At 73.6% G+C, this 56,450-nt stretch carries 52 protein-coding genes and 1 riboswitch (2 of these 53 only partly in view); of the genes, 21 read left to right on the top strand and 31 right to left on the bottom strand.

What is annotated here, in order from left to right:
- On the top strand, positions 1–674 hold the end of the coding sequence (locus ABT154_RS19700; RefSeq protein ID WP_351858112.1) for an AfsR/SARP family transcriptional regulator. It extends 2,383 nt beyond the left edge of the window; the window shows 674 of its 3,057 coding nt (coding positions 2,384–3,057); its start codon lies off the left edge, out of view; it ends in the stop codon at positions 672–674.
- Between the two features lie 114 nt (positions 675–788).
- Here the strand turns inward: ABT154_RS19700 and ABT154_RS19695 are convergent, their stop codons facing one another.
- Both ABT154_RS19695 and ABT154_RS19690 read right to left on the bottom strand, forming a co-directional pair.
- Positions 789–1,820 carry a serine hydrolase domain-containing protein gene (locus ABT154_RS19695; RefSeq protein ID WP_351858111.1) on the bottom strand — a complete coding sequence of 344 codons (1,032 nt, stop codon included), beginning with the start codon at positions 1,818–1,820 and terminating at the stop codon, positions 789–791.
- A 187-nt stretch (positions 1,821–2,007) separates the two neighbouring features.
- Positions 2,008–3,744, bottom strand: coding sequence for a VanW family protein (locus tag ABT154_RS19690; protein WP_351858110.1), 1,737 nt, complete (start codon positions 3,742–3,744; stop codon positions 2,008–2,010).
- Between the two features lie 352 nt (positions 3,745–4,096).
- Between ABT154_RS19690 and ABT154_RS19685 the strand changes: the two genes are divergently transcribed.
- The 3 genes from ABT154_RS19685 to ABT154_RS19675 all read left to right on the top strand — a co-directional run bounded on the left by ABT154_RS19685 (position 4,097) and on the right by ABT154_RS19675 (position 6,360).
- Positions 4,097–4,858, top strand: coding sequence for an IclR family transcriptional regulator (locus ABT154_RS19685; RefSeq protein ID WP_351858109.1), 762 nt, complete (start codon positions 4,097–4,099; stop codon positions 4,856–4,858).
- 45 nt (positions 4,859–4,903) lie between these two features.
- Positions 4,904–5,233, top strand: coding sequence for a putative quinol monooxygenase (locus tag ABT154_RS19680; RefSeq protein WP_351858108.1), 330 nt, complete (start codon positions 4,904–4,906; stop codon positions 5,231–5,233).
- Between the two features lie 92 nt (positions 5,234–5,325).
- Complete coding sequence (locus ABT154_RS19675) at positions 5,326–6,360, top strand: LacI family DNA-binding transcriptional regulator (RefSeq protein ID WP_351858107.1); 1,035 nt, start codon at positions 5,326–5,328, stop codon at positions 6,358–6,360.
- A 271-nt stretch (positions 6,361–6,631) separates the two neighbouring features.
- On the opposite strand, the gene ABT154_RS19670 is transcribed toward ABT154_RS19675, so the two are convergent.
- Positions 6,632–6,922 carry a hypothetical protein gene (locus tag ABT154_RS19670; RefSeq protein WP_351858106.1) on the bottom strand — a complete coding sequence of 97 codons (291 nt, stop codon included), beginning with the start codon at positions 6,920–6,922 and terminating at the stop codon, positions 6,632–6,634.
- Positions 6,923–7,057: 135 nt separating this feature from the next.
- On the opposite strand from ABT154_RS19670, the gene ABT154_RS19665 reads away from it, so the two are divergent.
- The 4 genes from ABT154_RS19665 to ABT154_RS19650 all read left to right on the top strand — a co-directional run bounded on the left by ABT154_RS19665 (position 7,058) and on the right by ABT154_RS19650 (position 12,633).
- Positions 7,058–8,131: a phosphatase PAP2 family protein gene (locus ABT154_RS19665; RefSeq protein WP_351858105.1), complete on the top strand. Its 1,074-nt coding sequence runs from the start codon at positions 7,058–7,060 to the stop codon at positions 8,129–8,131.
- A gap of 45 nt (positions 8,132–8,176) precedes the next feature.
- On the top strand, positions 8,177–10,402 hold the full coding sequence (locus tag ABT154_RS19660) for an NADP-dependent isocitrate dehydrogenase (protein ID WP_351858104.1): 2,226 nt from the start codon (positions 8,177–8,179) through the stop codon (positions 10,400–10,402).
- Between the two features lie 95 nt (positions 10,403–10,497).
- On the top strand, positions 10,498–10,788 hold the full coding sequence (locus ABT154_RS19655) for a hypothetical protein (protein ID WP_317878773.1): 291 nt from the start codon (positions 10,498–10,500) through the stop codon (positions 10,786–10,788).
- A 267-nt stretch (positions 10,789–11,055) separates the two neighbouring features.
- Positions 11,056–12,633, top strand: coding sequence for a sigma-70 family RNA polymerase sigma factor (locus tag ABT154_RS19650; protein WP_351858103.1), 1,578 nt, complete (start codon positions 11,056–11,058; stop codon positions 12,631–12,633).
- A 33-nt stretch (positions 12,634–12,666) separates the two neighbouring features.
- Here the strand turns inward: ABT154_RS19650 and ABT154_RS19645 are convergent, their stop codons facing one another.
- The 4 genes from ABT154_RS19645 to ABT154_RS19630 form a co-directional block, all read right to left on the bottom strand.
- Positions 12,667–13,611: a CAP domain-containing protein gene (locus tag ABT154_RS19645; protein ID WP_351858102.1), complete on the bottom strand. Its 945-nt coding sequence runs from the start codon at positions 13,609–13,611 to the stop codon at positions 12,667–12,669.
- Positions 13,612–13,763: 152 nt separating this feature from the next.
- Positions 13,764–14,636, bottom strand: a complete 873-nt coding sequence (locus ABT154_RS19640; protein ID WP_351858101.1) for a universal stress protein — start codon at positions 14,634–14,636, stop codon at positions 13,764–13,766.
- 148 nt (positions 14,637–14,784) lie between these two features.
- Positions 14,785–16,098, bottom strand: a complete 1,314-nt coding sequence (locus tag ABT154_RS19635) for an acyl-CoA dehydrogenase family protein (protein ID WP_351858100.1) — start codon at positions 16,096–16,098, stop codon at positions 14,785–14,787.
- Between the two features lie 157 nt (positions 16,099–16,255).
- Complete coding sequence (locus tag ABT154_RS19630) at positions 16,256–16,711, bottom strand: RrF2 family transcriptional regulator (RefSeq protein ID WP_351858099.1); 456 nt, start codon at positions 16,709–16,711, stop codon at positions 16,256–16,258.
- Positions 16,712–16,827: 116 nt separating this feature from the next.
- On the opposite strand from ABT154_RS19630, the gene ABT154_RS19625 reads away from it, so the two are divergent.
- Together ABT154_RS19625 and ABT154_RS19620 are read left to right on the top strand one after the other, a co-directional pair.
- On the top strand, positions 16,828–16,998 hold the full coding sequence (locus ABT154_RS19625) for a hypothetical protein (protein WP_351858098.1): 171 nt from the start codon (positions 16,828–16,830) through the stop codon (positions 16,996–16,998).
- Positions 16,999–17,227: 229 nt separating this feature from the next.
- Positions 17,228–18,088: a glutathione S-transferase C-terminal domain-containing protein gene (locus tag ABT154_RS19620; RefSeq protein WP_351858097.1), complete on the top strand. Its 861-nt coding sequence runs from the start codon at positions 17,228–17,230 to the stop codon at positions 18,086–18,088.
- A 37-nt stretch (positions 18,089–18,125) separates the two neighbouring features.
- Here ABT154_RS19620 and ABT154_RS19615 read toward each other — a convergent pair whose 3' ends face one another.
- Positions 18,126–19,163, bottom strand: coding sequence for an NAD-dependent epimerase/dehydratase family protein (locus ABT154_RS19615; RefSeq protein ID WP_351858096.1), 1,038 nt, complete (start codon positions 19,161–19,163; stop codon positions 18,126–18,128).
- 144 nt (positions 19,164–19,307) lie between these two features.
- On the opposite strand from ABT154_RS19615, the gene ABT154_RS19610 reads away from it, so the two are divergent.
- Together ABT154_RS19610 and ABT154_RS19605 are read left to right on the top strand one after the other, a co-directional pair.
- Complete coding sequence (locus ABT154_RS19610) at positions 19,308–19,550, top strand: DUF5133 domain-containing protein (protein ID WP_351858095.1); 243 nt, start codon at positions 19,308–19,310, stop codon at positions 19,548–19,550.
- A 219-nt stretch (positions 19,551–19,769) separates the two neighbouring features.
- On the top strand, positions 19,770–22,142 hold the full coding sequence (locus ABT154_RS19605; RefSeq protein WP_351858094.1) for an ATP-binding cassette domain-containing protein: 2,373 nt from the start codon (positions 19,770–19,772) through the stop codon (positions 22,140–22,142).
- Between the two features lie 34 nt (positions 22,143–22,176).
- On the opposite strand, the gene ABT154_RS19600 is transcribed toward ABT154_RS19605, so the two are convergent.
- Entirely contained in the window at positions 22,177–22,485 is a 309-nt protein-coding gene (locus tag ABT154_RS19600) for a DUF6058 family natural product biosynthesis protein (protein WP_351858093.1), read from the bottom strand.
- 323 nt (positions 22,486–22,808) lie between these two features.
- On the bottom strand, positions 22,809–24,146 hold the full coding sequence (locus tag ABT154_RS19595) for a D-alanyl-D-alanine carboxypeptidase family protein (RefSeq protein WP_351858092.1): 1,338 nt from the start codon (positions 24,144–24,146) through the stop codon (positions 22,809–22,811).
- 425 nt (positions 24,147–24,571) lie between these two features.
- On the opposite strand from ABT154_RS19595, the gene ABT154_RS19590 reads away from it, so the two are divergent.
- Positions 24,572–26,602, top strand: a complete 2,031-nt coding sequence (locus ABT154_RS19590) for a potassium channel family protein (protein ID WP_351858189.1) — start codon at positions 24,572–24,574, stop codon at positions 26,600–26,602.
- Between the two features lie 145 nt (positions 26,603–26,747).
- Entirely contained in the window at positions 26,748–27,998 is a 1,251-nt protein-coding gene (locus ABT154_RS19585) for a cytochrome P450 family protein (protein WP_351858091.1), read from the top strand.
- Positions 27,999–28,021: 23 nt separating this feature from the next.
- Here the strand turns inward: ABT154_RS19585 and ABT154_RS19580 are convergent, their stop codons facing one another.
- From ABT154_RS19580 to ABT154_RS19560, 5 genes are all read right to left on the bottom strand, one after another.
- Positions 28,022–28,267: a hypothetical protein gene (locus ABT154_RS19580; RefSeq protein ID WP_351858090.1), complete on the bottom strand. Its 246-nt coding sequence runs from the start codon at positions 28,265–28,267 to the stop codon at positions 28,022–28,024.
- A 63-nt stretch (positions 28,268–28,330) separates the two neighbouring features.
- On the bottom strand, positions 28,331–28,819 hold the full coding sequence (locus tag ABT154_RS19575) for an NUDIX hydrolase (protein WP_351858089.1): 489 nt from the start codon (positions 28,817–28,819) through the stop codon (positions 28,331–28,333).
- A gap of 146 nt (positions 28,820–28,965) precedes the next feature.
- The gene (locus ABT154_RS19570; protein ID WP_351858088.1) at positions 28,966–30,171 is read right to left on the bottom strand and encodes an FAD-dependent oxidoreductase; all 1,206 of its coding nucleotides are present in this window, start codon (positions 30,169–30,171) and stop codon (positions 28,966–28,968) included.
- 40 nt (positions 30,172–30,211) lie between these two features.
- The gene (locus tag ABT154_RS19565; protein WP_351858087.1) at positions 30,212–31,630 is read right to left on the bottom strand and encodes an FAD-dependent oxidoreductase; all 1,419 of its coding nucleotides are present in this window, start codon (positions 31,628–31,630) and stop codon (positions 30,212–30,214) included.
- The gene (locus ABT154_RS19560; protein ID WP_351858086.1) at positions 31,627–33,108 is read right to left on the bottom strand and encodes an FGGY family carbohydrate kinase; all 1,482 of its coding nucleotides are present in this window, start codon (positions 33,106–33,108) and stop codon (positions 31,627–31,629) included. The genes ABT154_RS19565 and ABT154_RS19560 overlap by 4 nt, the downstream gene beginning before the upstream one ends.
- Positions 33,109–33,412: 304 nt before the next feature.
- Between ABT154_RS19560 and ABT154_RS19555 the strand changes: the two genes are divergently transcribed.
- Together ABT154_RS19555 and ABT154_RS19550 are read left to right on the top strand one after the other, a co-directional pair.
- Entirely contained in the window at positions 33,413–34,387 is a 975-nt protein-coding gene (locus tag ABT154_RS19555; RefSeq protein WP_351858085.1) for a hypothetical protein, read from the top strand.
- Positions 34,388–34,517: 130 nt separating this feature from the next.
- Positions 34,518–36,050, top strand: coding sequence for an amino acid permease (locus ABT154_RS19550; protein ID WP_351858084.1), 1,533 nt, complete (start codon positions 34,518–34,520; stop codon positions 36,048–36,050).
- A 49-nt stretch (positions 36,051–36,099) separates the two neighbouring features.
- On the opposite strand, the gene ABT154_RS19545 is transcribed toward ABT154_RS19550, so the two are convergent.
- Complete coding sequence (locus ABT154_RS19545; RefSeq protein WP_351858083.1) at positions 36,100–36,867, bottom strand: GntR family transcriptional regulator; 768 nt, start codon at positions 36,865–36,867, stop codon at positions 36,100–36,102.
- 184 nt (positions 36,868–37,051) lie between these two features.
- Here ABT154_RS19545 and ABT154_RS19540 point away from each other — a divergent pair, with 184 nt between their 5' ends.
- Positions 37,052–38,392, top strand: a complete 1,341-nt coding sequence (locus ABT154_RS19540) for a DUF2252 domain-containing protein (RefSeq protein WP_351858082.1) — start codon at positions 37,052–37,054, stop codon at positions 38,390–38,392.
- 71 nt (positions 38,393–38,463) lie between these two features.
- On the opposite strand, the gene ABT154_RS19535 is transcribed toward ABT154_RS19540, so the two are convergent.
- Positions 38,464–39,855, bottom strand: a complete 1,392-nt coding sequence (locus tag ABT154_RS19535) for an FAD-dependent oxidoreductase (protein WP_351858081.1) — start codon at positions 39,853–39,855, stop codon at positions 38,464–38,466.
- Between the two features lie 371 nt (positions 39,856–40,226).
- On the opposite strand from ABT154_RS19535, the gene ABT154_RS19530 reads away from it, so the two are divergent.
- Positions 40,227–40,442, top strand: a complete 216-nt coding sequence (locus ABT154_RS19530; RefSeq protein WP_351858080.1) for a hypothetical protein — start codon at positions 40,227–40,229, stop codon at positions 40,440–40,442.
- A 246-nt stretch (positions 40,443–40,688) separates the two neighbouring features.
- On the opposite strand, the gene ABT154_RS19525 is transcribed toward ABT154_RS19530, so the two are convergent.
- Positions 40,689–41,123, bottom strand: coding sequence for a hypothetical protein (locus ABT154_RS19525; protein WP_351858079.1), 435 nt, complete (start codon positions 41,121–41,123; stop codon positions 40,689–40,691).
- A complete protein-coding gene (gene ctaD, locus ABT154_RS19520) occupies positions 41,120–42,919 on the bottom strand; it encodes an aa3-type cytochrome oxidase subunit I (protein WP_502969545.1) in 1,800 nt (599 codons plus the stop codon). The genes ABT154_RS19525 and ctaD overlap by 4 nt, the downstream gene beginning before the upstream one ends.
- A gap of 194 nt (positions 42,920–43,113) precedes the next feature.
- On the opposite strand from ctaD, the gene ABT154_RS19515 reads away from it, so the two are divergent.
- The gene (locus ABT154_RS19515; RefSeq protein ID WP_351858078.1) at positions 43,114–44,787 is read left to right on the top strand and encodes a sensor histidine kinase; all 1,674 of its coding nucleotides are present in this window, start codon (positions 43,114–43,116) and stop codon (positions 44,785–44,787) included.
- On the opposite strand, the gene ABT154_RS19510 is transcribed toward ABT154_RS19515, so the two are convergent.
- The 3 genes from ABT154_RS19510 to ABT154_RS19500 all read right to left on the bottom strand — a co-directional run bounded on the left by ABT154_RS19510 (position 44,756) and on the right by ABT154_RS19500 (position 47,057).
- Positions 44,756–45,493 carry a response regulator gene (locus ABT154_RS19510; protein WP_351858187.1) on the bottom strand — a complete coding sequence of 246 codons (738 nt, stop codon included), beginning with the start codon at positions 45,491–45,493 and terminating at the stop codon, positions 44,756–44,758. The two genes, ABT154_RS19515 and ABT154_RS19510, sit on opposite strands and share 32 nt — an antisense overlap.
- Positions 45,494–45,891: 398 nt before the next feature.
- Complete coding sequence (locus ABT154_RS19505; protein WP_351858077.1) at positions 45,892–46,530, bottom strand: vitamin K epoxide reductase family protein; 639 nt, start codon at positions 46,528–46,530, stop codon at positions 45,892–45,894.
- Complete coding sequence (locus ABT154_RS19500; protein ID WP_351858076.1) at positions 46,527–47,057, bottom strand: hypothetical protein; 531 nt, start codon at positions 47,055–47,057, stop codon at positions 46,527–46,529. Before ABT154_RS19500 ends, ABT154_RS19505 begins: the two co-directional genes overlap by 4 nt.
- A 217-nt stretch (positions 47,058–47,274) precedes the next feature.
- Here ABT154_RS19500 and ABT154_RS19495 point away from each other — a divergent pair, with 217 nt between their 5' ends.
- A complete protein-coding gene (locus ABT154_RS19495; RefSeq protein WP_351858075.1) occupies positions 47,275–47,748 on the top strand; it encodes a pyridoxamine 5'-phosphate oxidase family protein in 474 nt (157 codons plus the stop codon).
- Between the two features lie 267 nt (positions 47,749–48,015).
- On the opposite strand, the gene ABT154_RS19490 is transcribed toward ABT154_RS19495, so the two are convergent.
- A complete protein-coding gene (locus ABT154_RS19490) occupies positions 48,016–48,189 on the bottom strand; it encodes a hypothetical protein (RefSeq protein WP_351858074.1) in 174 nt (57 codons plus the stop codon).
- A gap of 251 nt (positions 48,190–48,440) precedes the next feature.
- Between ABT154_RS19490 and ABT154_RS19485 the strand changes: the two genes are divergently transcribed.
- Positions 48,441–49,766, top strand: coding sequence for a globin domain-containing protein (locus ABT154_RS19485; protein ID WP_351858073.1), 1,326 nt, complete (start codon positions 48,441–48,443; stop codon positions 49,764–49,766).
- A gap of 170 nt (positions 49,767–49,936) precedes the next feature.
- Here the strand turns inward: ABT154_RS19485 and ABT154_RS19480 are convergent, their stop codons facing one another.
- The 8 genes from ABT154_RS19480 to dhaK form a co-directional block, all read right to left on the bottom strand.
- A complete protein-coding gene (locus ABT154_RS19480; protein ID WP_351858072.1) occupies positions 49,937–51,952 on the bottom strand; it encodes an FAD-dependent oxidoreductase in 2,016 nt (671 codons plus the stop codon).
- Between the two features lie 95 nt (positions 51,953–52,047).
- Positions 52,048–52,917, bottom strand: a complete 870-nt coding sequence (locus ABT154_RS19475; protein WP_351858071.1) for an ATP-binding cassette domain-containing protein — start codon at positions 52,915–52,917, stop codon at positions 52,048–52,050.
- The gene (gene cbiQ / locus ABT154_RS19470) at positions 52,914–53,663 is read right to left on the bottom strand and encodes a cobalt ECF transporter T component CbiQ (protein ID WP_351858070.1); all 750 of its coding nucleotides are present in this window, start codon (positions 53,661–53,663) and stop codon (positions 52,914–52,916) included. Before cbiQ ends, ABT154_RS19475 begins: the two co-directional genes overlap by 4 nt.
- 6 nt (positions 53,664–53,669) lie before the next feature.
- Positions 53,670–54,095, bottom strand: coding sequence for an energy-coupling factor ABC transporter substrate-binding protein (locus tag ABT154_RS19465; RefSeq protein WP_351858069.1), 426 nt, complete (start codon positions 54,093–54,095; stop codon positions 53,670–53,672).
- A complete protein-coding gene (locus ABT154_RS19460; protein ID WP_351858068.1) occupies positions 54,092–54,790 on the bottom strand; it encodes an energy-coupling factor ABC transporter permease in 699 nt (232 codons plus the stop codon). The genes ABT154_RS19465 and ABT154_RS19460 overlap by 4 nt, the downstream gene beginning before the upstream one ends.
- Before the next feature lie 29 nt (positions 54,791–54,819).
- A riboswitch (cobalamin riboswitch) is annotated at positions 54,820–55,027 on the bottom strand.
- A gap of 65 nt (positions 55,028–55,092) precedes the next feature.
- Positions 55,093–55,512, bottom strand: a complete 420-nt coding sequence (locus ABT154_RS19455) for a PTS-dependent dihydroxyacetone kinase phosphotransferase subunit DhaM (RefSeq protein WP_332433761.1) — start codon at positions 55,510–55,512, stop codon at positions 55,093–55,095.
- Positions 55,509–56,213, bottom strand: a complete 705-nt coding sequence (gene dhaL, locus ABT154_RS19450) for a dihydroxyacetone kinase subunit DhaL (protein WP_351858186.1) — start codon at positions 56,211–56,213, stop codon at positions 55,509–55,511. Before dhaL ends, ABT154_RS19455 begins: the two co-directional genes overlap by 4 nt.
- 44 nt (positions 56,214–56,257) lie before the next feature.
- Positions 56,258–56,450, bottom strand: the 3' portion of a protein-coding gene (dhaK, locus tag ABT154_RS19445; RefSeq protein WP_351858067.1) for a dihydroxyacetone kinase subunit DhaK. It continues 800 nt past the right edge of the window; the window shows 193 of its 993 coding nt (coding positions 801–993); the start codon falls outside the window, past its right edge; it ends in the stop codon at positions 56,258–56,260.

The following is a 56,450-nucleotide window of genomic DNA, read 5'->3' as shown; positions in this document are numbered from 1 at the left end:
GCCAGGCCTGGCTGCACCGGCGCATGGCCGTCGCCCACGGCATGGCCTTCCGCAACGAGGCCTGCCTCGACCACCTCCGCATCGCCCTGGAGCTGTTCACCGAGCGCGGGGACGTACTGGCCCAGGCGTCCATCCTCGGCAACATGTCGTCCCTCTACGCCCAGATCGAGGACGCCGAACGGGCGCTCTCCCACGCCGAACTCTCCCGCGACCTCTACCGGAAGGCCGAACACGACCTCCCCCGGGAGCACGGCGGCAGCCGGGGGCAGGCCCTGGTCCTCAGCCGGATCGCGGACGCCCGGCAGCTGCTCGGCGATCTCGAAGGGGCGGCGGTGGACTTCCTCAACGTGATCGAGCTGCTGCGCGCGGACGGCCACTGGCTGTTCCTGGCCACCTCTCTCACCAAGTACGGCGACATCCTCCGTGGTCTGGGGCACCGCGACGAGGCCTTCGCCGCCCTCGTGGAGGCGCTCGGCATTCGGCACCGGATGAACGATGTCGGCGGGACCGCCGACTGTCTGGTCTTCACCGCCCGCGCCCACCACCACTTCGCCGAGTGGGAGGCAGCCCGCGAGACCTGGGAGAACTGCCTTCGGCTGGCCCGGGAGCACAACCTGGCCAAGCGGATCACGGAGAGCCTCGAAGGCCTGGAGGCCCTTCCCGCAGGAACGTAGCAACCCGGCCCGGTGCGAGGGCCGTCCACGGCCGTCCCGGACGGCACCCGGGAATGCCCGGGACGTCCCTGGGACGACCGGGACGCGGAGGACGCGGGCGGCCGACTCCGGCGGTCAGGGGAAGGCCAGCGCCCGGAAGGCGTCCCTCACCCTGGCCAGCGGGCCCGGGTCACGGGTGAGGCGGAGCCGGTTGGTGAGCAGGACCGCCCAGCGCCCGCGGGCCGGTGACACCCACATCCCCGTACCCGTGAAGCCGAAGTGCGCCCAGACGCCGTCCGCCGGATCCGTGCCCGGCGCCGGGTGCCAGAACAGCCCGCGCGGCGGGTCGAGTTCACCGGTGCGGACCCGGAGCGAGTCGGCGGTCCAGTCGGCGGAGAAGGTGCCGGGTACGGGGGCGAGCAGATGGCGCAGGAACCCGCCGACGTCCGCGGTGGTGGTGAAGACCCCGGCGATCCCGCAGGCCCCGCCGAGCAGCCGGGCCGAGAAGTCGTGGACGGTGCCCCGGAGCGGGGCGCCCGTGCCCTCGTCGTACTCGGTGGGCGCGCACCGCTCCCTGATCGCCGCGGGCAGCGGACCGTACCGGGTCTCCCGCATGGCGAGCGGGGCCCAGACACGTTCCCCGGCGAGCCGGGGGAGCGGGGTGCGGGTGAGGTGTTCGGCGAGGTAGCCGAGGACCAGCGCCGCCCGGTCGGTGTACGCGACGGCTTCCCCCGGCCGGTGCCGCAGCGGCTCCGCGAGGACGCCGTCCCTGACGTCCTGCGGATCGGAGCCGTACAGGTGCCGGAGGTTGGCGCGGAGCGGCAGGCCCGCGGTGTGGGTGAGGAGGTGGTGTGCCGTGACCCCGGCGAGGGGCCGCCCCGCCGTCTCGGGCCAGTAGGAGCCGAGCGGCGCCACGAGGTCGAGCTTCCCGGCGTCCACGAGGGTCCCGGTCACGGCCCACACGGAGAGGATCTTGGTGAGGCTCGCGACGTCGAACAGGGTGTCGGGGCGCATCGGCTCCCCGGGGCGTGCCGGGTCGAGGAGTCCGACGGCGCCGTCCGACAGGGTGCCACGGGCGTCACCCACGGCCCACGCGGCGCCGGGGTACACACCCGAGCGGGCCGCGTCGCCGAGCAGCCGCTCGATGGGATCGCTGCGCACTGCCAAGGCGGGCCTCCGACGGTTCTGCGGGGGCGGGCCCCGGGGACCTGGCGGGCCGCGCTCCGGAGTCATGCCCCGGCGGTACGGGAAGACACCCTTCCGTCACGGGAAGACCCCGGGCGCCTCATCCCTACCCCCCCCGGCGGACGCGTGCCGGTCATCTGCCGTACGCGCCCCCGAGCCGTCGCCCGCGCTACTTGCAGATCACCTCGTCGCGCGGCGTGTAGTGGGTCTTGAAGGTCTCCCGCTTGACCTCGGCGCCGCCGTTCTTGAACACCCGGTCCACGGAGATGTCGAAGCCTTCGAGGGGCGGCTGCGGCACACAGGCCTCACCGGTGCCCTCGCGCTTGGAGGGCTGTGTGAGGTTGGTGCGCGGTCCCGCGACCGCCTCCACGGAGTCGTACTTCTTCGTGCCCAGGAAGCTCACCGTGACCGAGGTGTCGGTCGCGCCCGCCTTGATGTAGATCGGCTTGCCGGTGTCGTTGCGGAACTTGAGGTCCAGCTGGCCCCACGCGACGGTCGCCTCACGGCCGGCCGGGTAGCGCTCGATGTAGAAGGAGTGGGCGCCGTACTCCACGGGCTTCACCCCGGCGAAGAACATCGCGTTGAACATGGTGGTGGCCATGGCCGAGACGCCACCGCCGGGCGCCGACCGGTACTGGCCGTCCAGGATCATGGTGCCGTCGACGAAGCCGTTGTCCGCGGTCCGCTCGCCGACCGTCTTGTTGAAGCTCCACACCTCGCCCGGCTGTACCAGCGAGCCGTTGATCAGCTCGGCCGCCCGGCCGATGTTCGTCGTCCGGTACGGCGCGCTCGGGAAGTTCACCGTGAACGTCGACATCTGCTCGGTGATGCCGAGCCGCGCGAGGGAGCCCGCGCTCAGCTCGGGCTCGGTGACGGTGGTGGCGACCGGCGCGGTCCGCGCGGCCGTACCGGACTTGGTGAGCAGCGGGCGTACGGCGTCCCCGAGGGCCTTCGCGGTCACCTCGTGCCCCGGCCGGCCCTCGGACTCCACCACGACCTTGCCGTCCCTGACCCCGAGGCTCGCCTCGACGGGCGCGCCGGTCAGCGCGGCGAGCGGCCGGGCCACGTCCGGGTCGCGCAGCAGCGCCTCCGCGTCGAGCCTGGGGGTGAGCCGGCCGTTCTCCGTCTTCACGGTGAGGTGGTCGCTCAGCGTCACGGGGGAGATCCGCAGCCGCTCCTGGCCCGCGGTGAGGGTCACCGGGCCGGAGACGGCCGGCTTCGCGTAGGTGTCGAGGAAGCGGGACACCTCGGTCGCGGGCAGCTTCGGCTCGGTCATCGTGACGGGCAGGTTCACCGCCGAGGCGCCGGCGGCGGGGTAGGCGGCGCGCAGGGTCTCGACGGCCTGACCGGTGTCCAGCTTCTGTCCCGTCACCGGGTGCGTCGCGACGGCCTTGCCGTCGTGGAAGGCCACGGACCCCTCGCGTACCGCCCGGTCGTTCTTCTCGGCCAGCGCCGACACGGTGGCGTTCGCCTTGGCGGCGTCGTACGCGTAGACGGGCCGGATGTCGCGCTCGCCGGACGAGAAGAGCCGCCCGATGACGGTGAAGGGGTCACGGGCCGGGTCGGCGGCCAGGTCGGCGGTCTTCGCGAGGTCCACGGTGAGGCCGGCGGCGGCCGGGGCCACGGTGGTGGCGCTGTCGCCGACCCGCACGGGTATCGGCGCGTTCCACGAGGCCGGGGCCTCGGCCGCCAGCTTGGCCTGGGCCTGCGCACGGCTCATGCCGCCGATGTCCACGCCGTCGACACGGGTGCCGGCGGATATGTCGTCGCCGGTCGCGGCGAGGCCCGCGACGTACAGGCCGCCCGCGGCGACGGCGACCACACCCGTCGCGATCGCCGCCGTCCGGAGGCGAGGACGGCGCCCCTGCCGGGGCAGCGGGGCATGGTCGGTCCTGGAGCGGGGCACACGCTCTCCCGTGGCGTCGAGGATGGGGGGGGGAACCACTCGACGGTACGCCGAAAGAGTGTCTTATGCACATAAGGCAGGTTGACCTGCGGGGATACGGAGGGGAGGGGTGCGGGTGCGGAGAGTGCCGGGCGGGGCCGCGAGGCACGCGACCGCGTTCCCGCCCGGCGGCCATGCGGCGGTCCGTGCGACCGCGCTCCCGCCCGGTGTCCGGGCCGCTGTCCCCTGCCCGGGGGCGGTCCGTGCGACCGTGCTTCCGCCCGGTGTCCGGGCCGCTGTCCCCTGCCCGGGGGCGGTCCGTGCGACCGTGCTTCCGCCCGGTGTCCGGACGTCGCGCGTCTAAGCTGGAGCGGTGCCTGATCCGTCCCCGAGCTCCGGGCCCCGGTCCGTCGACCGGGCCCTCGCCGTCCTCGACGCCGTCGCCGACGCCGACCGGCCCGTCGGGGCGAAGGCGCTCGCCCGGCGGCTCGGCTGCGCCCTTTCCACCGTGTACCACCTCACCGGCCCCCTCCTCGCCCGCGGCTACCTCGTCCGCACCGCCGAGGGGTACGCCCCCGGACCACGCGTCCCGGCCCTCTACCGCTCCCACCAGCGGCACCACGGGCTCGGCGCCGGGACCGGCGAGCTCCTCGGCCGGCTGCGCAGGGCCACTGGCGCGGAGGCGTACCACACCGCGTACCGCGACGGTCTGATCACCGTCGTCGACACCACCGCCCCGGTCACCGACGCCGCCCACCCCTTCACCCCCGGCCCCGAGGACCGCGCGCACGCCACCGCCCACGGCAAGGCGCTGCTCGCCGCCCTGCCGCGCCCGCTGCGCCGCCGCTATCTGGCGGAGCACGGGATGGCCCGGTTCACCGAGCGCACCATCACCAGCGCCGAGCGCTTCGAGGCCGAGGTCGACCGGGTGCGCGGGCAGGGCTTCGCCGTGTCGGTGGGTGAGGCGGACCTCGCGTACACCTGTCTCGCCGTGACCCTGCCCGAGCGCGGCGACGGCATCGTGCACGCGCTCTCCGTCTCGCTGCCGACCGCCGACTTCGGCCGGCGGCAGGGCGTGATCCGGGCGGCCCTCGCCCGCGCCGTACCGGACTTTCCGGCCCTGCCGGAATCCTGAGGGGGCCGGCTGGCGGCGCCCGCCGGAGGGCCGCAGGCTGGACGCATGATCTTCATCGCCGTCCGGTTCACCGCCCGCCCCGACCACGCCGACCGCTGGCTCGACCTGGTCGCCGACTTCACCCGCGCCACCCGCGAGGAGCCCGGCAACCTCTTCTTCGACTGGTCCCGCAGCGTCGACGACCCGAACGTCTTCGTCCTCCTGGAGGCCTTCACCGACGCCGAAGCGGGCGCCGCCCACGTCGCCTCCGCGCACTTCAAGGCCGGTCTGGAGGCCATGGCCGGAGCCATCGCCGGCACCCCCGAGATCATCAACGTCGAGGTGCCGCAGCAGGGCTGGGGCGCCATGGCGGAGCTGGCCCCGACCGGCGCCTGAGCCGCCGTCCACGGCCCCGGGGGCCGCCCTCCCGCCTGATAGGTTCGCACGCACAGGCAGGCGGGGCGGCGGCCCGAGGGGAGAAGCGGCACATGGCGTCGAGCGGGCGGCAGACCGGCAGGCCCACCCTGGAGGAGGTCGCGGCCAGGGCGGGAGTCGGCCGCGGCACCGTGTCCCGGGTCATCAACGGCTCCCCCCGGGTGAGCGAGCAGGCCAAGGCCGCCGTCGAGCGGGCCGTCGCCGAACTGGGTTACGTCCCCAACCGTGCCGCGCGCGCCCTGGCCGGCAGCCGTACCGACGCCGTCGCCCTGGTGATCCCCGAGACCGAGGCCCGGCTCTTCGCGGAGCCGTACTTCCTCGACATCATCCGCGGCGTCAGCAGTGAACTCGCCGACGCCGACAAGCAGTTGCTGCTCACCCTGATCCGCAGCGAACAGGAGCGCCAGCGCTTCGAGCAGTACCTCGCCGCCCAGCGCGTCGACGGTGTCCTCCTCGTCTCCGTGCACGGCGAGGACCCGCTGCCCGACCAGGTCCGCGCCCTCGGCCTGCCCGCCGTCCTCAACGGCCGTCGCACCGAGGACGAACGCGTCGCCTTCGTCGACTCCGACAACACCGGCGCCGGACGGACCGCCGTCGCCCACCTCGCGGGGCGCGGCCGGCGCGTGATCGCCACCATCACCGGACCCCTCGACATGTACGTGGCCCGCTGCCGGCTCGACGGCTACCGCGAGGGCCTGACCGGGGCCGGACTCGTCCCCGACGACGCGCTCGTCGCCGACGGGGACTTCACCGAGGAGGGCGGCCGGCGGGCCATGCGGGAACTCCTCGACCGCAGGCCCGGCCTGGACGCCGTGTTCGCCGCCTCCGACGTGATGGCCGCGGGCGCGCGCGGGGTGCTGCGCGAGGCGGGGCGCCGGGTCCCCGAGGACGTGGCCCTCGTCGGCGTCGACGACTCGGCCGTCGCCCGGCACATGGACCCGCCGCTGACGAGCGTCCGCCAGCCCATCGAGGAGATGGGCCGCACCATGGCCCGGCTGCTGCTCCAGGAGATCGCCGCACCCGGCGACCCGGAGGAGCAGCCCCGACGGATGCTCCCGACGGAACTCGTGGTCCGCGCCTCCTCCTGACACCCCCTCGCCCCGCGAGGCGGGCCCACGCACCGGGTCACCCCGGCGGAACCGCCCCGAGACCGCCGCCGAGATGCACCCGCCCCGGGCGCCCCGGAGAATGGACACCGCATGGGTCCGTGACCGCGACCAGGGCGCTCCCGACTGCGTCCGACCCGGCAAGGGGGTCGACGATGCCGCTGCGCCAGGCGAACCGGCCGCTCGCCGCGGCCGGGGCACCGCGCCGGTGGACCCTGCTGTACGTCCTGGCGGTCGTCCTCCTCACGGTCGCCTACCTCCAGTTCCCCTCCCGCCACACCGTCCTCTGGGCGCTCATCGGACTCGGCGGCGTCGTCGCCATCCTCGTCGGCGTCCACCCACGAGCTGGACGGCCCGGACGGAAACGGCGGCCCTCGTCCCGGCGGCACGAGTCGTGCGACTCGCTCATCGCCTCGAAGGCGACGAACGCGGCGATCACCAGCCCGAGCACGACCGCGCCCAGGATGTACCAGCCGTTCGGTGCCAGGAAACCGAACGCGATCAGGACGACCAGTCCGATACCGATCTTGCGCGGCAGCGACATGTGGAACTCTCCCCCCCGGAGGATGCCTGCGGTCTCCCGACCGGACGAGGGCACCGCCCGCCGGTTCCCGTACCCGGCGTGTCGTTCGGGTGAGTCCAGCGGGCGGGGCAGCCGCGCGTGGGTTCGAATCGGGGCATGGCTTCCTACGACAGGCCCCGCGCGGGCGGCACCCCGAGGCCGCTGGAGACCGGTGACACCTGGTGGTACGCCGCCGTGGCGGGCGAGGCCGCGGGATCGTTCAGCACCAGGGTCCGCATCCGGACCCGGCGCGCCTGCCTCGGGGCCGTCCTCCTCCTCACCGTCGTCTACGCCGGTCTCGTGCTCACCGCGACGGGCCGCCGCTGGGGCGACGCCGCCGTGACCGGCAGGCGCGCCGACACCGCCGCCGCCACCCTGCTCCGCGAGCACCCCTCCCTCGCCGGACTCACCACCCTGTCCCTGGTCCTCGGCTGCGTCCTCCTGGTCGCCGTCGGCCTCATACGCAAGCGGTACGTCCCCACCGGACTCGCCGCCGGTGCGGTCGTCACCGCCCTCGCCGTCACCGGACTGCTCCAGCGTTACGCACCCCGCCCCCGGCTCGTCGACCCCGGCGGGGCACTCGTCCCCAGCGGCTTCCCCAGCGCCCAGACCACCCTCGCCCTGGGCATCGCCCTCGGCCTGCTCCTCGTCGTCCCCTACCGGCTGCGCAGCCTCGCCGTCGGCACCGCGACGCTCTGGGCCGTCGCCGTCGGCGCCTACACCGTCGCCGCGGGCCAGCACCGGCCCGGCGACGTCATCGCCGCCGCCCTGGTCGTCCTCGCCGTCTTCTGCGGACTCCTCGCCGTCCTCGCCCGCAAGGGCAAGGTGCGCCGCGGCGCCCGCCGGGGCCCCGCCCTGCCCGGCCTCCCGGTGACCGTGCCGCTCGCCCTCCTCGCCGCCGCAGGGCTCGGCATCGGCCTCTGGCTCCTCGGCGACACCCTCGCCCTGCCGACCACCGCCCCCTACGACCCCGCCGAGCTGCGCCTCGCCCACCGCTGCGGGCAGGCGCTCGCCGCCGGTGCGGTCGCGGCGGCGGGACTGGTCGCCATCGCCCTGCTGCGCCGCGTCGACCTCGACGGCGCCGCCGCCCCGTACCGTCTCGGCGGCCCCTTCGTGGAGGCCGCCGGAGCCCCCGGGGACGGAGAGCTCGTGGGGCCCTTTACCGATGACCTCGATCAGGAGATATCTTGATGTCGAGCAATCTCGCATACGCAGACGTGGAGCTGGAGAACCCTGGTGACTGACTCGACCATCATCTACACCCACACTGACGAGGCGCCCGCCCTGGCGACGTACTCGTTCCTGCCCGTGATCCAGGCGTATGCCTCGCAGGCAGGCGTCACGGTCGAGACGCGGGACATCTCCCTCGCGGGCCGCATCATCGCCGTCTTCCCCGAGTTCCTGGAGGAGGACCAGCGCATCGCCGACGCCCTCTCCGAGCTCGGTGACCTGGCCAAGACGCCCGGCGCCAACATCATCAAGCTGCCGAACGTCTCGGCGTCGATCCCGCAGCTCAAGGCCGCGGTCGCCGAGCTCCAGGCGCAGGGCTACGCCCTCCCGGACTACCCGGACGACCCGAAGACGGACCAGGACAAGGACGTCCGCGCCCGCTACGACAAGATCAAGGGCTCGGCCGTCAACCCGGTCCTGCGCGAGGGCAACTCCGACCGCCGCGCGCCGGGCTCGGTCAAGAACTACGCCAAGACCCACCCGCACCGCATGGGCGCCTGGACCTCCGAGTCCAAGACCAACGTCGCCACGATGGACGAGAACGACTTCGCCTCCACGGAGAAGTCCGCAGTCATCGCGGAGGACGACACCCTCCGCTTCGAGTTCACCGCCGCCGACGGCACCGTCAGCGAGCTCCGCGAGCCGCTGAAGGTCATCGCCGGCGAGGTCGTCGACGCCGCCGTCATGCGCGCCGCCGCCCTGCGCACCTTCCTCGGCGAGCAGGTCGCCCGCGCCAAGGCCGAGGACGTGCTCTTCTCCGTGCACCTCAAGGCCACGATGATGAAGGTCTCCGACCCGATCGTCTTCGGCCACGTCGTGCGCGCCTTCTTCCCGGCCACCTTCGCCAAGTACGGCGAGGTGCTCGCCGCCGCCGGCCTGTCCCCGAACGACGGCCTCGGCACCGTCCTGGGCGGCCTGGACGCCATCCCGCACGGCCTCGGCGCCGAGATCAAGGCCTCCTTCGAGGCCGAGCTCGCCGACGGCCCCGCCCTGGCGATGGTCGACTCCGACAAGGGCATCACCAACCTGCACGTGCCGTCCGACGTCATCGTCGACGCCTCGATGCCGGCCATGATCCGCACCTCCGGCCACATGTGGGGCCCGGACGGCCAGGAGGCCGACACCCTCGCCGTCCTGCCGGACCACAGCTACTCCGGCGTGTACCAGGCGGTCATCGAGGACTGCCGCGCCCACGGCGCCTTCGACCCGTCGACCATGGGCTCCGTCCCGAACGTCGGCCTCATGGCGCAGAAGGCCGAGGAGTACGGCTCCCACGACAAGACCTTCGAGATCGCGCAGGCCGGCACCGTCCGCCTCGTCGACTCCGAGGGCAACGTCGTCCTGGAGCAGGAGGTCGCCGAGGGCGACATCTTCCGCGCCTGCCAGACCAAGGACCTGCCCATCCAGGACTGGGTCAAGCTCGCGGTCACCCGCGCCCGCGCCACCGGCTCCCCGGCCGTCTTCTGGCTGGACGAGAGCCGCGGCCACGACGCGCAGATCATCGCCAAGGTGAAGCAGTACCTGCCGGAGCACGACACCGAGGGCCTGGACATCCAGATCCTGTCCCCGGTCGAGGCCACGAAGTTCTCCCTGGAGCGCATCCGCCGCGGCGAGGACACCATCTCCGTCACCGGCAACGTCCTCCGCGACTACCTGACCGACCTCTTCCCCATCCTGGAGCTGGGCACCAGCGCCAAGATGCTGTCGGTCGTCCCGCTGATGGCGGGCGGCGGCCTCTTCGAGACCGGCGCCGGCGGCTCCGCCCCGAAGCACGTCCAGCAGCTCGTCAAGGAGAACTACCTCCGCTGGGACAGCCTCGGCGAGTTCTTCGCCCTGGCCGCCAGCTTCGAGCACCTCGCGACCACCACGGGCAACGCCCGTGCCCAGGTCCTCGCCGACACCCTCGACCGCGCCACCGGCACCTTCCTCAACGAGGACAAGTCGCCGACCCGTCGCCTCGGTGGTATCGACAACCGCGGCAGCCACTTCTACCTGGCCCTGTACTGGGCCCAGGAGCTGGCCGCCCAGACCGAGGACACGGAGCTGGCCAAGGCCTTCGCCCCGCTGGCCGAGACCCTCGCCGCCAACGAGCGGAAGATCGTCGACGAGCTCGTCGCCGTCCAGGGCTCCCCGGCCGAGATCGGCGGCTACTACCAGCCCGACCCGGCCAGGGCCGCGGCCGTGATGCGCCCGTCCGCCACCTTCAACGAGGCCGTCGCGTCCCTCGCCTGATCCGGCGCGCGCCCCGTACCGCCCCGGCCGGAATCATTCCGGCCGGGGCGGTCCCGTCGGTGGCGCATCCGCCGTTCGGGTGTGAACCTGGATGGATGAGCTGGGCATCTTGGACGACCGCCGGTGTCTACACCGGGCGTGGTGGGGTGCTGACCGACGAGGCAGGCGTCGTCACGGGAGATCTGACCGTGCACACGACCTGGGCCGACCGGGAAGCACGCGTGGCCGTGCAGTACAGCGGCGCATCCGACTGGTTCACCATGTCGGGAAGTCCCGTTCCGTGCGAGACGGAGGAGGAGAGCCGCGATCTCCACGACGCCGTCGTGGCAGCCGTCCGGGAGGGGAACGGGGCCACGGTCCCGCGCCTGCCCGTCCCACCGGCCTAGGGCCTTTCTGACGATTTCCGCCGGGTCCGGCCCGCCCGGCACGCACCGCTCGCCGCACGGCCGCAACGCCCAAGCGGCTCCGCTACGAGGGCGCCCCGACCGCGCACCGATCGCACGCACCGAACGCCCAGGCCTGATCCGACGCGCATGGTCAGACAGGCCCTGGCCGCGACGCGGCGAGCCGGCACCGAGAGAAGTGTTATCCCTCCCGCGCCCACGGGTCTCCGAACGACGGGGGATTCGGACCAGGGATGAGGGAGCAGACCCATGCACAGCGACGAGCGCCGCACCACCGCACTGGTGGAGGCGGCGAGGGCCGGTGACGCGCACGCCAGGGACGCGCTGGTACGCGCGTACCTGCCCCTCGTCCACAACATCGTCGGACGGGCCCTCGACGGCCACGCCGACACCGACGACATCGTCCAGGAGACGATGGTCCGGGCCCTCGACGGCCTGACCGGTCTCCGCGACCCCGGCCGCTTCAGGTCATGGCTCGTCGCCATCGCCATGAACGGGATACGGCGCCGCTGGCGCGAACGCCGCGAGGAGCCCGTGCCCGGCCTCGACCGGGCCGCCGACCTCGCCGATCCGGCCGGCGACTTCACCGAACTCACCATCCTCCGGCTCGGCCTCTCCGGGCAGCGCCGCGACGTCGCCCGCGCGACCCGCTGGCTCGACGAGGACGACCGGGAACTCCTCGCCCTGTGGTGGCTGGAGGCCGCGGGCGAGCTGACCCGCGCCGAACTCGCGGAGGGCCTCGGCGGGATCTCCCCGCAGCACGCCGCCGTCCGCGTCCAGCGGATGAGGGAACGCCTGGAGACCGGCCGGGCCGTCGTCCGCGCCCTGGACGCCGTGCCGGCGTGCCCGGACCTCGGCGAGACCCTCACGGCCTGGGACGGCCGCCCGTCCCCGCTCTGGCGCAAACGGGTCGCCCGCCATCTGCGGAACTGCGCCGCCTGCGCAGGGAGCGCGCCCGGACGAGGTGGCCTCGCCCCGGTGGAGGGCCTGCTCGTCGGCATCGGCCTCGTACCGCCCCTCGCGCTGACCTTCATCAGTGGCGAGACGGCACGGACGGTGGCCCTGGACCCTGCCGGGCAGGCGATGCCGCTGGAGTCCGCAGGTCGTGCCGTACCTCTGGAGTCCGTACCCCTCGAACCCCTTACGCGGGGCGTCCCGCCGGAGCCCGTCGCGCCCGGCCACGGTGCCCGGTGGACGCCGGTCCGGCGCTCCGTCCTCGCCGGCGCGGCGGCCGTCGCCGTGCTCGGGGCGGTCGCCCTGCTCGTACCCCCGGAGGAGCCCCACGCGCGCGTGGCGCCCGCCGCGCCCCCGGCGACCCGCCCGCCGGTCCCGACCCGGTCGGCCCCGGCACCGGCCCCGACCCCGAGTCCTACGGTCACCGCCCACCTGCCCGCCCCCACCTCCGCGCCTCCCGCCTCCTCGCGCCCCACGCCTCCCGCGCCCAGCGCGGAGGAGCGGGTGACGGGGCTGGTGAACAGGCTGCGGGCCGAGGCGGGTTGCCCGCCGCTGCGCGTCGACTCCCGGCTCTCCGGCGCGGCCCGCGTCCACGCGCGCGACATGGCCGCCCGCGGCTACTACGGACACGCCAGCCCCGAGGGCGACTTCGCGGACACGCGGATCACCGCCGCCGGTTACGACTGGAGCGCGTGGGCCGAGAACCTGGACCGGGGGACCACCGACCCCGCGTCCGTCGTCGAGGACTGGACGGACGGCGCGGCGCACGAGGACAACATGCTCGACTGCCGGTACCGGGACACCGGAGTGGCGTCGGTGCCCGGTCCCCGCGGCACGATCTGGGTGCAGAAACTGGCGGCCCCCGCCTCCTGAGGCGTACGGGGGCCGACCGCGGGACGCCGCCCGTTACCGCTTGGCGCCGAAGTCCTGGACCCACCAGGGGCCGTTGGCGGTGAGGGTGACCCCGACGCCGATGTCCTTGAAGGAGCAGTTGAGGATGTTCGCCCGGTGGCCGGGGCTGTCCATCCAGTCCTCCATGGCCCGCGCCGGGGTCTTCGGCCCGCGGTGGATGTTCTCGCCCCAGGTCGACCACGCGTACCCGGCGCCGCTCATCCGGTCACCGGCGTCCCGGCCCTCCGGACTGTCATGCTCGTAGTAGTCCCTGGCCGCCATGTCGTCGGCGTGCGCCTGGGCGGCGGCCCGCAGACGACTCTCGGCGCGGAGCGGCCCGCAACCGGCCTTCGCGCGCTCGACGTTGGCGAGGGCGACGACCTCCTGGACGTACCGGGCGGGCTTCCCCGCGGGCACTCCCGCCCCGGGCGTCCCACCCTGCTGCTCCGGCTGCCGCCCCTGGGGCCGTACGGGGGCCCGTTCCTCCTGCCGCCGTTCCGACTCCGCCTTCGGCCGTGTTCCCGGAACCGCGCCCGACGGCGTGGCGCCGCCCGGCGTGGCCCCGGCTTTGTGGGAGGCGGGCGTCGGCGCGGTCGAGGCCGGGGGCCCGGTGAACGGGGTCGCCTCCCGTACGGCCTCCGAAGCGGCGTTCACGTCCCCGGCGGCGCCGGTGGCCCCGGGCGGCGCGACCGGCGCCACGGCCGGAGGCGCGCCGACCGTGGGACCGGATCCGACGGAGGCCACGTACACGCCCGTCGTCACCGTCAGCACGGCCGCCGCGGCCCCGGCCACGGTGACACCGGTACGGAACGACGTGCGGCGCGCCGGACGCCGCCGCCGCGCGCCGCCGCCCTTGCGGTGCCGGCCGCCCGCCCGGCCCTCCTGGTCCCGCGCGAAGGGGTCGGGGTGCGGGCCGTGTTCGGGGGTGTCGGGGTGGCCGGGGTCGTCGTGGTGCCGCATGGAGCTCCGCTCTCTCGCCTTGGTCGCCGGACGGTCCGGCGCTGGGGAGAGCCACCGGGGCGACGGCGATAACACTTTCCGGACCCGGCCGCCCCGACACTCCTCGTCAACCTGGCGCGTCAACCCGACGCGCCCGTCCTTACGGCACCCTTTCAGCCCTGGGGGACCACCGCCACCGGACACGGGGCGAGGTGCAGCGCCGCGTGTGCCACGGAACCGATCCGGGGCCCGACGGCGCCCCGCTTGGCGCGCCGGCCGACCACCAGGAGCTGCGCGGCCCCGGAGGCGGAGAGCAGCACCTGCCCGGCGCTGCCGAGTTCGACGTGCTCGGTGACGGACACGTCCGGGTACCGCTCGCGCCAGGGCGCGAGGGCCTCGCGCAGGGCCTTCTCCTCGTACGGGACGAGCCCGCCGGCCTCGTCGGCGAGCCGCATGGAGGCCGGGCTGTACGCGTAGAGCGGCGGCAGGCTCCACGCCCGGACGGCCCGGACGGACGCCCCGCGCGCGGCGGCGGTCGCGAAGGCGAAGCCGAGGGCGGCGGCGCTGTCCTCCGGGCTGCCGAGCTGGCCGACGACCACGTGTCCGGTGGGCGGTTCGGCCGGCTCGCCGTCGCGGGAGCGGACGGCCACGACGGGGCGGGTGGCGGCGGCGATGATCTGCTGGCCGTACGAGCCGAGCAGGAAGCCGGCGACGGCGCCGTGCCCGCGCGAGCCGATCACGAGCATCTCGGCGCGCTCCTCGGCGCCGAGCAGCGCGGCGACCGGCGTGTCGGGAAGGACCTCGGCCGAGAGCGCGATTCCGGGGTACCGTCCGGCGACGGTGGCCTCCGCCTCGCGCAGGACCGCCTCGGCGGCCCGCTCCTGGGTGTCACGGTCCTGGACCAGGGGGAGGTCGAGCGGTTCCCAGCGCCAGGCGTGCGCGAGCCGCAGCGGGAGCCCCCGGTGGAGAGCCTCGCGCGCGGCCCAGCCGGCCGCGGCGAGGCTCTCCGGGGAACCGTCCACTCCTGCGACGATCTCACGACTCATCAGGCTGCCTCCGTCGGTGCGGTGACGGGCCCGCCCGGTGGTCGGGCCCTCTTCCCTCCAGCTTGGGCCCATCGGCCGCCCGGCGAGAGGGCCGGACGTCCCGACATGCCGGTCCGTCCGGCCCTTCGTGCCCCGGCGGGCCCCACCGTCAGGCGAGCAGGGTGAGCCGGGCGTGGGTCCCGTTGAGGTAGTGGTCGCCGATGTCCCGCAGCCGGTGGGCCGCCTGGGTGGGAGCGGTGAGAGTGCGGGCGTTGCGCCAGAAACGGTCGAAGCCGGGACCGCCGGTGCCGGCTTGGGCGCCCGCCGTGCCCTCGACGAGTTCCAGGACGCGGGTGGTGATGTGGACGGCCGCCCGGCCGGCGACCGTCTCGGCGGCCGCCACCAGGACGGCGATGTCGGCCCCTTCTTCCACGCCGAGCGTCCACGCGGCGAGCAGACCGCGCGTCAGGGCGTCGGTCGCCCGCTCCACCACGGCGGCGGCGGCGTGCGCGGCCGTCGCCAGTTCCCCGTAGGCCAGCAGCAGGTACGGATCGTCCCCGGCGCCGGTCGGCACGGAGCCGTCCGTGGCGGGGCGGTCCGGGTGACCGTCCGGGCGCGGTCCCGCCTGTCCGGCGCGGCTGATGTCCCGGGCCTCGGCGAGCGCCCCCTCGGCGATGCCGAGGCCGACATGGACCAGGAGCAACCGCAGGGCGAGCGGGGCGAGGCCGGAGAAGGGCGCGACGGCGTGCTCGTCGTGGGGGAGCGTGCCGAGGACCTGCCCGGGTGCGAGGGGCACCCGGTCGAAGGTCACGGTGCCCGCCCCGGCGAGCCGTTGGCCGACCCGGTCCGCCCCGGGCTCGGTGAACACCCCGGGCGCGGCGGGGTCCACCAGGACGACCAGCAGATCGCCGGTGCCCTCGGCGCGCGCCCCGACGACCAGCCGGTCCGCCACGGCGACGGCGGAGGAGAACGTACGGCTTCCTTCGAGGACCCAGCCGCCTCCTTCGCCGTCCGCCGGGGTGAGCGCGAGGCCGGGGCCGGTCTCCGCGCGGGGCGGTTCGACGCCCCCGGCGAGCAGCCAGTTCTCCTCGGCGGTCCGTACGTCGAGCGGGGCGCCGGCCGCGCGGACCGGGTCGAGGAAGCGGCTGCTCCAGGAGAGCGCGTAGTGGTGGGCGAGGAGTTCGCCCACGGAGCTGTCGGCGGCGGAGATCTCCCGTACGACCGCGCAGGCGGCCCGCCAGTCGGCGCCCCTGCGGTCCGGTCCGGGGGCGGTGAGCAGGGCCGGCAGCCCTGCTTCCTGGAGCCGGGCGACCTCGTCGAACGGCGCCTTGCCCGCCCGGTCCCTGGCGAGCGCGTCGACGGCGAGGTCGTCGGCGAGTTCGCGGGTGACGCGGGGCCAGAAGTCGTCGTCGGGGAGCCGGTGGGCAGGTGCGGAAGTGGTGCGTGCCGCTGGTCTCTTCGGCGATTTCCTCGACGTACTCACGTCACCTCACCTGATTCTGTAATCCCCAGTGGAACAGTAGGGATAGTGGCAGAGCTGGTCACTCCGCCCCAAGGGGCGTCCATGGGCTGGACAAGAGCGTCCTGATGCGCGAGACGACGGCAAGTCGCCGCAGGTGGGGGAGGGTTGATCACGAAGGTCAGGGGTTAGTCCAGGCCTCCGGGTCGTCCGTGAGCGCCGCGATCCCCTCCGGCAGCCGGGCCGCCGCCACCTCGGCGAGCGAGACCCCGAGCACCTGGCGGACACCGGCCCGCAGGGCGATCCACAGGGGCAGCAGCGACTCGGCCGGGCCCGTGTACGACAGGTCCGGCGGTCGCTCCCCGCGTACGGAGACCAGCGGGCCGTCCACGCAGCGGACGACCTCCGCGACCGAGATCGTCTCGGCCGGCCTGGCCAGCCAGTACCCGCCGTTGCCACCGCGCTGGCTCCGCACCAGGCCGCCCTTGCGCATGTCGCCGAGGATGCTCTCCAGGAACTTGTGCGAGATGCCCTGGCCCTCGGCGATCGCCTCGGCCTTCAGCGGCCCGGCGTCCTGGGCGGCGGCGAGCTGGAGAGCGGCCCGTACCGCGTAGTCGGCCCTGGCTGAAATGCGCATGCGCGCATTATTCCGCACGGGCGGGGCCGGGAGGACGGCGTGTTCCGCACCTTGACGCCGCCCCCGGCCGGTCGGACACTCAAGGACGGAAAACCCGAGTGAACAGGTAGGGAACCATGGGACGCACCGGCCGGCGGGACACCGCGCACGCCGTGCCCCTCCCGCGCTCCGTGCCCCGCCTCACCTCGCGCCGCCACATCGACCTGCTGCGGGTCTGCAGCGCGGCGAGTCGGCCTCGCGGGGCCGGACTCCGGCGCGTCGCCCCTCCGCGGGGCGTCCTGGCGTGAACGTCCGTCCCACCCGCTGAGACGTTCGTCCACCACGTCCGAGGCCCGTTCGAGGTCCGCGTGTGGCCGGAACAGCTCCGCCGGCTCCACCTAGAGTCCGTGCGCGTCTCCTCCTTCCCGTACCCCTGCCGCCCCCGGGCCCCGTGCCGCCCGCACCGCCGTCGCCCGTCCGCGACCGGTGCCGTCGCCCGCCGCCCGGCCCAGCACCGAGCACCCCCAAGGGAGAAGCATGTCCGTCGTCCCGTCCTCGCTGCTGCCCGCCTCCGCCGTCCCCGCCTTCCGCGGCCGGATCGGCCGCGACGTGCACAGCGGCCACTACGCCGCACCGCACCGCTATCGCCTCCATGTCGCACCTTCCGCCCCGGGCTGTCTGAGGATCGCGCTCACCCACAGCCTCCTCGGACTCGACGACACGCTCCCGCTCACCGTCCTGCCCGAGACCCCCGACACGCCCGACGGCGGATACGCCGTGCTCCGCCCGCTGTACGAGGCGAGCGCGTACCTCTACGAGGGGCCCGCCGCCGCACCCGTCCTCAGCGACCGATGGACCGGACGGATCGTCAGCACCCACACCCCCGACATCCTGCGCGACCTCGCCCTCCGCTTCCGTGGCGAAGGCCCGGACCTGCTGCCCGAGGAACAGCGCGGCGCCATCGAGGCCATCGCCGACCTGTGCGAACGCAGCGTCAACCGGGCCGCCCAGCGCGCGGGCGAACTCGGGATCGCCGGCGAGGCCGCTCACCGTGACCCGCTCACCGCCCTCTTCGCCGCCCTCGGCTCCCTGGAACGCCGGCTCGTCCGTACCCCGTACGTGCTCGGCGACGCGCCGACCGCCGCGGACGTCCACGTCTGGGCCACCCTGGTCCAGCTCGACACCGTCCACCGCTGGCACCTGGACGCCGCCGCCATGGACCGCGTCGCCGCACACCCGGCCCTGTGGGCGTACGCCCGACGGCTCGCCGCGCGCCCCGAGTTCGGCCGCTGCCTCGACATCGACGCGGTCATGCGCCGCCACCGCGCGCACTGCCGGGGCCGGGAGGCGGCGGGCGCGGCGATCCGCCTCGTCGACTGGCCCGCCCTCGCCCGCTGACGCCCGCCCCGGCCGGGATCCGGCGACCGAGGGCGGTTCAGCCGATCCGATGCCCCGCCAGGGGCCCCGTGTCGTCACCCGCGCCCGCGCGGACCCCGCGCAGGAACGCCTCCAGCGTCTCGAGAGAACTCCGCGACGGCTCCCACTGCAGCTCCCGGCGGGCCCGCTCGGTCGCCAGGAGCGGCATCTGCCGCAGCGCGTCGAAGAGCCCGGGGGGCGCCTGGGCGAGCCTCAGCCGCCATGCCGCCGACAGGGCGCCCCGCACGGCGACCGCCGGCACCCGGACCGGCCGGGCGTTCAGCAGCTCGCCCAGGGCCGCCGCGTCGATCACCGGCTCGGCGGCCAGGTTGAACGCGCCCCGGACGTCCCGCAGCAGCGCCCGGAGGTAGGCCTCGGCCGCGTCCTCGGTGTGCAGGACCTGGAAACGGAGCCCCTTGAACTCGGGGAGCAGCGGCAGCAGATCGGGCCGCATCAGCTGCCCGGGGAAGAACCGCCCCGCGAAGACCCGCCGCTGCCCGCTCGCCGACTCCTCCTTGAACAGGAACGCCGGGCGCATCCGTACCACCCGGATCAGCGGATGATCGCGCTCGAAGGTGTCGAGGACCCGCTCCAGATACGCCTTCTCCCGGGTGTACGCGGCCCCCGGCCAGCCGTGCGTCGGCCACGCCTCGGACACCGGGGTACCGCCGAGGGGACCGGGGGAGTACGCCCCCACCGAGGAGGCGTGCACCAGGACCGGCACCCGCGCCGCCGCGACCGCGTCGAAGACCCGCACCGCGCCGAGCACATTCGTCCGCCAGGTCTCCAGCGGATCGCGGGTCGGTCCGAAGCGCCAGGCCAGGTGCACCACCGCGTCCGCCTCGGCGACGTACCGCGCGAGCCGCGGCTCGTCCCCCTCGCGGGAGAGGTCCACCTCGGCCCAGTTCACCCCGGGGATCTCCAGGCCGGGCCGCCGACGGGCGAGCCCCAGGACCGAGCCGACACGCGGATCGCGCGCCAGGACCCGGACCAGGCTCGTCCCCACGTTGCCGGTGGCGCCGGTGACGACCACCCGCGAAATCGCGCTCGGGTTCATGTCTCCGACCCTCCGCCATACGCGGCGGAACCGCACCCCGGGCAGGGTCCCCGCACAGGCTCCGTCACACAGCGTGTCCGTGCAGGTCGCGAGTGTGGCCGTCGACCGGGAGTATGGAGCGACTCAGGAGACAGGAGTACCCCCATGCTGCTGCCCGACAGGAACACGGTCGACCGGCTGCTCCGGCACTACCGCGACCAGGAGCGGACCGTACTGGCCAGGCCGTGCGACCTGTCGGCCCGCCGGCGCTTCGAGGACACGGCGTACACGCTGTGCGTCCTCATGGGAGAGCGCACCGCCCGCGATGCCGTCCACGCCGCCGAACGCCACCTGGCCGGAACCCACCCCCGTACCCGGCGGCCCCTCGAAGGCCTTCCCGGCGCCTGACCCACCCGTCACGGGGTCCGTCGGGACGCCCGGGCCCGCGCGTCACGGGGGCGGTCAGTGCGCCCGAGCCCACCGGTCACGGAGTCGGTCAGGATTTGAGAAGCGTCCCCGTCCCGCCGCCGATAGCGTGGCTGCCACGGACCCCGCTATACGCCCGCCGTCGGACACGGCGGGACGGTGCCGGTCCGTGTTTCGGCCCGCGCGACAGGTGGAGAGACGATGAGCAAGGCCCCCAGGGTGGACGATCACCCGGCCGACCGGCACGACCTGATCCGTGTGCACGGCGCACGGGAGAACAACCTCAAGGACGTCAGCATCGAGATCCCGAAGCGCCGGCTCACGGTGTTCACCGGCGTCTCCGGTTCGGGCAAGAGCTCCCTCGTCTTCGACACGATCGCCGCCGAGTCCCAGCGCCTCATCAACGAGACGTACAGCGCCTTCGTCCAGGGCTTCATGCCCACGCTCTCCCGCCCCGAGGTCGACGTCCTCGACGGCCTCACCACCGCGATCATCGTCGACCAGCAGCGGATGGGTGCCGACCCCCGCTCCACCGTCGGCACCGCCACCGACGCCAACGCGATGCTCCGCATCCTCTTCAGCCGCCTCGGCAAGCCGCACATCGGCCCGCCCAGCGCCTACGCCTTCAACGTCCCCTCGGTGAAGGCCAGCGGCGCCATCACCGTCGAGCGGGGCGCCAAGACGACCGTGAAGGCCACCTTCAACCGCACCGGCGGCATGTGCCCGAACTGCGAGGGCCGGGGCACGGTCTCCGACATCGACCTCACCCAGCTCTACGACGACACGAAGTCGCTCGACGAGGGCGCGCTCACCATCCCCGGCTACACCCCGGGCGGCTGGAACTACCGCCTCTACAGCGAGTCCGGCTTCGTCGACCCCGGCAAGCCGATCGGCAAGTACACCAAGAAGGAACTGAAGGACTTCCTCCACCACGAGCCGACCCGCATGAAGATCGCGGGCATCAACATGACATACGAAGGGCTGATCCCCCGGATCCAGAAGTCGTTCCTGGCCAAGGACAAGGAGGGCATGCAGCCCCACATCCGGGCGTTCGTGGAACGGGCCGTCACCTTCACCACGTGCCCCGAGTGCGAAGGCACCCGCCTCGCCGAGGGCGCCAGGGCGTCGAAGATCGAGCGGATCAGCATCGCCGACGCCTGCGCGATGCAGATCAGCGACCTCGCCGACTGGGTCCGGGGGCTGACGGAACCCTCGGTGGCGCCGCTGCTCACCGCGCTCCAGCTGACCCTGGACTCGTTCGTCGAGATCGGCCTCGGCTACCTCTCCCTCGACCGGGCCGCGGGCACGCTCTCCGGCGGCGAGGCGCAGCGCGTCAAGATGATCCGCCACCTCGGCTCCTCGCTCACCGACGTCACCTACGTCTTCGACGAGCCCACCGTCGGCCTGCACCCCCACGACATCCAGCGGATGAACGAGCTGCTGCTCCAGCTCCGCGACAAGGGCAACACCGTCCTCGTCGTCGAGCACAAGCCCGAGACGATCGCCATCGCCGACCATGTCGTCGACCTCGGCCCCGGCGCGGGAACGGCGGGCGGCAGCGTCTGCTTCGAGGGAACCTTCCACGCGCTGCGGGCCTCGGGCACGGTCACCGGCCGCCACATCGACGACCGGGCCTCCATCAAGGACGGCGTGCGGGAGGCGACCGGAACCCTGGAGATCCGGGGCGCGACCACCCACAACCTGCGGAACGTCGACGTCGACATCCCGCTCGGGGTCCTCACCGTCATCACCGGCGTCGCCGGCTCCGGCAAGAGCTCCCTCGTGCACGGCTCCCTGCCGGCGGGCGACGACGTCGTGTCGATCGACCAGACCCCGATCCGCGGTTCGCGCCGCAGCAACCCCGCGACGTACACCGGACTGCTCGACCCGATCCGCAAGGCCTTCGCCAAGGCCAACGGCGTGAAGCCCGCCCTGTTCAGCGCCAACTCCGAGGGCGCCTGCCCCACCTGCAACGGCGCGGGCGTCATCTACACCGACCTCGGGATGATGGCCGGAGTCTCCTCCACCTGCGAGGACTGCGAGGGCAAGCGGTTCCAGGCCTCCGTCCTCGAATACCTCCTCGGCGGCCGTGACATCAGCGAGGTCCTCGCGATGTCCGTGGCGGAGGCCGAGGAGTTCTTCGCCGACGGCGAGGCGAAGACCCCGGCCGCCCAGCGCGTCCTGGCCCGGCTCGCCGACGTCGGTCTCGGCTACCTCAGCCTCGGGCAGCCGCTCACCACGCTGTCCGGGGGCGAGCGGCAGCGCCTCAAGCTGGCCACGCACATGGGCGACAAGGGCGGCGTCTACATCCTCGACGAGCCGACCACGGGTCTGCACCTCGCCGACGTCGAGCAGCTCCTCGGCCTGCTGGACCGGCTCGTGGACTCCGGCAAGTCGGTCATCGTCGTCGAGCACCACCAGGCGGTCATGGCCCACGCCGACTGGATCATCGACCTGGGCCCCGGGGCCGGCCACGACGGCGGCACCATCGTCTTCGAGGGCACCCCCGCGGACCTCGTGGCCGCGCGGTCGACACTCACGGGCGAGCACCTGGCGGCGTACGTGGGGGCGTGACCAGGAGGGTGGACCGGAGCGGTGACCCGGTGGTTCACGCTCCCGGGTCGCCGCTCGGGAACAGGACCCGGGGCATGTCCACGCACGTGTCCCGCGAGGTGGGGCCGCCGAACCGTAGTCGGTCGTACCCCGTGAACGCCGGTTCCAGGCCATCGAGCTCGTCCACCCGCGCGTGGAGGGCGGCACGCCACTCCGGAGAGGGATCGGCCGGGACCCTCTCCAGAGTCCCGGCGATGTCGGTCGCCCGCTCGTCCTTCCTGCGGATGTGCGCCGGAGTGACGCTGTGCAGACAGACGTACCGTCCGCGCAGATGGCCCGGCAACGGAAGCAGCCCCGCCAGCATCAGCCGCCGGGCATCGTCGGCCTCCCGGCCGCGCGAGGTGCACAGCGCCTCCAGGGAGACGAACTGCCCGGTGACGTACGCGTCGTCGGCCCGGGGTCATGGGATGGTCGCCCTTCACCTTGCGGAACCGTTCCGCGATCCGCCGTACCAGCGTCCGGTCCGTCGTCACACCACTCCCCGGGGAAAGCCGTCCGAGACCCTCCCGGACGGCGTCCCCGCAGGCTGGAAGCCGGACCGTACGGTGGCCACCGAACCGTCGTCGGCACGACCCGGTCCGATGCCTCCAGCGGCGCCGCACGACCGGCGGTCCGTGGGACGGCCGGTCAGCCCGCGCGGTGGGCGGCCCGCCGTCGCAGGCCCCACAGCGCGAGCGCCGCCGCGCAGGCGGAGCCCACCAGGGCCAGCGACAGACCGGCCGAGGTGCCCGAGGGCGCCGCGCCGTGCGCCGCCTTCCCCGGAGCGGTCACCCGCTCGGCACCGGCCCGGGGCGCCGTACTGTCCGCGTCGGTGCCGCCGCCGTCCCGGGTCACCGACACCGCGCGGGTGCCCGCGTCGGACGCCGCCTTCGCGTGGACCGGCAGGAGCGAGCCCACCGGCCGGACCCGCCGGGCCGAGGCGAAGCCCCAGTCGAGCAGTTCGCGGGCCTCCTCGTACACCGTGAAGCCGCCTCCGCCCTGCGGGTTCATCACCGAGACGACCAGCGTCCTGCCGTCCCGCCGGGCGGCCGAGACCAGCGTGTTGCCCGCGTTGCTGGTGTAGCCGTTCTTGATGCCGATGAGCCCGGGGTAGCGGCTCACGCCGTCCGCGCCGGTGAGCAGCCGGTTGGTGTTCGCGATGCCGTACGACCAGGAGCCCGCCGGGAAGTCCGCGTAGGGCGTCGAGCAGTAGCGGGTGAACTGCGGGTCCTGGAGGCCGGCCCTGCCGAACACCGCCAGGTCGTACGCCGAGGAGACCTGCCCCGGCGCGTCGTACCCGTCGGGGGACACCACGTGCGTGTCGCGGGCGCCCAGCGACACGGCCTTCTCCTGCATCTGCCGGGTCATCGACTCCCAGCCGCCGTTCATCGAGGCCAGGACGTGGACCGCGTCGTTACCCGAGCTGAGGAACACGCCGTTCCACAGGTCCGAGACCTTGTACGTGTACCCCTCCTTCACCCCGACCAGGCTGCTGCCGTCCCCGATCCCGGTCAGCTCGGAATCGGCCACGGTGTGCCGCTCGGACGGCTCGTGGTGGGGGAGCGCGGTGAGGGCGAACAGCGTCTTCAGGGTGCTGGCCGGCGGCAGCTTCCGGTGCGCGTCCCGCGCGGCGAGCACCTCGCCCGACGAGGCGTCGGCCACCACCCACGACAGGGCGGAGACCGAGGGGACGGCGGGCGCGCCCGGCAGGGGCTGCACCTGCGTGCCCGTCCGGTCGAGCCGCACCGGGTCGACGTACTGCCGCGCGGGCGGCGTCGGCTCCCCGACGGAGGAGGCCGAGGTGACCGAGGTGACCGAGGAGACGGGGGTGACCGAGGAGACGGGGGTGACCGAGGAGACGGGGGTGACCGGAGCGACGGACGGGGCCGAGCTGACGGAGGACGCCGTGGCCGCCGGAACGGGCAGCACGAACAGCAGCGCCGCGGAACCGGCGGCGGCATGACGGACAGCTGACGTGACGATCATTCAGCCACCGTAGGAACGGCTCGCCGGACGCGCAGATCGAAGTGCGCCGACCGGCGTAGCGGGTGTGGCGTACGGGTGTGGCGCCGTCGCCGCGAGCGAGCGTCACCGGACCGTGCTTCGTGCGGCTCCTGACCGCTCCGTGCCGCTTCCGTACCGCCTCAGTGCCGGTTCCGTGCCGCTCCGAAACGGCCCACCGTCCCGTTGTCGGTGGCGCGGGGCATCCTTGTGACGTGCCCTCATACCCTCACCAGAGCAACGCCGTTCCTCCCGGCAGCCCCCCGGAGAGCCCGTCGGCGCCGGCCGCCGAGCCGGCCTCCCGGCCGGTCCCCGGCCCCGCCAGATCTCCCGGTGCCTCCGGCGGCGGCCCCTTCGGCGTCCCCGCGTTCCGGTCCGAGCGGCAGCCCCGCAGCGACCCCGCCGGGCACATGATCGTCTGCGGGGACGACGCCCTCGCCCACCGCCTCGCGGGCGAACTGCACGAGGTGTACGGGGAACGGGTCACGCTCCTGGTCCCGGCACGGCCCGACGCGCCCCGCACGCCCGTCGCCCGCACAGGCCGCGCCCTCGCCCTCTTCGGACGGGTCACCGCCGCCGTCGCCCGCACCACCGTCCCCACCACGACCGGGGCGAGCACCGAAGGCGGTGACGGCGGCGACCCCACCGGAACCCTCCGCGTCGTGGAGGCGGCGGAGGCCGACGACCGGGCCCTGACGGACGCGGGCGTGGAGCGGGCCGCCGCGCTCGCCCTCGTCCACGAGGACGACGAGACCAACATCCGGGCCGCGCTCACCGCCCGCCGCCTCAACCCCGGGCTCCGGCTGGTCATCCGGCTCTACAACCACAAGCTCGGCCAGCACCTCGAAACCCTCCTCGACCAGGCCGCCGCCGTCGCCGAACCGGGCCTCGACCCCGAGAAGCTCGACGCCGCCACCACCGTCCTCTCCGACGTCGACACCGCCGCCCCGGGACTCGCCGCCGCCGCCGTCGCGGGCACCAGCAAGGTGGTCCAGGCCGGCGGGCTCCTCCTGCACGCCGTCGAGCGGCTGCCCGCCGCGGGCGAGGCCCCCGACCCCGGCCTCTGCACGCTCGCGCTGCTCTCCGCCACGGCCGGAGACCCGGCGGGCTGCGAGGGCTCCGAACGCAGCGGCGACGAAGGCCCGCGCCTGCTGCCCGACGACCGCACGGTCGCCGCCGCCACCGGCCGCGCCGCCGTCACCCTCGAAGCCGTCACCCCGGCGGGCCCCGCCCTGCCCACCGCCCGCCTCGCCGCCTCCGCACTGCCCGTCGCGTCCCTCTTCTCGCGCCGGCTCCGCTGGTCCCTGAGCGGCGCCGCCGCCGCGGTCCTCGCGCTGGCCCTCGCCTCCACCCTCACCACCGGCGACCACCCGCTGCACGCCGCCTATCTGACGCTCCTGGACATCTTCGCCATCGGGGACCCGGCCGTCGGTGAGCCGACCAGCCGTCAGGTGCTCCAGATCCTCGCCGGGTTCGTCGGACTGCTCCTGCTGCCGGTGATCGTCGCCGCCCTCCTCGAAGGCCTCGGCACCTTCCGTACAGCGACCACTCTGCGCCGCCCGCCCCGAGGGCTCTCCGGCCATGTCGTCCTCCTCGGCCTCGGCAAGGTCGGCACGCGGGTCCTCGCCCGGCTGCGCAGACTGAACATCCCCGTGGTGTGCGTCGAGTCCGACCCGGAGGCCCGGGGCATCGCCGTCGCCCGCCGGCTGCGCGTCCCCACCGTCATCGGTGACGTCACGGAGGAGGGCGTCCTGGAGGCCGCCCGCATCCACCGGGCCCACGCGCTGCTCGCCCTCACCAGCGTCGACATCACCAACCTGGAGGCGGCGCTGTCGGCCCGCGCCGTCACCCCTGACCTCCGGGTGGTCCTGCGGCTGTACGACGACGACTTCGCGACCGCTGTCTTCCGCACCCTGCGCACCGCCCACCCCGGGGCCCTGACGCGCAGCCGCAGCGTCTCCCACCTCGCGGCCCCCGCCTTCGCGGGCGCCATGCTGGGCCGCCGGGTGCTGGGCGCGATCCCCGTCGAGCGCCGGGTCCTCCTCTTCGCCGCCGTGGACGTCGCGGACCATCCGCTGCTCGACGGCCTGACCGTGGCGGAGGCCTTCCGCGCGGGATCCTGGCGGGTCATCGCCCTGGACGGGTCGGGACCGGCGTCCGGAGCCCCGACCGGCCCGGGCGGCGCGGGCGCCCGTACGGGAGTGGCTTCGCGTACGGGAGCGGGCGTGCGTACGGGGTCGGCCTCGGGCTCGGGCGCCCCGGACCGGCGCCAGGGCTGGCGTCTGGACCCCGAGCGGGTCCTCGGCCCATGTGACCGGGTCGTCGTGGCCGCGACCCGCCGGGGCCTGGCCGAACTCCTCGGACGGGGCGGGCCGGACGGCCGTACGGGCGAGGAGGGAACCGTGGGAAACGCGGCGCGGTCCGACCGGGGCCGACCGTAGGATCTGACCGCTCGAACGCCCCATCGACGGCTCCACCACCCCCGCGCGACCGCGCCGCCGTGACCGTCCTGCCGCACATGCTCGACCGCTCGGCCACCCCACGACGACCGCCCCGGCCCCGTACCCCTCAGTCAGGAGTTCCTCCGTGAGCACACCGCACAGCGCCGCCTCCGACCGGTCCCCGTACCGGCTGGACCCGGCGGGCGGCTGCCCGCACGCCGACAACGCCCGGCTGCTCGCCGAGGGCGCCGTCGCCCCGGTGGTCCTGCCCGGCGGGATCGAGGGCATGGCGGTACTCGGCCATGACGCCCTCCGCGACTTCCTCTCCCATCCCGAGGTCGCCAAGGGCCCCCAGCACTTCACGGCCCTCGCCGAGGGCCGGATACCCGAGGGCTGGCCCCTGCGTACCTTCGCCACCGTGCCGGGCATGACGACGGCGGACGGCGCCGACCACCGCCGGCTGCGGGCCCTGGTCAGCAGTGCCTTCACCGCCCGCCGGGTCGACGAACTCCGCCCCCGCGTCGAGGCCGTCACCGCCGCACTGCTCGACGGACTCGCCGAGGCCGCCGAAGCCGGCGACGGCGTCGCCGACCTGCGCCGGAACTACGCGCTGCCGCTGCCGCTCGGCGTCATCTGCGAACTCCTCGGCGTCGACCCGGCCCATCAGGACCGACTGCACCGGCTCTCCAGCCTGGTCGTCGCCACCGACACCGAGCCCGCACGCGCCGTCGCCGCCAACCGGGAATTGGTCGAACTCCTCGCCGCCATCGCCACCGAGAAGGCCGCCGCCCCCGGCGACGACCTCACGAGCGCCCTCATCGCCGCCCGCGACGAGGGCGGCGACCGGCTCAGCCAGCCCGAGTTGATCGGCACCCTGCTCCTGATGATCATCGCGGGGCACGAGACCACCCTGAACCTGGTCACCAACGCGGTCCGGGCGCTCTGCGCCCACCGCGACCAGCTCGCCCTGGTCCAGGAGGGCCGGGCCGACTGGGCGGACGTGGTGGAGGAGACCCTCCGCTGGGACAGCCCGGTCAGCTACTTCCCGTTCCGCTACCCCACCCGGGACCTGACGGTCGACGGCACGCTGATCCCCCGGGGCACTCCCGTCCTGGCCGGATACTCGGCGGCCGGCCGGGACACCGGGGCCCACGGCCCCGACGCCGACCGCTTCGACCTCACCCGTACGACGACGGCGAAGCACCTCTCACTGGGCCACGGGCCCCACTACTGCCTGGGCGCCCCGCTCGCCCGCCTTGAGGCGACCGTCGCCCTGGAGGCGCTCTTCACCCGCTTCCCGGACGTGGACCTCGCCGTCCCGGAGCCCGAGCTGACCCGCCACTCCGGTTTCGTGGGCAACAGCGTCCGGGCCCTCCCCGTCCGGCTCGGCCGCTGACGGACCGCGCGGGGCCCGCCGGTTCATCCGGCGCGGCCCCATGCGGTCGAGGGGGAGTCCCGCAGGGACGAGACCAGCCTCAGCAGCCGGTCCTCGTTCCCCGCGAGGCCCGCCGCCCGGAGCGCCTCGTCCGCCTCGGCCATCGGACGGGTGAGCATCACCCCGGCGTACGGGGCGAGCTGGGGGTCGGTCAGCACGGCCCGGGTGGATTCGAGCAGCCGCAGGTACGCCTGGGCCGCCTGGCGTTCGATGGTGGTGATCGTGGTCATTGTCGGGCTCCCTCTCGACAGTTCGGCGCTCACCACCCTCTCGTACGGGTCTGACAACGGCGCTCAGCCCCGGTCGCCGGGCGGTTCCGCCAGCCGCTCCACCAGCCGTTCCAGGAACACCCGCTGCCCCTCGACGAGCAGCGGAGCGGCCACCTCCGGGGCGAACCAGCCCACCCGGTCGATCTCCGGGAACTCGCCCCGGACACCGGACCGGGGCGGCCATTCCATGGTGAAGGTGCCCGGCACGACGGCGGTCGGATCGAGGGTCCCCTCGACGGCCCAGACAGTGACGAGCTTCCCGCCGCGCTGACGGGACTCGCCGAGCTCCAGCCACGCGCCCTCGGGCGCGGGAAGGCCCAGTTCCTCCTGGAACTCGCGGCGCGCGGCGGCCTCCGGCGTCTCGTCCGCCGTGTACTCGCCCTTGGGGATCGACCAGGCCGCCTGCTCGCGGGACGCCCAGAGGGGCCCGCCCATGTGACCGATGAGCACCTCGACGTCCCCGCCCGTCGTACGGCGGAAGACCAGGAGACCCGCGCTGCGTTTGTCCGACATGGACCCAGTCTGACCGAAGGACCACCCTCGGAGCCCGGCCCCGCTCCGTCGCGCCCCACTCCGTCGGGCCCCGCACCGGAGTCAGCGTTGGACACTGGACACCGGACGCGGTCGTCGCCAGGTCGCCCCCGCATCGCCGCCCCGTCTCACTCCTCCGCGCGGACCACCACCGGGCCGCCCGCGAGGTCCACGCCGCTCGTCCAGCGGGACGGGAGCCGCACCGACCGCCAGGGGGTGAGTGTGCCGTCCAGCCGCTCCCGTCGCAGCACGGCACCGTCCTGGCCGACGGTCAGGAGGGGGCGTACGAGCCGCCGCTCGGGCCGTACCAGAAGGGGCGCGGGCACCGGGCCGAGGAGCCCGGGTGTCACCCACCGCAGGGGACCGGCCGTCTCGACCGGTACGCCGCGGTCGGGCCAGGGCCGTCCGTCGAGCAGGGCGAGCACGGCGTCCGCCGCCGCACGGCCCTCGGCGGCGGCCACCGGTGCCGGTTCCCCGCCGTGCAGCAGGTTGCCGACCGCGAACACCCCGGGCTCGGCGGTCCGGAAGGCCACGTCCGTCGCCGGTCCCCGGGTGCCGGGGACGAGCGGGAGCCCGCAGGCGCGGGCGAGTTCGTGGTCCGGGATCCAGTCGCCGGTGAAGACCACGGTGTCGCAGCGCAGGGTGGCCGTGCGGCCGTCCCCGGCCCGCACCGTGGCCCCGGTGAGCCGGCCGCGGCCGTGGAGTTCCGTCACGGCCGTGTCCACGAGCACCGGGACGTGCCCGAACGCGGCCCGGCGCACCCGGCCTTCGGCGACGACCGCCACCACCTCGACGCCGGCCGCGCGCAGCGTCCGTACGGCGTTCCGGGCCACGGGTTCGCCGCCGACGACCACCGCCCGCCTCCCGACGGGCTCCCGCCACCTCCGGGACGGGGCGGTCAGCCGCTGGAGTTCGCCGGAGGTCAGCACCCCCGCGGGCCGCGAGCCCGGCACCAGCCGTGCGCTGCGGGGACGTTCGCGGGCCCCGGTCGCGAGGACCACCGCGCGCGCCCGGACGCGTTCGAGGCCGCTGGAGGCGGTGAGGTCCAGGGTGAGCGGCCCGGCCCAGCCGGTGGCCGACACGCCGGTGCGTACGGTCGCCCCTGCCCGTAGCGCCGCCCGCACGGCGCGCCGCGTGTAGGCCGGTCCGTCCAGGGGGCCGCCCAGGGCGTCCGCGCCGAACCCGGGGCGGAGGCAGTGCCGGGGGACCCCGCCCGCCGTCCGTTCCCGCTCCAGTACCTCGACGCGGCCGGCGCCCGCCGCCGCGAGACGGGTGGCCGCCGCCAGCCCGGCGGGTCCGGCGCCCACGACGAGCACGTCCACCGTTCGGTTCACGCGGTCCCTTCCCGTACGCGCGGAGGAACGGTCTCCCGGTTCACCGGGCACCCTCCCCGTACTCCTCGAACAGCGCGCGGACCTCCGCGCCGCAGTGGTTGCCCTGGCACCGGCCGCCACGCGCGCGCGTCCTGCGGCGCAGCCCGTCGAGACCGCCCGGCGGGACGGTGGAGGTGAGGGCGGCCCGGATCTCTCCCCGGGTGACCCGCTCGCAGTGGCAGACGATGTCCCCGAACTCCGGGTCGAGGGCGATCAGCCGGGCGTCCCGGTACGGGCGGAGGAAGGCCTCGCCCAGGTTCGGCATGTGGACCCGGGCCAACGGTTGTTCGGGGCCCAGGTCGAGCCCGCAGTCGGCGAGCAGTCCGCGTACGTGCTCGGCGATGGCCAGGGAGGCGGTGAGCCCGGTGGACCGGATTCCGCCCACCGTGACGTACCGGAGTGCGGGGTGGGCCGCGATCCGGTAGTCCTCCTGACCGGTGGCGGCCCGCAGCCCGGCGTAGACCGCGGTCACCTCCTCGTCGAGCAGGGCGGGCAGGATCCGGCCGCCCTGCTCGCGGAGGCCGGCGAGCCCTTCCGCCGTGGTGCCGGTGGCGGTCTTGTCGGTGAGGTCCTCGGCCGTGGGGCCGAGCATGACGTTGCCGTACACGGTCGGCGCGACGAGGACCCCCTTGCCGAGCGGCCCGGGCACGGGGAGCAGGATGTGCCGTACGAGGTCGCGGGCGAACTTGTCGAAGACGAGGAGCTGGCCCCGGCGCGGGGTGACGGTGAAGTCCTCGCGGCCGACGAGCGCGTCGAACGCGTCGGCGTGCAGCCCGCAGGCGTTGACGAGGTGACGCGCCCGCAGCACCCCGCGCCGGGTGACGAGCCGGTGGAAGGGATCGCCCGGACGGACCTTCTCCACCCGGCAGTCGAGATGCAGGTCCACCCCGGAGCGGACGGCCTGGGTCGCGTAGGCGAGGGTGGTCGTCCATGGGCAGATCACCGCCTCGCCCGGCACTTCGAGCGCGGCGAGCGCGCCGGGCCCCAGATGGGGTTCCCGCGGCTGGAGTTCGGCGGCGGTGAGCATGCGGGTGGAGTGATGCCCGTTGCGTGCGGCCTTCTCGGCGAGGCGGGGGAGGGCGGCGCGCTGCTGCTCGTCCCAGGCGACGAGCAGGGCGCCCACCGGTTCCACGGGAATGCCGGTCTCCCGTGCGTACGCGGAGAGCAGCCGGTGTCCCTCGCGGACGAGGCGGGCCTCCAGGGTGCCGGGGGTGGCGTCGAATCCGGTGTGCAGGATAGCGGTGTTGGCCTTCGACGTACCGTCGCCGACGTCGTTCGCCGCATCCACGAGCGCGACCCTCAGCGGGTGGCGGGCCAGCGTTCGCGCGACGGCGGAGCCGATGACGCCCGCGCCGACGACCACCACGTCGTACTCTGCCCCCGGACCCACCGGGAGAGGACCCGAACGGCTGACGCTCATCCGGCCCCACCGGAACTCGAGCCGTCCGCCACCCCACCGGCCCCCGTCCGGTCCACCACCGCCGACACCTCCGCCCGGAACCGCGCGAGGCGCACCTCCGCCTCGTCGGCCGAGATCCGGGGCTCGTACACGGCCGAGGGCTTCCACTCGGGTACGGCCTCACGGAGCGTGAGGCCCGGTTCGTGGCCCAGCCGGGCCACCGCGCCCACCCCCAGCGCCGTCGCGTCGGGCGAGGAGGAGACCTCGACGGGGAGTTGCAGCAGATCGGCCTGGGCCTGCATGAGCAGGGCCGACCGGGTGAGCCCGCCGTCGGCGCGCAGCGAGGTGAGCGGCGCGCCCCGGTCCGTGGCGACGGCCGTGGCGAGGTCCACCACCTGGGCGGCGATGCCCTCGCACAGGGCGCGGACGAGATGGCCCCGGGTGGTGTCCAGGCCGAGGCCGCCGATCGAGCCGCGCACGTCTCCCCGCCACCAGGGCGCGGCGAGCCCGGCGAGCGCCGGCACGAAGGTGACCCCGCCGGAGTCGGGCTCCCCGCCGCCGACGGTGTCGATGTCCTCCGCCCCGGCGATGACGCCGAGGTCGGTGAGCCACCGTACGGCCGAGGCGACCGTGTACACCTGCCCGTCGAGACAGTGGGCGACCCGGTCGCGCAGCCTCCAGGCGACGCAGCCGACGAGTCCCGAGGTCGCGCGGTGGGGCTCGGGGCCGGTCTGCGCGAGGAGGAAGGCGCCCGTGCCGTAGGTGCACTTGGCTGCGGCGGGGTCGTCGGCGCTCTGCGCGAGCAGTGCCGCCTGCTGGTCGACCAGGAGGCCGGTGAGGGGGAGCGGCGGGCCGAAGGCGTGCGTGGTGCCGACCGGGGTGTCGCAGTCCACGACGTGGGGGAGCCGTTCGCCGCCCAGGCCGTAGAGACCGAGCGCGGTCCCCGACCACGCGACCGTGTCCAGGTCGAGGAGTCCGGTCCGTCCCGCGGTGGCCGCGTCGGTGACGAAGGCGCCCGTGAGCCGGTGGACGAGCCAGGCGTCGCTGGTGGTGACCACGCCCGCGCCGGTGGCGTGGCGGCGGATCCAGGCCATCTTGGGAGCGGCGAAGTACGGGTCCACCGGAAGCCCGGTGATCTGCCTCAACTGTGCTGCGTGGGAGTCGAGTTCGGTGCAGATCGGGACCGCCCTGCGGTCCTGCCAGACGAGCGCGTCCGTGAGCGGTTCGCCGGTGGCCGGATCCCAGGCGAGGACGGTCTCGCCCTGGTTGGCGAGGCCGACGGCCACGACCGGGGTGCCCGCCGCGGCGAGCGCGGCGCGCCCCGCGGTGACCACGGAGTCGTACAGCTCACGCGGGTCGGCCTCGACCAGGCCTCCCGGCAGATAGCGGGGCCGTACCGGGGCCGTGCCGCTGCCGATGACTCCGCGCTCGGGGCAGAGGACGAGCGCCTTGGTGCCCGAGGTGCCCTGGTCGACGGCGAGTACCGGGCCGCCCGTCATCGTGCCGCTCCTGTCGCCGTGGTCGCTCGGTGATCATCCGGTCACCGAAAAGGGTCAGGGTGCCGTCGTGACGGGTCTTCGTCAAGCCCTGGCGCGGGACCCCGTCAGGTTCCAGCGACCTACCTGACGGTAAGTCAAAATCAGTCGTTGGCCTAATAGTTACTGTCCCGAAAGAAAGTGGACCGGTCGAGTCCAGAGCCCTCTATAGTGATCGCCGATCAACGGCCGGGACGCCCGCCGGGGGACTGACCACCCCCTCCATCCACCGAGGACCCATGTCATCCACACGACCACCCACCCCCTGATGGCCGGACACGGCTTCCGCCCCGTCTACCATCCCGCGGGCCACGACCACGCCCTGCGCAACGTCCTCCAGGACTTACGCACCGGCCGCTGGGTGGCCATGGCCCGGCTCCTCGACGAGACCTCGGACTGGGACGGCTGGACCCGCCGCACCCAGGTCCTCGCCGCCGTCGCCGCCGGCACCGACGTCGTCCACATCTGGCGCGCCGAACAGCCCGACAGCCAGGCCGCCGCCGTGATGCACAGCCGCGTCAGCGTGGAGCGCGCCGTACGCGCCCACCGCGCCGGCCACCCCCGGACCCGGGAACTCTGGCAGGAGGCCTGGACCGCCTGCCGCGACGCCGCGGACCGGTCCCCCGAGGACCCCGTGCCATGGGTGGGCCTGATCGCCCTCGCCGCTCTCGACGGGCGCCAGCGCATGGCCGAGCACCGGCTCACCCCGCCCGCCCCGATGCTGCCGCCCGGACCCTGGGGCCTGCTGGCGGAGGCGGAGAAGCGCGACCCGCACAACCGCGAGGCGCACCACCGCATGCTCCAGTTCGTCTACGCCCGGCGCCCGGGGCCGCTCGCCGAGGCCGTCAACTACTCCCACTGGGCGGCCTCCTCGGCTCCCGTCGGCTCCGCCCTGCACGCCCTCCCGCTCTACGTACGGGTGGAGCGCTACCGGCGCGAGCGCGGCCAGGAGCGCGCCCTCGACCTCCACTGGGTGGCCGAGGACGCCGTACGCGACGCCTGCCGCGCCCTGGACACCTGGTTCCTCTTCACCGCCACCGACGACGCCTCGCTGCTCGACCTCAACCATCTCGCGCACGCCCTCTACGGGGCCCTCCGCTTCGCCGACGCCGCCCGCGTCTTCGAGGCGCTCGGCCCGTACTACACCACCCTGCCGTGGGCGTACCGGACACCTGATCCGGACGACCGCGCCCTGGCCGAAGAGGTCTTCCTGCGCGCCCGAGCCCGCTGCCTCGGCGGCTGACGACCTCCCCGGCCCCACCAGCCCGCCCCACGTGCCTCTCCCGCCCCGCCCCGTGCGCCCCACCCGCCCCACCCGTCCCGCTCCGTACGCCCGATCCCCACCCCGTCCCGTCCCCGGAGGAACCCCGCCCATGTCCCGCGCCGACGCATCCGCCGACCCGATACGCACACCACCGCCCGCCCAGGACGAGGAGGCGAGACTGAGAGAGCTGGGCTACCAGCCCGTGCTCGCCCGCCGCATGGGCGGCTTCGGCAACTTCGCGATCAGCTTCTCGGTCATCTCCGTCCTCTCCGGCTGCATGACCCTCTACGGCTTCGGCATGGGCACCGGCGGCCCCGCCGTCATGCTCTGGGGCTGGGCCGGCGTCGGACTGTTCGTGCTGTGCGTCGGCCTCGCCCTCGCCGAGGTCACCAGTGCCTACCCGACCTCCGGCGCCCTCTACTACATGGCCGACCGGCTCGGCGGCCGTCGCTGGGGCTGGTACACCGGTTGGCTGAATCTGCTCGGTCTGCTCGGTGCCATCGCCGGCATCGACTACGGCGCCGCCCTCTTCACCGGAGCGTTCCTCAACCTCCAGTGGGGCTTCGAGCCCACCGCGGGATCCACCTTCCTGATCTTCCTGGCGATCCTGCTGCTCCACGCCGTCCTGAACCTCTTCGGCGTCCGCCTGGTCAGCGTGCTCAACTCGATCAGTGTCTGGTGGCACCTGGCCGGTGTGGCGATCATCGTCGGCGCCCTCGCGTTCGTCCCCGACCGGCACCAGTCCGTCGAGTTCGTCTTCACCGAGTTCGTCAACGACACCGGATGGGCCAACCCGTTCTACGTCGCCGCGATCGGTCTGCTCCTCGCCCAGTACACCTTCTCCGGCTACGACGCCTCGGCCCACCTCTCCGAGGAGACCTCCAACGCCTCCGTCACCGCCGCCAAGGGCATCGTGCGGGCCATCTGGGTCTCCTGGATCGCCGGATTCGCCCTCCTCGCCGGGCTGAGCTTCGCCATCCAGGACTACGCCGCCACGCAGAACAGCGCCACCGGGGTCCCGCCCGCCCAGATCCTCCTGGACGCGCTCGGCTCCGGCGGCGCCACCGCCCTGCTCCTCGTCGTGATCGTCGCCCAGCTCTTCTGCGGCAACGCCGAGGTCGCCGCCGCCAGCCGGATGGTCTTCGCCTTCAGCCGTGACAACGCGCTTCCCGGCTCCGCGATCTGGCGGAAGGTCAGCGGACGCACCCAGACCCCGGTCCCCGCCGTCTGGCTGGCGGTGGGCATCGCCGCGCTGCTCGCCGTGCCCTCGCTGTACTCGGCCACCGCCTACGGCGCCGTCACCGCGATCAACGTCATCGGCATCACGCCCGCCTACGCCATCCCGATCTACCTGCGACTGCGCGCCGGGAACCGGTTCACCCCCGGCCCGTGGAGCCTGGGCCGCTGGAGCAAGCCGATCGGCTGGACCGCCGTCGTCTGGGTGGCGCTGGTGACCGTGCTGTTCTGCCTGCCTCAGAAGTCCCCGGTGACGGTCGACACCATGAACTACGCCGTGATCGCGCTGGCCGTCGTCCTCGTCCTCGCCAGCGTGTGGTGGTACGTCGCCCGCCGCTCGTACGGCACCCCGACGGCGTACGGCAATGCCCGCGAGGAGGCGGAGATCGCCGAGGGCATCGTCTGACGCCGGATCCGGCTCCTGTCCCCTTACCGGACAGGAACCGGAGACGCCGTCAGGCGCTGAACTCGTACGTCCAGGCCGCCGACCGGGCCGAGAAGTCGATGTCCGTGATCTCCAGGGCGTGGCCGTGCTGGTCGCTCACCACCCGGTGGACGACCAGCCGGGCCGCGCCGCCGGCCGTCGTCGTGGTCGGTCCCGGCGGCACGCCGACCGACTCCCGGTGGGTGATCCGCAGCCCCGCCTGGTGCATCCAGTGGTAGAGCAGCCGCAGGTCCGGCTGCTGACGGCAGTCCCGCCCCCGCCGGTAGCGCGACAGCTGCGGGATCTCGGCCAGCGCGGGCCGGGAGAACCACGACACCGCTCGCTGGAGCGCGGCGCCCCGCGGTCCGAGCACCGTGTGCCGGTGCACGAGGGTCGGTTCGCCCGGGGCGAGCAGGAGACGCGGCGCCAGCGGAGCGGGCGGCGGCTCCCAGACGAGGGAGGCCCGGACCAGCGCCTCCGCCGCGCGCGGGCCGCCGGGGAAGGTCGGCCGGCCGGCTGTCAGGACCGGGACGAAGGGCTCGCCCCCGGTTCTCGCCGCCTCGGCCGGGGCGGCGAACGTGCCGCGCCGGTCGGTGACCACCAGCCGTTCGTCCCGAAGGAGTTGGAGTGCGCTGCGCACGGTCTGCCGGTTGACGTGGTAGCACTGGGACAGGGATCGTTCCGAAGGGAGCCGGCTGCCGGGGGAGATACGCCGGTCGGCGAGGTCCTCGCGCAGTGCCGCGGCGACCCGGAGATAGAGCGGCGCGTCCGCCGCCGCCTCGGAATCGGGCTCGGCCATGATCAATCCCTCTCTTCGCTCAGCGTGACCGCATGGGTCGGGTAGGTGATCAATTCCTATCATTGGTCTAAACCATTTAGCTAGGCCGGTCCGGCAGAGTGGCCGAAACGGTCGTGGCCGCTTGTAATGAGGGGGCAGGTGACGGGTACCGGACCGCGTCGGCGGGAAAGGCGGGTGAGGCCGGATGACGACACCGTCGGAGCGCGCCGCGCGGGGCAAGGCGGCCCGCAAGAGGCTTCCCCGGTCCTCCCACGGCCGCTGGATACCCAGCTCCCAGCGCCCCGACCCCATCGACGTCCTGGAACGCCAGTCACTCGACCGGCTCCCCGACCTCGTCCCCCTCCGGTACGCCCGGATGGTGGCCTCCCCCTTCGCCTTCCTGCGCGGCGCCGCCGCCGTCATGGCCGCCGACCTCGCCGCCCAGCGCCACACCGGACTCACCGTCCAGCTCTGCGGCGACGCCCACCTCCTGAACTTCGGGGTGTACGCCTCACCCGAACGGGCGCTCCTCTTCGACGTCAACGACTTCGACGAGACGCTCCCCGGGCCCTTCGAATGGGATGTGAAGCGGCTCGCCGCCAGTGTCACCGCCGCCGCCCTCCAGAACGGCAGCACCAAGGCCAAGGCCCACCGCGCCGCCCTCGTCGTCACCGAGTCGTACCGCACCCAGATGCGGCACCTCGCCGGCCTCGGCGAACTCGCCGTGTGGTACGAGCGCATCGCCGCCGACGACCTCGTCCCGCTCGTCCGCCGCGGCGACCGCGCCCGATTCACCGACCGGCTCGCCCGCGCCCGTCGCCGCACCAGCCTCCAGGCCCTCGGCAAGCTCACCGAGACCGACGCGACCGGCGCCCGGCACATCGTCGACGACCCGCCGCTCCTCGAACGGACCACGGACATCGACCGGGTCACCATCGGCAAGATCTTCAGCGACTACCGCAGCTCCCTCGCCGAGGAGCGCCGCGTCCTGCTCGACCGTTACCGCTTCCGCGACGCCGCCCGCAAGGTCGTCGGCGTCGGCAGCGTCGGCACCCGCTGCTTCGTCATCCTCCTCGAAGGGCGCGACGAGGGGGATCCGCTCATCCTCCAGATCAAGGAGGCGGGACCCTCCGTCCTGGAGCCGTACCTGGCGCCGAGCGCCTACTCCCATCAGGGGCGCCGCGTCGTGTCCGGCCAGCGTCTGACCCAGGCCGCCAGCGACATCTTCCTCGGCTGGATGACCGGACCCGAGCAACGGCACTTCTACTGGCGCCAGCTGCGCGACATGAAGGGCTCGGCCGAGGTCGAGACCATGTCCCCGGCGCTGCTGCGGGAGTACGCACGGCTCTGCGGCCGGGCCCTGGCCCGCGCGCACGCCCGCTCCGGCGACCGCATCGCCATCGCGTCCTACCTCGGTGGGTCCGATGTCTTCGACCGGGCGATCGCCGACTTCGCGCTCGCCTACGCGGGCCAGAACGCCGACGACTACGCGGCGCTCGGCGCGGCGATAGCGGCGGGGATGGTGACGGCGGCGCCGGGGACGTGACGGGGACGGCGGGGACGGACGGCGCGGCCTCCGCCGGCAACCCGCCCACCCCCAATGCCTACCCCTACGCCTCACCCCTCGCGGCGCAGAGGTGGCTCCATCGGTGTCTCGGCCACCGGCCCGAAGAGCACAGCCCGGGCGACCGAGGGGGCGAAGACGCCGGTCAGCGAGGCGGTCAGGTTCAGCGCCGCGCGGAAGGGCGTGCCCACGACGGGATCGCCGGGGGACCGCGCCTGCACCCGGCGCAGGTACCAGCCGACGACCTTGTCCAGCGGAGCCGGCTTCAGGGCGTCGCCGGTCGCGCCGGGCATCTTCTTGTCGGCTCCGGCCGAGATGTCCCAGGCCGGCTTCGAGGCGTCGAGCAGTGCGCGCTGCACCACGCGGGTGGTCGGGGTGCGCCTGGGGTCGGCGAGCGCCCGGCGGAGCGCGACGGCGCTGAGCGCGGCGACGGCCATGCCCTGTCCGTAGATGGGATTGAAGGCGCACAGGGCGTCGCCGGTGGCGAGGAATCCGGCCGGACGGCGGCCCGGACGGTCGTAGCGGCGACGGATGTTGGCGGTCCGGCGGAAGCCGTACACGGGGGACTCCGGCTCGGCCCGGGCGAGCCAGTCGCTGATCACCGGGTGCGGGAGCCGCTTCGCGTACTCCTCGAACGCGCCCTCCTCGCTGGGGGGTTCGTCGCCGCGCAGCCCGGAGAGGGTGACGAGATGGCGCCCGTCGCCGACGGGCAGGACGACTCCGCCGTACACCTGGGTGGGGTTGGGGATGATGAAGTAGCCGCGCGCGTCGGTGTCGGTGTCCTGTGCGGAGGCTCGGTAGACGCGGGTGCCGTACGCCAGACCGGTGTCGAGGGTCTCCTCGTGCGGGGCCTCGGCGCCGATGCCGGCCAGCCAGTCGGCGGCCTTCGTCGACCTCCCGGAGGCGTCGACGACCAGATCGGCGGTGAGGGTACGGGTCTGCTTGTCGGCCCCCGCGCCGCGCTCCCGCAGCCGTACGCCGCGCACGCGCGCGGAGTCGCCGGCGAGGCCCACGGTCTCGGTGCCGTCGACGAGCTCGATCCGGGGATCGGCGAGCACCCGCTGCCGCACCAGCCACTCCAGCTGAGGGCGGGGACCGGTGTAGAAGTGCGTGGTCGCGGGCGTGCGCCGCAACCACTGGCCGTTCTGCCACTGGACCATGTCCTCGGGGACGCCCACCTTGGGCGCGCCGAGCTCCCGCAGCTCATCCATGAAGCCGGGCAGCAGTTCGTCGAGCGCCTGCTGCCCGCCGGCGATGAGCACATGCAGATGCCGCCCCTGCGGAACGCCGGGCCGCGCCTCCGGTCCCTCGGGGAAGCGGTCGCGCTCGACGACCGTCACCTTCTCCGCGTGCTCGGCCAGCACCCGAGCGGCCAGCATCCCGGCGAGACTTCCCCCGATGACCACCGCGTGACGCGTCACCCGGCTCCCCAAGCCGTCGTCCATACCCGCCCTTTCGCGTAGTGGAACTCCAACGCCCCAGTATCCACAAGGGCACCCGCCAAGGCCCGCCACCGCCGCGCGGTTCCGGCCGCCGGGGTGCACGGCCTAGGGTGACGCACATGGCATGCGAACGTTCGAGCGGCCCCGCGGGCTTCGGGTAGCCCGCCAGGACATCCCTGGCGGTGCCCACCGAGGAGTCCCATGGCACGCACCGCACACCACATCCCCGGCTCACGCCGCCGGCCCGCGAACGGGGCTGCACCGGGGGACCCTTGGCGTTCCCTCGTCCTGCGCGATCTCCGCTACAGCGCCGTCTGCCTCGCCGAGGCGGCCCGAGAGCCCGGACGCCCCGCCCCCGGGCGATCCGCCGCGCCGTGGCCTTCCACCGATGGCCCCGCTTCAACCGGGACACCGGCGTGGCGGACTGGTCGGCCCGGGAAGAACGCCGGGCGCGCCAGTGCCTGAGCCACGGGACGGGCGCTCTTCTGCGCGAGCTGAACACTTCCGGCGGAATCCTCGACCCGGAGGCCGCCGACACCATCGACATCCCTCCCGCACGCCATCGGCGCTCCTCGCTCTGGCTCGCCTAGCGAAGCCCCGGGGTTCGAGGCCCGACGACGGCTTCCCGAGCGGCGCGGTGAGGATCGCGTGCGGGAGCGTCACCCTGGCGGGTTCTGCCGTCGACGCTCAGGGGGCAACGACCAAGACGGCCTTCCAGGACTCAGGACTGTAGCTACCTCGGCGACCACCTCTGCCGACGCCGCATGCTCTACCACTCGGCGATGCGCATGATGGCCACCTTCCGTGTCCGGTGACATCGGGGGGCGCCGATTCGGTCAGCGGCCCGCGAGGAGCGCCGCGGCCACCGCCGTCCCGAGTGCGGCGGTGATCCCGGCCAGGGCCCAGGCAACCCACACCCGCCCTGGCCGGGTGGACGCGGCTGCTCGCGGCGTGTGGCGCAGCGCCGCCCAGCGTCGGTCTTCTTCGCGCTGTTCGCGTGCGTACTGAGCCCGGCCGCAGATGATCAGGGCTCCGGACACCGCCGCTCCCACCCCCACCACGACGCCTATGAGCGCCCAGTGCGCCGACGTCAGCAGCAGGGGGACGACGAGCGCCGCGGCAGCCCAGCCGGTGAGGCAGGCCACGGCCGCCGTTCGGAGGGATGCGGGGCGGTCTGCCCCGGCGCGGATGTCAGTGATCGCGGGGATGTACCAGACGCACCCGGAGGCGGTCGCGGCCCCGATGCCCAGGGCGAGGACGGCCGCGGTCATCGGTGGCTCACCGCCTCGTCCGGCTTGTTCTGGAGGCGGTCGAGGGTGGCGATCTCCGGGTGGTGCAGGTCGAAGGCCGGGGATTCGGAGCGGATCCGCGGCAGGGCGACGAAGTTGTGCCGCGGCGGCGGGCAGGAGGTGGCCCACTCCAGCGAACGGCCGTAGCCCCACGGGTCGTCGACCTCGACCTTCCTGCCGTATCGGGCGGTCTTCCAGACGTTGTAGAAGAACGGCAGGAAGGCGAGACCAAGGAGGAAGGAACCGATGGTGGAGACCGTGTTCAGGGCGGTGAAGCCATCGGCGTCGAGGTAGTCCGCGTACCGGCGCGGCATTCCCTCGGCACCCAGCCAGTGCTGGACGAGGAAGGTGGCGTGGAAGCCCACCGTGAGGGTCCAGAAGGTGATCTTGCCCAGCCGTTCGTCGAGCATCTTTCCCGTGAACTTCGGCCACCAGAAATGGAAGCCGGCGAACATCGCGTACACGACCGTGCCGAACAGCGTGTAATGGAAGTGCGCGACGACGAAGTACGAGTCGGAGACGTGGAAGTCCATCGGGGGCGAGGCCAGGATGACGCCGGTCAGACCACCGAAGGTGAAGGTCATGAGAAAGCCGGTGGCCCAGAGCATCGGTGTCTCGAAGGACAGTGAGCCCTTCCACATCGTTCCGATCCAGTTGAAGAACTTCACGCCCGTCGGTACGGCGATGAGGAACGTCATGAAGGAGAAGAACGGCAGGAGCACGCCACCGGTGACGTACATGTGGTGCGCCCACACGGTCACGGACAGACCGGCGATCGCGATGGTCGCGGCCACCAGACCGATGTAACCGAACATCGGCTTGCGGCTGAAGACCGGGATGACCTCGGAGATGATGCCGAAGAACGGCAGGGCCAGAATGTAGACCTCGGGGTGGCCGAAGAACCAGAAGAGGTGCTGCCACAGCAGCGCGCCGCCGTTCGCCGCGTCGAAGACGTGAGAGCCGAACTTCCGGTCGCATTCGAGGGCGAAGAGCGCCGCGGCGAGAACCGGGAAGACCATCAGCACGAGCAAGGACGTGAGCAGCACGTTCCAGGTGAAGATCGGCATGCGGAACATCGTCATCCCGGGGGCGCGCATGCAGAGGATCGTGGTGATGAAGTTGACCGCGCCCGCGATCGACCCGAAACCGGAGAGTGCGACGCCCATGATCCACAGGTCGGCGCCCAGGCCGGGAGAGTGGATGGCGTCGGAGAGCGGCGCGTAGAGGAACCAGCCGAAGTCCGCGGCCCCGCCGGGGGTGAGGAAGCCGCCGGCGGCGATCAGCGAGCCGAAGAGGTAGAGCCAGTAGGCCAGCATGTTCAGCCGGGGGAAGGCCACGTCGGGCGCGCCGATCTGCAGCGGCGTGATCCAGTTCGCGAAGCCGGTGAAGAGCGGCATGGCGAAGAGCAGCAGCATGATCGAGCCGTGCATGGTGAACGCCTGGTTGAACTGCTCGTTCGACATGATCTGCGTGCCGGGGCGCGCCAGCTCGGCGCGCATCATCAGGGCCATGACACCCCCGATGACGAAGAAGAACAGCGCGGAACAGAGATAGAGCGTCCCGATCTGCTTGTGATCGGTCGTCGTCAGCCATGACACCCACGTGGGCCGTCCGCTGCCCTCGCCGGTCGGCGCAAGGAGCGACGGCTCACTGGACTTCACCTGAATACTGCGTGCCTCGTCCACCGGACGGCGACCTCCAACTTCCGCTCGCGTTTCGAACGGCTGGGAAGGACCGTGTACGGGGGATGCCTCGGCCCTTCCCGGCCGCCCGCCCATGCTCATGGCCGGCTCCCGCACCCGGGCAGGGCCCAGCGGTCCCCGGAGCAGGCGCCGTGGCAGGGCCGAACGGCCCCGGCCGTTCGCGCTCCCGCCGCCCCTCGTAGGCTGCGACGGTCCCCCGGGGGGACACCTCCTGGTCGGCCCGCCGCCGTCCGGACCTTCCCCACACGAGACGAGAGCAGACGGCAGACATGTCCGACACCACACCGAGGCCGCATCCGCCCTGGCCCCGGCTCGACGTCCCCGAGCGGATCCATGGCCTGCTCGCCGCGGTCATGGACCTCGGCCGCGACCTCGAACTCCCGCAGGTGCTGCGGAGCATCGTCGAGGCCGCGGTCAGTCTCACCGACGCCCGGTACGGGGCGCTCGGCGTGGTCGACGACCGGCAGAAGCTGTCGCAGTTCCTGCCGGTGGGCATGGCCGAGGACCTGGTCGCGCGGATCGGCACGGCGCCATGCGGGCATGGCATCCTCGGCGAGCTGATCCACAACCCGATGCCGCTGCGGCTCGACGACCTCACCCGGCATCCCAACAGCTTCGGGTTCCCGGCGCATCACCCGCCGATGCGGACGTTCCTCGGGGCACCGATCCGGGTCCGCGACGAGGTCTTCGGCAACATCTACCTGACCGAGAAGCGGAGTGGCGGAGCGTTCGACGCCGACGACGAGGCGGTCCTCACCACACTGTCGACGGCGGCGGGCGTGGCCATCGACAACGCCCGGCTCTACCACGACAGCCAGCGCCGGGAGCGCCGCCTCGAAGCGCTCGGCGAGATCACCCGCGAGCTGCTCGCCGGCACGGACACGGACGTGGTCCTCCAGCTCATCACCCAGCGCGCCATGGAGGTCGCCGACGCCGACCAGGCCGCGATCCTGCTCCCGACCGGTTCGGGTGTCGAGCTGTCGGTCCGGGTGACGTACGGAGACTCTGCCGCGGCGGTCGATGGGGCCAGGCTCCCGGCGGCCGGCTCGCTCGCGGGTCTCGCGGCCCACACCCGGCGTGCGGTCGTGTCGGCGGACGTCCGTGCCGATCCCCGAGGCCGCGCACTCGAGGACACCGTGCCCGCCCACGGCCCGGTGGTCGCTGTGCCTCTTCCCCTCGACGACGCCGTGTGCGGGGCTCTGCGCCTCAGCCGACGCGCAGGGACGCCCACCTTCGACACCAACGAGACGCTGTTGATCAGCGGTTTCGCCGATCAGGCGGCGATCGCCCTCGAACTCGCCCGGCGGCGGGCCGAGTCCGAGGAGCTCGCCGTGCTCCACGACCGCGACCGCATCGCACGCGACCTGCACGACGTCGCGATCCAGCGGCTCTTCGCCACGGGAATGACGCTGCAGAGTGCGACCCGGACGATCGGGGACGCCGGTGCCGCGGAGCGGGTCGCGCGAGCGGTGGACGATCTCGACGCCACCATCCAGATCATCCGCTCCACGATTCTTCAGCTGCGCACGGCCGACGACGACCGCGGCGGTCCCGCACTACGCCGACGACTCGCCGAGACTGTCCAACTGGCCTCGCAGCACCTGGGGTTCATGCCCTCGCTGCGGATCTCGGGCCCGGTCGACAGTACCGTCTCCGGCGCGCTGGCCGAACACGTGCTGGCGGTGGTCGCAGAGGCACTGAGCAATACCGCACGACACGCCCGGGCGAGCCTCGCCGACGTGGAACTCTCCATCCCCGACGCGGCCGACCGACTGTTCCTGACGGTCACGGACAACGGGGTCGGCCTGGGGCGGGCCCGCCCGACCGGCGGGCTGCTCAACATGGGCTCGCGCGCGGAGCAGTGCCGGGGAAGCCTTCGTCTCGACGCGTCCGGAGAGCAGGGCACGAGGATCACCTGGAGCGCCCCGCTGTCCGCGAACTGACAGCACGCTCAACAGGGTTCACCGACCGCGTCCCGGGTCCCGGGGCGTCCCGGAGCCGTTCGGCGATCATCGCCGCCTGAAGCCGGCGCCCCACCCCCAGCTTGCCGAGGATGGACGACACCCGGTTCTTCACTGTCTTCTCGGCGAGGAACAGCCGATCGGCGATCTGGCGATTCGTCAGGCCGAGCCCGATCAGATCGAGGATCTCCAGCTCGCGAGGTGAGAGCCGGTCGAGCTCTCCGGGCACGACCGCCTCGGGCTCCGGCTTGGGCTCCCGTATCCGGGCCATCACACGACTCGTCAGCCGGGGGTCGAGGAGCGACGTGCCCGCCGCGACCGCGCGGACGGCGGCCACCAGGTCCGAGCCGCCGATCTGCTTGAGAACGTATCCCGCCGCGCCTGCCATGATGGCGTCGAACAGGGCCTCGTCGTCGTCGAACGAGGTCAGCATCAGGCAGGCCAGCTCCGGCAGCTCCGCACGGAGTTCGCGGCACACCTCCACGCCCTCGTGATCGCCGCCGGTCGCGGTGCCGAGGCGTACGTCGAGCACGGCCACGTCCGGCCGCGCCGCGGGCACCCGGGCGAGTGCCTCCCGGGCACTGGCCGCCTCGCCGACCACCACGATGCCGGGCTCGGCTTCGAGCAGATCGCGCACTCCCCGGCGCACGACCTCGTGGTCGTCGAGCAGGAAGACCCGCACGGACATGCCGGAGGGATCGGCGGAAGCGGTGGGATGTCCGGCGGTCAGCACGTTGTCACCAAGAACTCCAGGGCAGGGGCGAGACGGCCACGCGCGAGGGCGGTGGCCTTCGGGCCGGTCCACTGCCCGGCCCTGAGCGAAACGAGCGCCAGTATGACAAAACCGGCTCCGGGCCCTTCGGCCCCGGGCCCATGAGGCCGAACGGCCCTACCCGGCACGTCCGTCCCCGTGGTCGACTCGCCTCCGCGACCTGGGGTGCCGGCCCCGGCGCGGTCCGGCCGTCCCCCAGGCCCCGGGCCCGGCACACCCAGGCCGCGCCAGTACCTCCGACCGGTCTCACGGCAGGCCGCGCCAGTACCTCCGACCGGTCTCACGGCAGGCCGCGCCAGTCCCCCGGACCGGTCTCACAGCAGACTGCTCCAGTAGTCCCCGAAACGTGTGGCGATCAGCATGACGATGCTGCCGCACCACACGACCGGTACGGCCCAGTGGAACTCCACCGCCCCGGCGACCAGGAGCCTCGGCGCGCGCAGGACGCCGTGCTTCAGGTTGTGCACCGTCGTGTACCAGAACATGACGATGGTCGCCGCCCAGGCCAGACAGCACCACAGGCACAGCGCGCCGATCTCGTACAGGGCCTGGCTCATCAGCCACATGCAGAAGCCCGCCCCCAGCAGCGCACCGAAGTTGAGCCCGAGCCAGAACCAGCGCCGGTAGCGGGCCCCGGCCAGCGCGCCGACGCCGATCGCGACGACGACGCCATAGGCGACGAGGCCGAGCATCGGGTTCGGGAACCCGAACACCTCTGCTTGCTCGCTGCGCATCACGCTGCCGCAGGAGATCACCGGGCTGAGGTTGCAGGACGGGATGAAGCCGGGGTCCTGAAGGATCAGGAACTTGTCCAGAGTGATCACCCATGCGGCGAGCAGCCCCAGCCCGCCGGTGATCACCAGGAGCCACGCGAAGGCACACGTGGCTCCGGTCCTGCGGTCGGCCGGGAGGGTCTCCCGTGAGGTGGCGCGGTCATGCAGAACGCTGTTCATCGTTGCTCTTTCGTGCGGCAGACGGGTCGGGTGGCGGGGGTCGAAGGGGCTGTCGCCCCGCGAACCGCCCCGACCGGCCACACCACCTCCACCCTCACCCCGTGCGCCCTCGCGTAGGCCACCATGTGCGCGGTGGCGTCCCGCCCATTGGTCGGGGACCCGTCCCAGACCGCCAGCAGCAGGTCGCTCTGGGCGACCAGCGCCTCGTCGGCGCGCACGCGGGAGTCACGGTCCGCGGGGTCATAGGCCAGCAGGCGGACCTCCTCCGCGAGCTCCATCAACTCACGGGCCGGCTCCAGGTCGCGCGGTGGCAGCGGTGCCGGCACGGCACCCTGCGCGGGCAGGACCGCGACGAGCTGTCGACCCGACGCCCGCACGGCGCGGGCGAAGGGCACCGACGCTCCCGATTCGACGCGAACCAGACCTGGCGCGGGATCGGCGTACCGCTCCAGCCGTACGCGCAGCTCTCGCTCCACCATGGCCGACGTGTCCGGGGGCAGCTCCTCGTGTCCCACCACCGCGATCATGTCTCTCCTCACCTTCCGCCCGCCGGGCAGTCATCGGCCGTCGCTCCGTGGGACCTGTGAGGTCCGCCGCTCAGTGAACAGGCCCCCGCGGCCGGGGTGACAGGGGCCGAACGGCCCTTCCCGGCCGCGCCCACGTGACCTGTACTGAGGCCGTCGGAGCCCCACGGCCCCTACTCGCGCACCGCGCGACTCCACCGAAGCCCCCAGGCAGGCACCCGTGCACAAGGAAGCAGTCCCCGACCTCGCCGACCCCCACCGGGCCGACTACGCGGCGGAGCCGAGACGACGCGCGGTCGAGCTGGACAGCGACGAGGCGCTGCGGCTCCTCTCCGAAGTGTCGCTCGGTCGCATCGTCTTCACCCGGCGGGCGCTTCCCGCCATCCGCCCCGTCAACCACCTCGTGGACGGCGGCGACATCATCATCCGCACCCACGAGGGCGCGGCGCTGGTCCGGCACGCCCAGCAGGCCGGTCCCAGCGGTGTCGTCGTCGCCTACGAGGCCGACGACATCGATCTCGCGACCCGCCTCGGCTGGAGCGTCGTCGTCACCGGCTACTGCCAGCTGATCACCGACCTCGAAGAGGCCGCCCGGTACCGGGCGGCGATCCACCCGTGGACCGACCAGCACTTGGACTACGTCGTCCGCGTGCGTCCGGACCTCGTCACGGGCGTCCGACTCGTCGCCGGCTGACACCGCTCCGCCGGGCGCTCCGGTCCCCGCAGGGCCCGGAGCCCCTCCTCATGGGGCCGGCCGCGTCACGCGGTCCGCGGTGCGGGAGAGCCGAGGGTCGCACCCCGTTCGGCACACGGCCGGGGGCCTACGGCTCACCGTGCCCGCGCCTCATACGGCGCCCACCGCCTCCTCGGCCGCGCGCCGCCCGGCCATCGGCGGCGGAGGGCCGTGCCTCGGCCCGTCCGAGGCCCCGGCCCGTGGCACGCGCACGGGCCGGGTGGACGCTCAGGCGCGTGAACTCGCCCCGGCCGCGCGACGGGCGAGGAGCGCGGCGCGGCGTTCGTCGAACCGGGTGGCCTGGGTGTCCAGATCGCCGAGGAACACGCCGAGCTCGTCCTGGGCCTCCGGTGACCAGGCCTCGCCGCCCAGCGGTCCATCGAAGTGGACAGGAGCGGGCACCGGCTAGGGCCGTTCGGCCCTGGGAACCAGGGCCTACAGGGCACTTCGCCCCGATGTGATACTGGCGTGCCATTTCGGCTCCGCAACACGTTCAACTCATTTCCGACAGGATCCACGCCCATGCCGTGCCCACCCCGTCCGCTCCGAATCATCCGATTCCCGCGTCCACCGCACCTCGCTCCGTACGCCTTCGACACCTGCGTCCCGGCCCGCACGGGTTCTGCGTCCGGCGCCTGTGTGAGGAACCTCTGATGACTCCGACACCTGGTGCGGGGGCCTGCGAGGCGACCCCGCTGCGCGAGGACTATCACACCCTGCTGGCGCGGCACGAGGCGATGCGGCTGCGCCGCAGCCTGCTGGCGCCCGCACGGCGGTCGGGGGCAGACGAAGCCGATCCACTCGGCACCGAGGGCGCGTACGACGGCGCGTACGACCGGACCGTCATCCTGCGGGATCTCCATCTGGTCGCGCCTTTCGGTGAGTTGATCACCGACCTCTATGCGGCGATGTTCGAGCGGCGCCCCTACCTGCGGTCACTGTTCCCCGACTCGATGGAGTTCCAGCAGGCCCATCTCGCCAGGATCTTCGAGTACTTGATCGACCATCTCCACCGACCCGCCGACATCGTCGGCACCTTGCGCCAGTTGGGCGGCGACCACCGCAAACTCGGCGTCCGGGCGGCACACTTCGAAATGTTCGAGCAGGCGCTCCGCGAGGCGCTGCACCGCCGCGCGGGCGTGTGGTGGAGTGCCGAGCTCGAAGGAGCCTGGCTGCGGATGATGGGGTTCGCCGTCGCGGCCATGGTCGACGGCGCCGAGGCGGCGATGGCCGAACCGCTCTACTGGAACGGCGTGGTGAGCGCGCACGAGCTCCGCCGCCCCGATCTCGCCGTGCTCCGCGTCCGCACGGCCGAGCCCTACCCCTACAAGGCCGGGCAGTACGCCGCCGTGGAGTCACCGCTGCTGCCGCAGACCTGGCGGCGCTACTCCCTGGCCCGCGCACCCCGGCCCGATACGGAGCTGGAGTTCCACGTGCGGCTCACCGCCCCGGGCGGCCTGAGCGAAGCCCTGGTCAAGCACACCCGCGTCGGCGACACCCTGCGCCTGGGCCCGGCCCGCGGCCGGATGACGACCGACGACGACAGAGCCCGCGACGTCCTGCTCGTGGCCGGCGGCACCGGATGGGCGCCGCTCAGAGCCCTGCTGGAAGACCTGGCCGACCGCCGCGAGCCGGGCCGCACCGTCCATCTGTTCCTCGGCGCCCGCCACCGTGCCGACCTGTACGACATGCCGGCCGTGACCGTGCTGGAGCGGCGGTGTCCCTGGCTGCGGGTGATCCCCGTGATCGGGCAGGGACGCGGGGCCGGACAAGAAGCGACGATGGCTGAGGCCGTGGCCCGGCACGGCCGCTGGCAGCGGCACGTGGCCTGCCTGGGGGGCCCGCCCGCCATGGTCGGTGCCGTGGCGGACGTCCTGGCCGCCACGGGTGTGCCCGCCGAGCGGATCCGCCACGACCCGGTCAGCGCGGGCGGGACCGCACCCATACGGCACGGAGAGCGGGTGGAAGCGGCCTCGTAGACGGCGCGAACGCCACAAACGGCCGCCACGTCATCGGCGCGGGCGAAGGGATCGCCGATCTCGCCGTCCCACACCGCCTCTCGGGCCGATCACCCGTCACCCTCCTACCGCGCCCCGGGAGCGACGACGGGAGTGTGACGGCAGGCTCCAGGCGCGGTCGGCCACGGCGGTCACAGCGTCGCCGCGAGCCGTGTGCCCTGGTCGATGGCGCGCTTGGCGTCCAGTTCGGCGGCGACGTCCGCGCCGCCGATCAGGTGTGCCACTCGGCCCGCCGCCACCAGGTCCTCGTACAGGTCGCGCCGCGGCTCCTGGCCCGCGCACAGCACCACCGTGTCGACCGGGAGCAGCTGCGCCTCCCCGCCGATCGTGAGGTGCAGGCCCTCGTCGTCGATCCGGTCGTACGACACGCCGGCGACCATCGCCACGCCCCGGTGCTTGAGTTCGGTGCGGTGGATCCACCCCGTGGTCTTGCCGAGACCCGCGCCGACCTTGGACTCCTTGCGCTGGAGCAGGTGCACCTGGCGCGGCGCCGCACCGCGTTCGGGGGTGCGCAGCCCGCCCCGGTTCTCGTAGGTGGTGTCCACGCCCCACTGGCGGAAGTACGTCTCGGGGTCCTGGCTCGCGCCCTCCCCGCCGTCCGTCAGGAACTCCGCGACGTCGAAGCCGATGCCGCCCGCACCGATGATCGCGACCCGCTCGCCGACGGGCGCGCCGTCCCGCAGCACGTCCAGGTAGCTGAGGACGCTCGGGTGGTCCTCGCCCGCGATTCCGGGGGTGCGGGGGGAGACGCCGGTGGCGACGACGACCTCGTCGTACCCCGCGAGGCCGGCGGCGGACACGTACGTGTTCAGCCGGACGTCGACACCGCGCTCGGCGAGCTGCACGCGGAAGTAGCGCAGCGTCTCGTCGAACTCCTCCTTGCCGGGCACCCGCTTGGCGATGTTCAGCTGGCCGCCGATCTCTGCCGCCGCGTCGAACAGCGTCACCGAGTGGCCCCGCTCGGCCGCCGACACCGCGCAGGACAGGCCGGCCGGCCCCGCGCCGACGACGGCGATCCGCTTGGCGCGGCGGGTGGGGGAGAGGACCAGCTCGGTCTCGTGGCAGGCGCGTGGGTTGACCAGACAGGAGGTGATCTTCAGGTTGAACGTGTGGTCCAGGCAGGCCTGGTTGCAGCCGATGCAGGTGTTGATCGTGTCGGCGCGCCCGGCCGTGGCCTTCGTGACGAAGTCCGGGTCGGCGAGGAACGGGCGGGCCAGCGAGACGAGGTCGGCGCGGCCGTCCGCGAGGATCTCCTCGGCGACCTCGGGGGTGTTGATGCGGTTGCTGGTGACGAGCGGCACGGAGACCGCGCCCATCAGCTTCTTCGTCACCCAGGTGTACGCCCCGCGCGGCACGGAGGTCGCGATGGTGGGGATGCGCGCCTCGTGCCAGCCGATGCCGGTGTTGATGATGGTCGCGCCGGCCGCCTCGATCTCCTTGGCCAGCTGGACGACCTCTTCCAGCGTGGAGCCGCCGGGCACGAGGTCCAGCATGGACAGGCGGTAGACGACGATGAAGTCCGTGCCGACCCGCTCGCGAATGCGGCGGACGATCTCCAGCGGGAACCGCACGCGGTTCTCGTACGAGCCGCCCCAGCGGTCGGTACGCTGGTTGGTCGCGGCGGCGATGAACTCGTTGATCAGGTATCCCTCGGAGCCCATCACCTCGACACCGTCGTACCCGGCCTCCTTGGCGAGTTCGGCGCAGCGCGCGTAGTCCTCGACGGTCTGCTCGACCTCGGCCTCGGTCAGCTCGTTCGGTGCGAAGGGGCTGATGGGCGCCTTGAGGGCGCTCGGCGCGACGAGGCCGGGGTGGTACGCGTACCTGCCGAAGTGCAGGATCTGCATCGCGATCCGGCCACCGGCCCCGTGCACGGCGTCGGTGATCAGCCGGTGCTCGGCCGCCTCCTCCGCCGTGGTGAGCTTGGCGCCGCCGTCCCAGGGGCGCCCGGCCTCGTTGGGCGCGATGCCGCCGGTGACGATGAGGCCTACACCGCCCCGGGCGCGCTCGGCGTAGAACGCGGCCATGCGCTCGAAGCCGTGCTCGGTCTCCTCCAGGCCGACGTGCATCGATCCCATGATCACCCGGTTGGGCAGGGTGGTGAACCCGAGGTCGAGCGGGCTCAGCAGGTGCGGGTACGGGGTCATGCGGGCGCCTCCTCGCGCAGGATCTTCGCCCCCAGTTCTAGGGGCTCCCCGGCGGTTATGCAACTAGTTGCAGAAGGAGAGGGGCGTGATGTCTACTACTCGGTAGCAAGGCGGCCCGCCGCCACCCCCGACCACGCCTCAAGCTCCTCCGGAGTGCGCGGCTCCGGCGCGCCGGGGGCCAACAGGCCGTGCGCGCGGAGCAGCCGGGCCACCGACGTGCCCCACGGCCGCCGCAGCCGGGCGTCGGCGAGCAGCGCGTCGTCCGCGAGCAGCTCCGCGACCGGCCCGGTCCGCAGCCCCGAAGGGGCCAGCACCGCCGCCTCGTCCGCCCAGCGCAACGCCAGATCCACGTCGTGCGTCGCCATCACCACCGTCGTGCCCGAGCCGCGCAGCCGGTGGAGCGTGTCGAGCAGCCGCTCCTGGCCGTGCGGATCCAGCCCCGCCGTCGGCTCGTCCATGATCAGCACCCGTGGCCGCATCGCCACGGCCCCCGCGATCGCCGCGCGCTTGCGCTGCCCGTACGACAGCAGATGCGTCGGCCGGTCCTCCAGCGCCGCGATGTCCAGCGCCTCCAGCGCCTCGCGCACCCGGAGCCGTACCTCCTTCTCCGGCAGCCCCAGGTTCATCGGCCCGAACGACACGTCCTGGCCGACGGACGCGGCGAACAGCTGGTCGTCCGGGTCCTGCACCACCAGCTGCACGGTCGTCCGCAGCCGGGTCAGCCCCTTCCGGTCGTACGCCACCTCCTCCCCGTCCAGGAGCAGCGACCCGCTCCCGCACCGCAGCCCCCCGCTGAGCAGCCGGAGCAGCGTCGTCTTGCCGCCGCCGTTGCGGCCGAGCAGCGCGACCGCGCGCCCCTCCGCCACCGCGAAATCCACCCCGGAGAGGACCGCGGGACCGTCCTCGTAGGCGAAACCCGCGCGGACCAGCTCGACGACGGGAGCGGAGGGCGGCGAAGACGTCACGGAAGGAACCTTTCCAGTACGAGAGTGAGGGCGACGAGCCCCGCGAGGAGGGCGCCGGAGGCGGCGAGGAACCGGCGGGACACCGCACACGCGGGCACCACGACCCGCAGCGTCCCGTCGTAACCCCGCCCGGCGAGCCCCGACTGCAGCCGCTGCGCCCGGTCGAAGGCCCGGACGAACGTCGTCGCGCCGAGACCGGCCAGTGACCGCCAGGTCGCCGCCCGTGTGGTGTGCCCGAGCCGGGCCGCCTGCGCCTGCCGGATCTTGGCCAGCGAGTCCAGCAGCAGGAAGATGATCCGGTACATCACGAGCGCCACGTCGACCACCGGCGCCGGCACCCCGGCCCGTACGAGCCGGGGCAGGACGTCCGACACCGGCGTCGTGAACGCGAACAGCAGCACCCCGAGCGAGGCCGACGCCGTCCGCAGCAGCAGCCCGCCCGCCTGCGCGGGCCCGCCAGGCGCCCACGCGACGAGCCCCCGGGCGCCGCCGACCTCGAAGAGCAGCGGAACGGCTCCCGTGACGCAGAACGCGAGCGGCACCCGGAAGGCCCGCCACAGGGCCCGGCCCGGCACACCGGCCGGACCGAGCAGGACCGTGAGCGTGGTCGCCGCGACGAGCACGGCGCCCGGCCACGGCGGCAGACCGACGGCGCACAAGGTCAGGCCGAAGCCGAGCAGCGCCTTCTCGGCGGGATGACGGCGGCGCCAGCGACTGCTGTGCGCCGCCGCGTCGATCGGCAGCATCGGCGGCTACGCGTCCTGCCCGTCGGGGGCCTCGCGCGGGGGCGCGGCGGCGGGGTCGTCGTGCGGGGGAGTGGCGCCGTGCCCGTGGGCGGCGGCCCCCTCCTCCACGGCCGCCTCGGCCTCCGCCTGCGCGCGTTCCGCCCCCTGCCTGCGCCCCCGCCGCAGACCGAAGTAGTACGCCAGGACGCCCGCGCCGACGGCCGCCTGAAGGGCGAACAGCGCGGACTCGATCTCTCCGGACGGCGGCTCGTACAAGGGGCTGAACCACGGCTCGTAGTCCGGGCGGAGTTCCGTGATCGCGGTCTCCGCCTCCGCGTCGGAGCCGGTGAACGGCTCCTTCTTGTGGTCCCCGAGCCCCAGCGCGAGCGGCAGCACCGCGAGCGCGGCGACGACGAGCAGCAGCAGGGCGTTGATCTTCGCGTTCCTGCTCATCGCGAGGCCGCCTCCTCGTGCCGGTCCGTCCGGCGCCCGGCGAGGACGCCGAGCCGGACCAGTTCACCCTTGCTGGACTGCGTGAGCAGCCGCATCACGAGGACGGTGAGCAGGCCCTCGCTCACCGCGAGCGGAATCTGCGTCACGGCGAAGATGCCGCCGAACTTCACCAGCGCGCCGGGGACACCGCTGCCCGGGTCGGGGAAGGCCAGGGCCAACTGCACACTGGTCACGCAGTACGTGGAGAGGTCGGCGACGAACGCGCCGAAGAACACGGCGACCATCAGCGGCGCCCCGAGGCGGCGTACCAGCCGGTACGTCCCGTAACCGGCCCAGGGGCCGACGATCGCCATCGAGAAGGCGTTCGCGCCGAGCGTGGTAAGGCCGCCGTGCGCGAGCAGCAGCGCCTGGAAGAGCAGGGTGATCGTCCCCAGGACCGCCATGATCGGCGGCCGGAAGAGGATGGCGCCCAGACCCGTACCGGTCGGGTGTGAGCAACTCCCTGTCACCGAGGGCAGTTTGAGTGCCGACAGGACGAAGGTGAAGGCGCCTGAGGCGCCGAGCAGCAGGGTGGACTCGGGATTCGACCGCACCTCGCGGGTCAGCGCGCGGACCCCGTGGACGACGAACGGCGCGGACGCGACGCCCCAGACGGCGGCGTGCACAGGGGGCAGATACCCCTCGGCTATATGCATGGTTGGGAGACCCTCTCCAGCACCTCGTGGATGGACAACGCACCCTGGCCGGTCTCCTGGCTGACGGTCATGCAGTCCGGTCTCCGCCTTCCCACACCACGACGGTCTCCCGACGCGGTCCAGTGGCTTCCCCGAGGGTGTTCCCCGCGGGGGTGGAGCCGGACCTCCCGATCACAGTGGCGAGGGCCGCACCGGTACTTCACCGGTTTCCCGTACACCAAGGCCCTGCGACATTAGTGCGTTGACCTGCTGGATCACAACACGGTCGCCACCCGGTGCGGCCTCTCGGTCACTCCGCGCACTCACTCCTTGCGGTAGGCGTACGCCTCCGAGGCCGCCGCGGCCACCGCGTCGAGGTCCCCGCCCGCACTCGCCGTGACCAGGGCGGCGACCGCGCCCTCGACGAACGGCGCGTCCACCAGGCGGGTACCCCCGGGCAGTTCGTCGCCCTCGGCGAGCAGCGCCTTCACGGTGAGCACGGCGCTGCCCAGATCGACCAGGACCGCCACTCCGGCGCCCCGGTCGACGGCCTTCGCCGCCTCGCAGATCAGCTCGGAACTGGTGCCCAGTCCGCCGTCCGGGGTCCCGCCCGCGGGGGCCACGGGCGCCAGGTCGCCGCCGCCGGCGAGCCCCCGGGCCAGCTCGGCCACCGCCGTCGCGACGGCGGCGCTGTGCGAGACGAGCACGATGCCGACGGAACCGGCCGGGGTCCCGCCGCTCATGACGCCCCCCCGGCGCGAGAGGCCTCGGCGCCCGCCGCCTCCGTACGGGATGCCGCGGGGTCCGCCGTCTCCGTACGCGAGGCCTCCGCGCCCGCCGTCTCGTCCAGTGCCGCGAACAGCAGGGCCGAGGACGTCGCCCCCGGGTCCTGGTGGCCCACCGACCGCTCGCCGAGGTAACTGGCCCTGCCCTTACGGGCCCTCAGGGGTACGGTCGCGAGGGCGCCCGCCTCGGCGGCCGTACGGGCGGCACCGTACGACTCCCGCAGCCCCTCCACGGCCGGCACGAGGGCGTCCAGCATCGTCTTGTCGCCCACCTGGGCCCCGCCCAGCTGCGACACCGCCGCCACACCGGCACCGAGGGCCTCCGCCAACTCGGCCCGGGTGACCCGCTTGCCGTCGCCCAGCGTCTTGCCCGCACGGCGCAGCAGCGTGCCGTACAGCGGCCCCGACGCGCCGCCGACCGTGGAGATCAACTGCCGTCCGGCGGTGGTGAGCACCGCGCCCGGCATCGTCGGCGGCTCCTTCGCGAGGATGTCGCTCACGGCGGCGAACCCGCGCTTGAGATTGGCGCCGTGGTCGGCGTCGCCGATGGCCGAATCCAGCTCGGTGAGCCGGTCCGCCTCGCGGTCGACCGCCTCGGCCAGGTGGGTCAGCCAGCGGACCAGGAAGTCCGCGCCGAAGGTGTCCGTGCCGTCGCCCATCCGGTCCGCCTCTCCCGTCTCTCCGGACTGTTCCATGCCCCGGCTCACCGGCCCCAGCGCAGCGCAGGCGTCCGCACGGGCGCGTCCCAGAGCCGCAGCAGCTCCTCGTCCACCTCGCACAGGGTCACCGAGCAGCCGGCCATGTCGAGCGAGGTCACGTAGTTCCCGACCAGGGTCCGGGCCACCGGCACCCCCCGCTCGCCGAGCACCCGCTGCACCTCGGCGTTGTATCCGTAC

It is taken from the genome of Streptomyces sp. NPDC001728 (genome assembly GCF_040297565.1).
Taxonomy (GTDB): domain Bacteria; phylum Actinomycetota; class Actinomycetes; order Streptomycetales; family Streptomycetaceae; genus Streptomyces.
This window is presented reverse-complemented; position numbering and strand designations above follow the sequence as displayed.

Coding starts and splice junctions, on each gene's coding strand:
- ABT154_RS19680 (WP_351858108.1), top strand. CDS start 4,904: ATGATCTTCATCGCCGTCCGGTTCACCGCCCGCCCCGACCACGCCGAC.
- ABT154_RS19675 (WP_351858107.1), top strand. CDS start 5,326: ATGGCGTCGAGCGGGCGGCAGACCGGCAGGCCCACCCTGGAGGAGGTC.
- ABT154_RS19670 (WP_351858106.1), bottom strand. CDS start 6,922: ATGTCGCTGCCGCGCAAGATCGGTATCGGACTGGTCGTCCTGATCGCG.
- ABT154_RS19665 (WP_351858105.1), top strand. CDS start 7,058: ATGGCTTCCTACGACAGGCCCCGCGCGGGCGGCACCCCGAGGCCGCTG.
- ABT154_RS19655 (WP_317878773.1), top strand. CDS start 10,498: ATGAGCTGGGCATCTTGGACGACCGCCGGTGTCTACACCGGGCGTGGT.
- ABT154_RS19650 (WP_351858103.1), top strand. CDS start 11,056: ATGCACAGCGACGAGCGCCGCACCACCGCACTGGTGGAGGCGGCGAGG.
- ABT154_RS19645 (WP_351858102.1), bottom strand. CDS start 13,611: ATGCGGCACCACGACGACCCCGGCCACCCCGACACCCCCGAACACGGC.
- ABT154_RS19640 (WP_351858101.1), bottom strand. CDS start 14,636: ATGAGTCGTGAGATCGTCGCAGGAGTGGACGGTTCCCCGGAGAGCCTC.
- ABT154_RS19630 (WP_351858099.1), bottom strand. CDS start 16,711: ATGCGCATTTCAGCCAGGGCCGACTACGCGGTACGGGCCGCTCTCCAG.
- ABT154_RS19625 (WP_351858098.1), top strand. CDS start 16,828: ATGGGACGCACCGGCCGGCGGGACACCGCGCACGCCGTGCCCCTCCCG.
- ABT154_RS19620 (WP_351858097.1), top strand. CDS start 17,228: ATGTCCGTCGTCCCGTCCTCGCTGCTGCCCGCCTCCGCCGTCCCCGCC.
- ABT154_RS19615 (WP_351858096.1), bottom strand. CDS start 19,163: ATGAACCCGAGCGCGATTTCGCGGGTGGTCGTCACCGGCGCCACCGGC.
- ABT154_RS19610 (WP_351858095.1), top strand. CDS start 19,308: ATGCTGCTGCCCGACAGGAACACGGTCGACCGGCTGCTCCGGCACTAC.
- ABT154_RS19605 (WP_351858094.1), top strand. CDS start 19,770: ATGAGCAAGGCCCCCAGGGTGGACGATCACCCGGCCGACCGGCACGAC.
- ABT154_RS19600 (WP_351858093.1), bottom strand. CDS start 22,485: ATGCTGGCGGGGCTGCTTCCGTTGCCGGGCCATCTGCGCGGACGGTAC.
- ABT154_RS19595 (WP_351858092.1), bottom strand. CDS start 24,146: ATGATCGTCACGTCAGCTGTCCGTCATGCCGCCGCCGGTTCCGCGGCG.
- ABT154_RS19590 (WP_351858189.1), top strand. CDS start 24,572: ATGATCGTCTGCGGGGACGACGCCCTCGCCCACCGCCTCGCGGGCGAA.
- ABT154_RS19580 (WP_351858090.1), bottom strand. CDS start 28,267: ATGACCACGATCACCACCATCGAACGCCAGGCGGCCCAGGCGTACCTG.
- ABT154_RS19575 (WP_351858089.1), bottom strand. CDS start 28,819: ATGTCGGACAAACGCAGCGCGGGTCTCCTGGTCTTCCGCCGTACGACG.
- ABT154_RS19565 (WP_351858087.1), bottom strand. CDS start 31,630: ATGAGCGTCAGCCGTTCGGGTCCTCTCCCGGTGGGTCCGGGGGCAGAG.
- ABT154_RS19560 (WP_351858086.1), bottom strand. CDS start 33,108: ATGACGGGCGGCCCGGTACTCGCCGTCGACCAGGGCACCTCGGGCACC.
- ABT154_RS19555 (WP_351858085.1), top strand. CDS start 33,413: ATGGCCGGACACGGCTTCCGCCCCGTCTACCATCCCGCGGGCCACGAC.
- ABT154_RS19550 (WP_351858084.1), top strand. CDS start 34,518: ATGTCCCGCGCCGACGCATCCGCCGACCCGATACGCACACCACCGCCC.
- ABT154_RS19545 (WP_351858083.1), bottom strand. CDS start 36,867: ATGGCCGAGCCCGATTCCGAGGCGGCGGCGGACGCGCCGCTCTATCTC.
- ABT154_RS19540 (WP_351858082.1), top strand. CDS start 37,052: ATGACGACACCGTCGGAGCGCGCCGCGCGGGGCAAGGCGGCCCGCAAG.
- ABT154_RS19535 (WP_351858081.1), bottom strand. CDS start 39,855: ATGGACGACGGCTTGGGGAGCCGGGTGACGCGTCACGCGGTGGTCATC.
- ABT154_RS19525 (WP_351858079.1), bottom strand. CDS start 41,123: ATGACCGCGGCCGTCCTCGCCCTGGGCATCGGGGCCGCGACCGCCTCC.
- ctaD (WP_502969545.1), bottom strand. CDS start 42,919: ATGGGCGGGCGGCCGGGAAGGGCCGAGGCATCCCCCGTACACGGTCCT.
- ABT154_RS19515 (WP_351858078.1), top strand. CDS start 43,114: ATGTCCGACACCACACCGAGGCCGCATCCGCCCTGGCCCCGGCTCGAC.
- ABT154_RS19510 (WP_351858187.1), bottom strand. CDS start 45,493: ATGTCCGTGCGGGTCTTCCTGCTCGACGACCACGAGGTCGTGCGCCGG.
- ABT154_RS19505 (WP_351858077.1), bottom strand. CDS start 46,530: ATGAACAGCGTTCTGCATGACCGCGCCACCTCACGGGAGACCCTCCCG.
- ABT154_RS19500 (WP_351858076.1), bottom strand. CDS start 47,057: ATGATCGCGGTGGTGGGACACGAGGAGCTGCCCCCGGACACGTCGGCC.
- ABT154_RS19485 (WP_351858073.1), top strand. CDS start 48,441: ATGACTCCGACACCTGGTGCGGGGGCCTGCGAGGCGACCCCGCTGCGC.
- ABT154_RS19480 (WP_351858072.1), bottom strand. CDS start 51,952: ATGACCCCGTACCCGCACCTGCTGAGCCCGCTCGACCTCGGGTTCACC.
- cbiQ (WP_351858070.1), bottom strand. CDS start 53,663: ATGCTGCCGATCGACGCGGCGGCGCACAGCAGTCGCTGGCGCCGCCGT.
- ABT154_RS19465 (WP_351858069.1), bottom strand. CDS start 54,095: ATGAGCAGGAACGCGAAGATCAACGCCCTGCTGCTGCTCGTCGTCGCC.
- ABT154_RS19460 (WP_351858068.1), bottom strand. CDS start 54,790: ATGCATATAGCCGAGGGGTATCTGCCCCCTGTGCACGCCGCCGTCTGG.
- ABT154_RS19455 (WP_332433761.1), bottom strand. CDS start 55,512: ATGAGCGGCGGGACCCCGGCCGGTTCCGTCGGCATCGTGCTCGTCTCG.
- dhaL (WP_351858186.1), bottom strand. CDS start 56,213: ATGGGCGACGGCACGGACACCTTCGGCGCGGACTTCCTGGTCCGCTGG.